Annotated in this window: 46 protein-coding genes and 5 pseudogenes; 41 read left to right on the top strand and 10 right to left on the bottom strand. The window is 35.3% G+C overall.

The window, feature by feature from the left end; genetic code table 11:
• Nucleotides 1–446, top strand: a pseudogene (locus CQZ94_RS09130) (hemolysin); the annotation flags it as partial.
• Between the two features lie 262 nt (nucleotides 447–708).
• The gene (locus tag CQZ94_RS09125; protein WP_105585130.1) at nucleotides 709–1878 is read left to right on the top strand and encodes a ClyA family alpha-helical pore-forming toxin; all 1170 of its coding nucleotides are present in this window, start codon (nucleotides 709–711) and stop codon (nucleotides 1876–1878) included.
• 334 nt (nucleotides 1879–2212) lie between these two features.
• Here the strand turns inward: CQZ94_RS09125 and CQZ94_RS09120 are convergent, their stop codons facing one another.
• Nucleotides 2213–3424 carry an IS110 family RNA-guided transposase gene (locus CQZ94_RS09120; protein WP_105585129.1) on the bottom strand — a complete coding sequence of 404 codons (1212 nt, stop codon included), beginning with the start codon at nucleotides 3422–3424 and terminating at the stop codon, nucleotides 2213–2215.
• A gap of 560 nt (nucleotides 3425–3984) precedes the next feature.
• Between CQZ94_RS09120 and CQZ94_RS09105 the strand changes: the two are divergent.
• The 18 genes and pseudogenes from CQZ94_RS09105 to CQZ94_RS09015 form a co-directional block, all read left to right on the top strand.
• A pseudogene (locus CQZ94_RS09105) lies at nucleotides 3985–4474 on the top strand (Rpn family recombination-promoting nuclease/putative transposase); the annotation flags it as partial.
• A gap of 650 nt (nucleotides 4475–5124) precedes the next feature.
• Nucleotides 5125–5973, top strand: a complete 849-nt coding sequence (locus CQZ94_RS09100) for a HesA/MoeB/ThiF family protein (RefSeq protein ID WP_105585127.1) — start codon at nucleotides 5125–5127, stop codon at nucleotides 5971–5973.
• A 13-nt stretch (nucleotides 5974–5986) separates the two neighbouring features.
• Nucleotides 5987–6853 (top strand): HesA/MoeB/ThiF family protein, encoded by an 867-nt coding sequence (locus CQZ94_RS09095; protein ID WP_105585126.1) that lies wholly within the window; start codon nucleotides 5987–5989, stop codon nucleotides 6851–6853.
• 15 nt (nucleotides 6854–6868) lie between these two features.
• On the top strand, nucleotides 6869–7306 hold the full coding sequence (locus CQZ94_RS09090) for a DUF441 family protein (protein ID WP_088099184.1): 438 nt from the start codon (nucleotides 6869–6871) through the stop codon (nucleotides 7304–7306).
• A 14-nt stretch (nucleotides 7307–7320) separates the two neighbouring features.
• Entirely contained in the window at nucleotides 7321–8385 is a 1065-nt protein-coding gene (locus CQZ94_RS09085) for an alpha/beta hydrolase (RefSeq protein WP_105585125.1), read from the top strand.
• Complete coding sequence (locus CQZ94_RS09080) at nucleotides 8382–9782, top strand: homocitrate synthase/isopropylmalate synthase family protein (protein WP_105585124.1); 1401 nt, start codon at nucleotides 8382–8384, stop codon at nucleotides 9780–9782. The genes CQZ94_RS09085 and CQZ94_RS09080 overlap by 4 nt, the downstream gene beginning before the upstream one ends.
• 439 nt (nucleotides 9783–10221) lie before the next feature.
• Nucleotides 10222–12435 (top strand): helix-turn-helix domain-containing protein, encoded by a 2214-nt coding sequence (locus CQZ94_RS09070; RefSeq protein ID WP_105585123.1) that lies wholly within the window; start codon nucleotides 10222–10224, stop codon nucleotides 12433–12435.
• Nucleotides 12436–12700: 265 nt separating this feature from the next.
• Nucleotides 12701–13522 (top strand): MerR family transcriptional regulator, encoded by an 822-nt coding sequence (locus tag CQZ94_RS09065; RefSeq protein WP_105585122.1) that lies wholly within the window; start codon nucleotides 12701–12703, stop codon nucleotides 13520–13522.
• Between the two features lie 623 nt (nucleotides 13523–14145).
• Entirely contained in the window at nucleotides 14146–15000 is an 855-nt protein-coding gene (locus CQZ94_RS09060; protein ID WP_105585121.1) for a 3-hydroxyacyl-CoA dehydrogenase family protein, read from the top strand.
• 18 nt (nucleotides 15001–15018) lie between these two features.
• Complete coding sequence (locus CQZ94_RS09055; protein ID WP_105585120.1) at nucleotides 15019–15798, top strand: enoyl-CoA hydratase/isomerase family protein; 780 nt, start codon at nucleotides 15019–15021, stop codon at nucleotides 15796–15798.
• A 15-nt stretch (nucleotides 15799–15813) separates the two neighbouring features.
• Nucleotides 15814–16992: an acetyl-CoA C-acetyltransferase gene (locus CQZ94_RS09050; protein WP_105585119.1), complete on the top strand. Its 1179-nt coding sequence runs from the start codon at nucleotides 15814–15816 to the stop codon at nucleotides 16990–16992.
• A gap of 108 nt (nucleotides 16993–17100) precedes the next feature.
• A complete protein-coding gene (locus CQZ94_RS09045) occupies nucleotides 17101–18657 on the top strand; it encodes a class I adenylate-forming enzyme family protein (RefSeq protein ID WP_105585118.1) in 1557 nt (518 codons plus the stop codon).
• Nucleotides 18658–18678: 21 nt separating this feature from the next.
• Nucleotides 18679–19080 (top strand): acyl-CoA thioesterase, encoded by a 402-nt coding sequence (locus CQZ94_RS09040; protein WP_105585117.1) that lies wholly within the window; start codon nucleotides 18679–18681, stop codon nucleotides 19078–19080.
• Between the two features lie 70 nt (nucleotides 19081–19150).
• A complete protein-coding gene (locus CQZ94_RS09035) occupies nucleotides 19151–20380 on the top strand; it encodes an FAD-dependent oxidoreductase (protein ID WP_105585116.1) in 1230 nt (409 codons plus the stop codon).
• Between the two features lie 68 nt (nucleotides 20381–20448).
• Entirely contained in the window at nucleotides 20449–21006 is a 558-nt protein-coding gene (locus CQZ94_RS09030) for a hypothetical protein (RefSeq protein ID WP_105585115.1), read from the top strand.
• A 105-nt stretch (nucleotides 21007–21111) separates the two neighbouring features.
• Nucleotides 21112–22056: a fumarylacetoacetate hydrolase family protein gene (locus CQZ94_RS09025; protein ID WP_105585114.1), complete on the top strand. Its 945-nt coding sequence runs from the start codon at nucleotides 21112–21114 to the stop codon at nucleotides 22054–22056.
• On the top strand, nucleotides 22053–22553 hold the full coding sequence (locus CQZ94_RS09020) for a DinB family protein (RefSeq protein WP_105585113.1): 501 nt from the start codon (nucleotides 22053–22055) through the stop codon (nucleotides 22551–22553). Before CQZ94_RS09025 ends, CQZ94_RS09020 begins: the two co-directional genes overlap by 4 nt.
• Nucleotides 22554–22567: 14 nt before the next feature.
• A complete protein-coding gene (locus tag CQZ94_RS09015) occupies nucleotides 22568–23680 on the top strand; it encodes a cupin domain-containing protein (protein ID WP_105585112.1) in 1113 nt (370 codons plus the stop codon).
• A gap of 69 nt (nucleotides 23681–23749) precedes the next feature.
• On the opposite strand, the gene CQZ94_RS09010 is transcribed toward CQZ94_RS09015, so the two are convergent.
• Nucleotides 23750–25693, bottom strand: a complete 1944-nt coding sequence (locus tag CQZ94_RS09010; RefSeq protein ID WP_105585111.1) for an elongation factor G — start codon at nucleotides 25691–25693, stop codon at nucleotides 23750–23752.
• Between the two features lie 290 nt (nucleotides 25694–25983).
• On the opposite strand from CQZ94_RS09010, the gene CQZ94_RS09000 reads away from it, so the two are divergent.
• The 5 genes and pseudogenes from CQZ94_RS09000 to CQZ94_RS08980 all read left to right on the top strand — a co-directional run bounded on the left by CQZ94_RS09000 (nucleotide 25984) and on the right by CQZ94_RS08980 (nucleotide 28681).
• Nucleotides 25984–26412: a MarR family winged helix-turn-helix transcriptional regulator gene (locus tag CQZ94_RS09000; protein WP_105585110.1), complete on the top strand. Its 429-nt coding sequence runs from the start codon at nucleotides 25984–25986 to the stop codon at nucleotides 26410–26412.
• Nucleotides 26413–26430: 18 nt separating this feature from the next.
• Nucleotides 26431–27069 (top strand): nitroreductase family protein, encoded by a 639-nt coding sequence (locus CQZ94_RS08995; RefSeq protein WP_105585109.1) that lies wholly within the window; start codon nucleotides 26431–26433, stop codon nucleotides 27067–27069.
• A 45-nt stretch (nucleotides 27070–27114) separates the two neighbouring features.
• On the top strand, nucleotides 27115–27408 hold the full coding sequence (locus CQZ94_RS08990; RefSeq protein ID WP_105585108.1) for a putative quinol monooxygenase: 294 nt from the start codon (nucleotides 27115–27117) through the stop codon (nucleotides 27406–27408).
• Between the two features lie 100 nt (nucleotides 27409–27508).
• A pseudogene (locus tag CQZ94_RS08985) lies at nucleotides 27509–27818 on the top strand (transposase).
• Nucleotides 27740–28681 (top strand): IS3 family transposase, encoded by a 942-nt coding sequence (locus tag CQZ94_RS08980; RefSeq protein ID WP_142395790.1) that lies wholly within the window; start codon nucleotides 27740–27742, stop codon nucleotides 28679–28681. Before CQZ94_RS08985 ends, CQZ94_RS08980 begins: the two are co-directional and overlap by 79 nt.
• Before the next feature lie 953 nt (nucleotides 28682–29634).
• On the opposite strand, the gene CQZ94_RS31160 is transcribed toward CQZ94_RS08980, so the two are convergent.
• The gene (locus CQZ94_RS31160; protein WP_181149460.1) at nucleotides 29635–29805 is read right to left on the bottom strand and encodes a hypothetical protein; all 171 of its coding nucleotides are present in this window, start codon (nucleotides 29803–29805) and stop codon (nucleotides 29635–29637) included.
• A gap of 440 nt (nucleotides 29806–30245) precedes the next feature.
• Between CQZ94_RS31160 and CQZ94_RS32225 the strand changes: the two are divergent.
• Nucleotides 30246–30611: pseudogene (locus CQZ94_RS32225) on the top strand (hypothetical protein).
• 130 nt (nucleotides 30612–30741) lie between these two features.
• On the opposite strand, the gene CQZ94_RS31155 reads toward CQZ94_RS32225, so the two are convergent.
• On the bottom strand, nucleotides 30742–30894 hold the full coding sequence (locus CQZ94_RS31155; protein WP_181149458.1) for a hypothetical protein: 153 nt from the start codon (nucleotides 30892–30894) through the stop codon (nucleotides 30742–30744).
• A gap of 1347 nt (nucleotides 30895–32241) precedes the next feature.
• Nucleotides 32242–33660 (bottom strand): sigma-54 interaction domain-containing protein, encoded by a 1419-nt coding sequence (locus CQZ94_RS08970; protein ID WP_105585106.1) that lies wholly within the window; start codon nucleotides 33658–33660, stop codon nucleotides 32242–32244.
• Between the two features lie 634 nt (nucleotides 33661–34294).
• Between CQZ94_RS08970 and CQZ94_RS08965 the strand changes: the two genes are divergently transcribed.
• From CQZ94_RS08965 to CQZ94_RS08935, 7 genes and pseudogenes are all read left to right on the top strand, one after another.
• Complete coding sequence (locus tag CQZ94_RS08965; protein WP_105585105.1) at nucleotides 34295–35920, top strand: amidohydrolase; 1626 nt, start codon at nucleotides 34295–34297, stop codon at nucleotides 35918–35920.
• Between the two features lie 330 nt (nucleotides 35921–36250).
• Nucleotides 36251–36451, top strand: a complete 201-nt coding sequence (locus tag CQZ94_RS08960; protein WP_105585104.1) for a DUF3311 domain-containing protein — start codon at nucleotides 36251–36253, stop codon at nucleotides 36449–36451.
• Complete coding sequence (locus CQZ94_RS08955; RefSeq protein WP_105585103.1) at nucleotides 36448–37926, top strand: sodium:solute symporter family protein; 1479 nt, start codon at nucleotides 36448–36450, stop codon at nucleotides 37924–37926. Before CQZ94_RS08960 ends, CQZ94_RS08955 begins: the two co-directional genes overlap by 4 nt.
• A gap of 463 nt (nucleotides 37927–38389) precedes the next feature.
• Nucleotides 38390–38758: pseudogene (locus CQZ94_RS32350) on the top strand (ABC transporter permease); the annotation flags it as partial.
• 377 nt (nucleotides 38759–39135) lie between these two features.
• Entirely contained in the window at nucleotides 39136–40302 is a 1167-nt protein-coding gene (locus CQZ94_RS08945; RefSeq protein WP_105585102.1) for a serine hydrolase domain-containing protein, read from the top strand.
• A 386-nt stretch (nucleotides 40303–40688) separates the two neighbouring features.
• Complete coding sequence (locus CQZ94_RS08940) at nucleotides 40689–42443, top strand: adenine deaminase C-terminal domain-containing protein (RefSeq protein WP_105585101.1); 1755 nt, start codon at nucleotides 40689–40691, stop codon at nucleotides 42441–42443.
• A gap of 112 nt (nucleotides 42444–42555) precedes the next feature.
• Nucleotides 42556–43077 carry a hypothetical protein gene (locus tag CQZ94_RS08935; RefSeq protein ID WP_105585100.1) on the top strand — a complete coding sequence of 174 codons (522 nt, stop codon included), beginning with the start codon at nucleotides 42556–42558 and terminating at the stop codon, nucleotides 43075–43077.
• A 123-nt stretch (nucleotides 43078–43200) separates the two neighbouring features.
• Here CQZ94_RS08935 and CQZ94_RS08930 read toward each other — a convergent pair whose 3' ends face one another.
• Nucleotides 43201–44580 (bottom strand): catalase, encoded by a 1380-nt coding sequence (locus CQZ94_RS08930; protein WP_105585099.1) that lies wholly within the window; start codon nucleotides 44578–44580, stop codon nucleotides 43201–43203.
• Nucleotides 44581–44881: 301 nt separating this feature from the next.
• Between CQZ94_RS08930 and CQZ94_RS08925 the strand changes: the two genes are divergently transcribed.
• Both CQZ94_RS08925 and CQZ94_RS08920 read left to right on the top strand, forming a co-directional pair.
• Complete coding sequence (locus tag CQZ94_RS08925; protein ID WP_105585098.1) at nucleotides 44882–46099, top strand: aspartate aminotransferase family protein; 1218 nt, start codon at nucleotides 44882–44884, stop codon at nucleotides 46097–46099.
• Nucleotides 46100–46454: 355 nt separating this feature from the next.
• Nucleotides 46455–47906 (top strand): MFS transporter, encoded by a 1452-nt coding sequence (locus CQZ94_RS08920; RefSeq protein ID WP_105585145.1) that lies wholly within the window; start codon nucleotides 46455–46457, stop codon nucleotides 47904–47906.
• A 71-nt stretch (nucleotides 47907–47977) separates the two neighbouring features.
• On the opposite strand, the gene CQZ94_RS08915 is transcribed toward CQZ94_RS08920, so the two are convergent.
• From CQZ94_RS08915 to CQZ94_RS08905, 3 genes are read right to left on the bottom strand one after another with little or no spacing between them, the layout of a single operon-like run.
• A complete protein-coding gene (locus CQZ94_RS08915; RefSeq protein ID WP_105585097.1) occupies nucleotides 47978–49087 on the bottom strand; it encodes a DUF4018 domain-containing protein in 1110 nt (369 codons plus the stop codon).
• Nucleotides 49062–50225 (bottom strand): DUF58 domain-containing protein, encoded by a 1164-nt coding sequence (locus tag CQZ94_RS08910; RefSeq protein WP_105585096.1) that lies wholly within the window; start codon nucleotides 50223–50225, stop codon nucleotides 49062–49064. The genes CQZ94_RS08915 and CQZ94_RS08910 overlap by 26 nt, the downstream gene beginning before the upstream one ends.
• Nucleotides 50222–51151, bottom strand: coding sequence for an AAA family ATPase (locus CQZ94_RS08905; protein ID WP_105585095.1), 930 nt, complete (start codon nucleotides 51149–51151; stop codon nucleotides 50222–50224). The genes CQZ94_RS08910 and CQZ94_RS08905 overlap by 4 nt, the downstream gene beginning before the upstream one ends.
• Nucleotides 51152–51357: 206 nt before the next feature.
• Here CQZ94_RS08905 and CQZ94_RS08900 point away from each other — a divergent pair, with 206 nt between their 5' ends.
• The 3 genes from CQZ94_RS08900 (at nucleotide 51358) to CQZ94_RS08890 (ending at nucleotide 53756) form a co-directional block, all read left to right on the top strand.
• A complete protein-coding gene (locus CQZ94_RS08900; protein WP_105585094.1) occupies nucleotides 51358–51675 on the top strand; it encodes a PadR family transcriptional regulator in 318 nt (105 codons plus the stop codon).
• 7 nt (nucleotides 51676–51682) lie between these two features.
• Nucleotides 51683–52225, top strand: a complete 543-nt coding sequence (locus tag CQZ94_RS08895; RefSeq protein WP_105585093.1) for a DUF2812 domain-containing protein — start codon at nucleotides 51683–51685, stop codon at nucleotides 52223–52225.
• A 421-nt stretch (nucleotides 52226–52646) separates the two neighbouring features.
• Entirely contained in the window at nucleotides 52647–53756 is a 1110-nt protein-coding gene (locus CQZ94_RS08890; RefSeq protein ID WP_105585092.1) for a lactonase family protein, read from the top strand.
• Between the two features lie 168 nt (nucleotides 53757–53924).
• On the opposite strand, the gene CQZ94_RS08885 is transcribed toward CQZ94_RS08890, so the two are convergent.
• The gene (locus CQZ94_RS08885; RefSeq protein WP_000433610.1) at nucleotides 53925–54173 is read right to left on the bottom strand and encodes a hypothetical protein; all 249 of its coding nucleotides are present in this window, start codon (nucleotides 54171–54173) and stop codon (nucleotides 53925–53927) included.
• A gap of 286 nt (nucleotides 54174–54459) precedes the next feature.
• On the opposite strand from CQZ94_RS08885, the gene CQZ94_RS08880 reads away from it, so the two are divergent.
• From CQZ94_RS08880 to CQZ94_RS08870, 3 genes are read left to right on the top strand one after another with little or no spacing between them, the layout of a single operon-like run.
• Complete coding sequence (locus CQZ94_RS08880) at nucleotides 54460–54843, top strand: VOC family protein (RefSeq protein WP_105585144.1); 384 nt, start codon at nucleotides 54460–54462, stop codon at nucleotides 54841–54843.
• Between the two features lie 15 nt (nucleotides 54844–54858).
• Complete coding sequence (locus CQZ94_RS08875) at nucleotides 54859–55401, top strand: GNAT family N-acetyltransferase (protein WP_105585091.1); 543 nt, start codon at nucleotides 54859–54861, stop codon at nucleotides 55399–55401.
• Nucleotides 55401–55988 carry a kinase gene (locus tag CQZ94_RS08870; protein WP_105585090.1) on the top strand — a complete coding sequence of 196 codons (588 nt, stop codon included), beginning with the start codon at nucleotides 55401–55403 and terminating at the stop codon, nucleotides 55986–55988. Before CQZ94_RS08875 ends, CQZ94_RS08870 begins: the two co-directional genes overlap by 1 nt.
• Nucleotides 55989–56250: the final 262 nt, after the last annotated feature.

Raw genomic sequence — 56250 nt, 5'->3', positions numbered from 1 at the left:
AATCTGATGGATTTAATGTAATGAAGGGTGCCATTTTGGGCCTACCGATTATTGGTGGGATAATAGTTGGTGTAGCGCAAGATAATTTAGGCAAGTTAGAACCTACATTAGCAGAATTACGTAAGACCGTAGATTATAAAGTAACATTAAATCGTGTAGTTGGAGTTGCGTATAATAATATTAGTGAGATGCATAAGGCGCTTGATGATGCTATTAATGCTCTTACTTATATGTCCACGCAGTGGCATGATTTAGATTCTCAATATTCGGGAGTACTGGGACACATTGATAATGCATCTCAAAAAGCTGATCAAAATAAATTTAAATTCTTAAAACCTAACTTGAATGCAGCTCAAGAGAGTTGGAAAACATTACGGACAGATGCGGTCACATTAAAAGAAGGGATAAAAGAATTAAAGGTGGAACCTGTTATCCCGCAAAAATAGGGAAATATTAGTTCTGTTGCGAAGTGACGCAAAGCATAGAGAATCTATGATTACATTGTTAAATAGTCATAAAACAACTAATAATTCCTTATACATCAAAAAGGCGGAGTCTCATTAAAGACTTCGCCTTTCATTTTTATATAAGTTTCATCCAAATGCCAAGATAATCGTGCAATTTTGCTTACTTTTAAAAATTTTGAAAGACATCACTTTTAAAGAAGAAATGAACTGAAAATCAAAACCTATATAGGAGGAGTATGAAATGATAAAAAAAATCCCTTACAAACTACTCGCTGTATCAACATTTTTAACTATGACAACCACTTATGCAGTCACACCAGTAGCAACTTTTGCAAGTGGAATTGAACAAACTAATAATGGAGATATATCTCTTTCAGCAAATGAAGAAAAGATGAAAAAAGCTTTGCAGGATGCTGGGTTATTTGCAAAATCTATGAATGACTATTCTTGTTTGTTAATTAATAATCCAGATGTAAATTTTGAGGGGATTATTATTAATGGGTATGCAGATTTACCTATTAAAATTGTACAAAATCAAAAGAATGCAAGAGCACATGCTGTTACATGGGATACGCAAGTAAAAAGAAAACTGATAGATACATTGACAGGCATTATTGAATACGATACAAAATTTAACAATTATTATGAAACATTAGTAGAGGCGATTCATACAGGGAATGGAGATACTTTAAAAAAAGGGATTACAGATTTACGAGTTGAAATTCAAAAAAACGAAGAGTATGCAAAACAATTAATACAAGAATTAACTAAGTTAAAAGAAGATATTGGACAAGATGTTAGAGCATTTGGAAGCGATAAAGATCTCTTGCAGTCGATTTTAAAAAACCAAGGAGCTGCGGTTGAGGATGATCAAAAGCGTCTAAATGAAGTTTTAGCGGAAATAAACTATCAGAAAGGCATAGAATCTAAGGGATTGGACATGGTAAAGGTCCCATTTATTCCTACATTGATTGCTGGTGGTATAATGATAGGTGATGCAAGAAGTAAGTTAGGCTGGTTAGAGCCGGAATTAGCAAAATTAAGTCAGACTGTAGATTATAAAATAACATTAAATCGTGTAGTTGGAGTTGCATTTAATAATATTAGTGAGATGCATAGTGCAATTGATAAAGCTATTAATAATCTTACTTATATGTCCACGCAATGGCATGATTTAGATTCTAAATATTCGGGAGTACTGGGACATATTGATAATGCATCTCAAAAAGCGGATCAAAACAAATTTAAATTCTTAGCACTTAACTTGAATGCAGCGAAAGACAGTTGGAAAACATTACGAACAGATGCGGTCACATTAAAAGAAGGGTTAAAAGAATTAAAAGTGCAACCCGTCACTCCACAAAAATCAAGAAATATCGGTTCTTTTTCAAATCTTTTAAAAGTATTATAAATATTCAATGAAAAATTTTGAAACTATTTTAGTGAAAATGAGTATGGTGAACTTTAAATAGAAAACAAAAGCCGAAACTTTCAATAGAAAGTAGGAATGACGTTGTTATTGAAAGTACTAATGAAGATGATGATGTTGACTTTATTTTTGAAGATAGAAAAAAGTTAAGCGCCCATAACGGGTGCTTTTCTTACGATTAGTCAACTGTTTTTTAGAGTTCTAATTGATCAAATGTCAGAGATTTTAAGTCAATTAGAATGCAAACCAAATACCCCTAATATGTGTCCATTTTTTAATAGGGGGCAGATATGGTGTGATGAATGAAACTATGGTTTCAGGCGGTTAATCGATAATCATAGTACATATTATGTGTAATGAGGTAGAAGAGAAGCTTCAATAACTTATTTACACATGCAATGGACGCAACTTTATGACATTTGTTATAAGGTTGCGTTTTTAATTTATCGTAATACTCAACAATGTGATTTTGTCCGTAACGTCGTTGTTTAATCATGTTCTGGATGATGAGGAAAAGGAGCTTCCGCAAATGTTTATTTCCACGTTTATTGATTTTATCTTTAAAAAAGGTTTTACCTGATTGAAAACGGCGTATATCAATGCCAGCAAATGCATTAAGTTGCTTGTTATTATTAAAACGAGTAATATCTCCTATTTCAGCCATCAAGCGTACGGCAGTATTCGGCCCAATCCCAGGAAGACTGCGAATGATATCGTATTCTGCACGTTGCTCGGCTACATACACCATCTTGTTAATACAGCATTCTTTTTGGTGAAGAAGCTCTTGATAGCGCCTTGCGTATAATTTGAGTTGATCACACAGAACATCGTTCTTAGAAACAGCAGGATAGGAAGTTTTCGCTATTTCAAGTATCTGAATCGCTTTTTTCTCCGCCGTAATATTTGATATTTTTTTATTGGTGTTGGCACGAATACGATTTTTTATAATGGTTTTAGAAAGACCTAAAACACAATCTGGGTGGGGGAATAGTTGAACAAAATTTAAAAACAAATCAGATCTACTGGTAAACATTCTTTCCAATTCTGGAAATGTTAATTGGATTACTTTATGCATACGGCTGCGAATCATCGATAATTCACCATCCAGTTCGCTATATAATCTAGAAAGAGATTTTAACTGATAGAATAAGTTATCAGTTCCAGTAGATACCCTTCGGGTAACTGTAAAATGAGTGAGAGCTAATCGGTGTGCATCGCTTCGGTCTGTCTTATGAATCCGTAAGGAATCACATTGTAGTTTGGCTTCTAATGGGTTTAATAAACAATATGTATACTGGTTATCTTGCATAAATCGTTCTAGCTGTCTGGAATAAATCCCTGTTGCTTCGAACACAATTTCAGGTGATTCACCAGTCTCATCTGTAAGCTTATGTATCTTTTCTTGTAGTTTTTCAAAATCAGGCTTAGAATGCTTGATTTCACTTTCGAATACACATTGTTTTTGTGCATTATAAATTACCATATAACTTTTACCCATACTGACATCAAATGCAATTACGTGTTTCATATAGTTCCTCCTCAGGTGGAATTGAAGTCTTCAACTTACACTTATCGATTCCCATTTCTTATACACGATCTCGAGGACCAACATACTAAAAACTGATTCAAATAAGGTAAGTGAAGAAGGTCAGTTTTTTTTACGGATTCAGGATCCCAAAGCACCCACGACCCTCTCTTCACTTCTACTATATAAAAAATAGTAGTGCGAACCAATGCCTTGGTCTGCACTACTAATCTTAGTATGTTTTCTTTGTTATATATAAATTACAGAATAAAAAATAATATGAATAAGATAGACAATTTGATTAAAAAAGTGTATATAACTCTTTGGTGATTAATTCAATTCAAGGGGAACACGATTCGATGCGAAAGAAAGATTTAATAAGACAATAGAAAGCGGATTTACAGGAGATTGCTAAAGAAAGGAAGAGAGAGAAAAAAGAAAAAAAGAAACGTAAGAAATTGCATAGAAAGATAATAAATCCTCTTATTGGTTATGAAGATATAATCTTCATAACTACAAGCGTAATAATCTCCAATATTTAATTCTTTCAAATATATACAGCGATTCAGTTTCCTCAGGATGACGCATTTTATACCATCGGACAATTATGGAATACAAAAATGTAACGAATATTAAGTGACGACATTGAAATTCATTTTGTTGAGATACCGAAATTGGTAAAACAATGGCGTGAAGAAAAAGTAAACCCGTGGGAAAATACATTTGCTCATTGGATGTTATTATTACCAGCACACGAAGATGAGCATTTAACTCAAACATTGGAGGAGATTGCAATGAATCAAGACCCAATTTTACAAAAGGCAATGAATACATGGGAGAATATGAGTCATGACTCCTCCTTCCGGACAGCGTATGAAGCTCGCGAGAAAGTACTTCTAATAGCACATGCTCGTGAAGAAGGTTTAAGAGGAAGGGATTGAACAAGGAAAGATACAATTAATTCGTGGTATGCATAAGAATGGTATGCGTTTAGAAGACATTGCAAAATTCACTGGTCTAAGTACAGAAGAGATTCGAAAGATATTATTATAATGCATGGAACTAAAAAAAACCTGTACGGGGAGGCACAGGTGTCAAATAAGGGTATTTCGTTATGTAATTCATATTTTATCAGAGCTTCATTGAGAATAACAGTGTAACAAATTGAATATTCAGTTAATTTTGTTGAGAAATAAAAAACGCCCCGTAGGGAGACAGGACGTTTTAGAGAAACTTTCATTTATGTTTGGTGAAGAAAGTGATGATTTTAAATGGTTTGTCAGTAAGAATTGCGCAAGAAACAATTCTATTAGCAAAAAACGTACTATGTTACAGTATGGGCACTTGCTTTGATGTACAAAGATGAATTAGATATGAAAGAACAAATGATGAAAGATTATTCTTAAAGTAGCAAATTCGCTGCTTTTTTATTTTGCATAGAAAAAGGAACTCATAAAGGATTTCTTTTACATCATGCCGTTCTATAATCGTTGTTTTTAAGTTTCTTTCTAATGCCCCTAAACTTCGCATGATTGACACCTCAATTCTAAAAATAGAAGTAAAAAGTAAGAATTAAAAGTTTTTTCACATTTTTCGCAAATAACACACAAAAATGACATAAGTCTATTTTACTTTTATATATAGAAGTTATTTCGTAAGTAATGTTTCTTGAAATGGTTACTACATAGAAAGGAGATTTTAAAATGGATATGGATGCATATTATTGGGAAATGGTTAAGAAGAATATAGGGGTTTATTCTAAACAGGAACAAGAATGCCTTCGAGATAAGAGGGTCATTATTTTTGGACTAGGGGGAGTAGGAGGATATGAAGCAATTTTGTTTTCTCGAATGGGAATAGGGCATATTACCGGTGTTGATCCCGATGAATTTGAAGTTTCTAATATTAACAGACAAATGTTAGCGCTTTCTAGTGTTTTAGGTGAACCAAAAGCAAAGGTTGCAGAACAAGTTGTAAAAGATATACACCCCTATATATCAACAAATTTTATACAAACAAGAGTAGACGAGGATAATGTAATTGAACTTATAAAAGGGCACGATATTGTAGTAGAAGCCGTCGATGATATGCCTTCAAGAGTTATTATACATAGAACAGCTAGGGAATTGGGTATACCAAGTGTCGGGATGTCAGGTAGCCCACCAACACGAGGATTTGTTTCTACATTTTTCCCAACCGGAATTCCTTATGAAGAAGCATTAAATATCTCAAGTGTCGGATGCAAATTAACAAATCAAGAATTAAGAAAACAGATTGCTGATATAAAGAAAAGTCGAGCTTGGTATTCTGTGGAGAAAGGCGCACCAAAAGAGTGGGCGCAAGATTTTTGTGATGGAAAAGCAGGATGGATTATCACGCCGATGCGTGCTCATCTATTGTCACTATTTAGTTTTCATGAAGCAATACAAGTTTTAACTGGTCGTGAACCTTTAGCTAGAGCGCCTAAAGGCATTGTAATAGATTTAGATAGTCATATCCCGGTTCAAGTAAAAGAAGTCCCAAAAGGTGGATGGGATTATAAAACACTGTAAGGAGGAATACAAGTTGTTAACAAAAAATAATGATATGCAAAATATATATGAAGAAAGTTTTACGCGAAATATTGGTGTTATCTCTGTAGAGGAGCAGGAGAAATTAAAAAATTCTCGAGTTACTGTAGTTGGAGCAGGGGGCGTAGGCGGAATTACACTTATCCAATTGGCGCGAATGGGTGTGGGTTCTTTGCATGTTATTGATCAAGATGTATTTGAAGCAAGTAATATCAATCGACAAATGCTAAGTTCCATCAGTAAATTAGGACAGCGAAAAGCTGAGGTCGCTTTAGAAATTTTGCAAGACATTAATCCATTATTACAAGTAGAGATAACAAAAGAATTTGTTACCGAGGACAATGCATTGGAACTTCTAACAAATACAGATGTCATCATAGATGCGACTGATAATTTAGTAGCAAGAGTAATTATCCATCGTACAGCTCAGACCTTAGGAATTCCTTCTATTTGGATTGCGGTTACGCCTCCATTTAGAGGTGGCGTCATGTCTTTTACTCCTGACTCTACACCCTATGAAATTGCGTTAGGATATCCGTCTTATCAACAAGAGCTAACAACAGAAATACAAGATAAAATTCATGAATTAAAAGATGGGCGTGCTCTTCATTCTGTCACGTACGGCGCGGATGAGAACTGGGCAAATAGTTATGTACAAAAAAATCGCCCATGGGCGGTACTGTCTCCTGTTGCGAATATGGTAGGCATTCTAGCAAGCTTTGAAGCATTTAAATTTATGATAAATCGAGAAGAACTAAAACCTGTAATAAGTCCAAATTTAATTCAAATTAACCTTGCAGATCAGAATATGGTACAAGTTTCTGTACCGGAAAATGGTAGTTGGGATTATAAAACACTATAGATGAGGTAAAAGAATATGTTTCCTTTTTTGTTACTCGGAATTATTGTGACACTCGCCCTGCTTATAAAGGATTATGCCCTAGCTGGTGCGGCTTGTTTATTAGGAGTTGTACTTGCTGTTAGACAAAAAACTTTATTACATCTTATTCAACAATATTCTTTTCCAATTGGTATTTTCTTTCTGATGTTATTCCTTTTAGTACCAATTACATCTGGAAAAATTACAAGTGAAAATGTAATAAAATTAATTACCTCTCCTATCGGATTAGGATCCATTCTAGCAGGTTTTACTGTGTCATACATAGGAGGAAAAGGTGTAGGAGTTCTACCTATGAATCCTACGATATTGTTAGGTGTCTTAATAGGTACTCTTATTGCTGTATTATTTACAAAAGGGTTACCAGCCGGATTAATTATTGCGGCAGGGATAATAGCTATTATTTCTATGAAATGAAAGGAATATTCTAAATGAAGATAAAATGGAAACATATAAGTTTAGTAGGGATTTTTGTGATAATACTTATGTCTAGTTGTTCTAATATCAAAGAAACTTCTCAAAATGATCAAACTTCTAAAGTGGTAAAACAAGAATTAGAAATTCAGCAAGGTGAAGAAAAATTATTTTTACTTCATAAAAACTTAAATAATAAAAAACAGTATACATCTGATGAAATTATCTTATTTTTAGAACCATTTAGTGTACCTACAGCTCAAGCATTTGATGTACCAAAATTTTCGTGGATGGATGAGTATGCCCAAAAAGGGTATGATACTTGGGCTATGGATTTCAGAGGGTTTGGTCGTTCTTCTCGCCCTAAAGAAATGTCAGATTCCCCTGCCCAAAACCGTCCGGTTATTCATTTGAATGATGCAACTAAGGATCTAGAAACAATTGTAAATTGGATTAAAAAGAAGAGAAACGTAAAAAAAATTCATATTGTTGGATGGTCATATGGAGGCGTTGTGGCCGGAAATTATGCGATATCCCATCCACAAGATATTAATAAACTGATGTTATACGGATATATGCATGGATTCACGCTTCCTATGATGACAAAACCTCTTGAAAATCCATTACAAGCTAATCAATTTAATCCTGAAGCATCAGCCTATCAGATGGTGGACTTTGATAAAGGAATGCATCATTGGCATATGATGATGGGAAATAAAAAAATTGTTACAAACGAAGCAATGGATGCCGTAAAACAAGTTTTTATTGATTCAGATCCTATGAGTAAGAAAAATAATCAAACGATTCGTCGACCAGTTGGTCCACTTGAAGATTTATTTTATATTTGGAAAAATCAGCCTCTATATGATGTATCTAAAATTACCGCCCCAGTACTTGTTATTTATGGTGAAGATGACATATTTGCAGACCGAAATATGATGTCAAAATTAACAGGTACAAACCAAAAGAAAGAAGTAGTAATCCCCGATGCAACACACTGGGCTGTTTATGAAAAGAATCGTAATACCCTATTCGAACAAACATTAAACTTTATAGAGGCGAAAGAAGGCAAACAGGAATGAAAAAGGGTTTAACAATATTAGATGCTACCTTACGTGAAGGAGAACAACAATGTGGTATTCGTTTCTCCAAGGAAGACAAAATTAAACTACTTCACATGTTAGAGGATTTTGGAGTAAGTTTTATTGAAGTTGGACACCCTGGCATCTCTGAAGAAGAAGAAGAGATTTGCCAAGAAGTTGCAGCATCTGCAAAGCACGCCGAAATACTTATGCATGCTCGAGCGAAAAAAGAAGAAGTTCATGCGGCTTTTCGTGCTGGTGCCGATTGGATAGGAATCTGGGCGTCTATTAATCCTATTTCTTTACAAACAAAGTATACCAATCGATCAAAAGATTATGTTATTAATCAGGTGAAACAAGCTATTGAAGAAGCAAAATCTTTAGGAATGAAAATCCGTTTTACTATTGAAGATGCTTCACGAACGGAATGGGAAGATATCGCCTACATTGGACAAGTTGCACATATAGCTGGAGCAGATCGAATTAGTTTAGCAGACACTGTAGGAATTTGGGAGCCAGGTCAGTGTGCGACAATCGTGAAGAAATCCGTTGAGACATTCCCTTGTGAGATTGAAGTTCATCTTCATAATGATTTAGGATTAGCCATGGCAAATGCTCTTGCAGCAATCGATTCAGGAGCATCTGTTATTGATACCACGTTGTGCGGAATAGGTGAACGTGCCGGGATTGTGGACCTGCTAAATTTATCCGTTTTATTATCTCAAAAGCGTAATCATCCGTACTTTAAACTACAGATGATCCCTGAATTAACTCAATCTCTTCAATTAGCTACTGGTTGTAAAGTAGATCATTGGAGACCAATTATTGGAAATAATGTATTTACCCATACCGCACCCTATCATATGAAAGCTGTTCAGCAGAATTACTCAGCATACGAGAGTATTCAACCTGAAATGATAGGAAGAGTAAGGAACATACAACAAAAACGCATAGAGAGAAAAGGGTCTAGGCTTTCAAAGTCTTTGCGAGTTAGTAAACCATTTGTAAAGGGAGCATCTGAGCTTTTATATCATCGAGATGGTCCAGGAGAACGTTGGGTACAGATGGATTATAGAACTGATGAACGAGCATCATTTTATGTGATACAGCGTGTATTTTACGATGCACATATAGAGGATAACTTAGAAGGACATGTAGATGTTCATGCACATCATTGTGATAGTGCTTTTATTTTCTGGGGGAACAAAATAGATGGTATAGGCCTTATATGTGAAGTGGAAATTGAAGGGGAATCTCAAATCATTGAGAGCCCTGCATCCGTTTTTATTCCAGCCGGTTTAGAACATAGATACAAGTACCTTTCGGGTACAGGAACCTATACGAATATCGTACTAGCACCTAATTATAATTCTAGTTTACTAGAGAAAAATTCATGAAAAATGCGTGTGTATTGATTGAAGATAGCAACAGTTAGTTCGTGCGTATATAAATTAAAAAACACAGAACGTAAGTTCTGTGTTTTTTTCTATAATATGAAAAAAATAAACCATGAATTATTTGGTGAACTTATCTATGATGGGTACTGGACGGGAAAACAAAAAATAACTATTTTTGGTCATGACAGAGATGTAAATGCAAGTATCAACTTACTAAAATTAGCTATGTAATTGGTATTTTCCTTAGGGGTAGGTATTATCTTTATGGCTTCGTAAAAAGTATCTAATTCCCAAGAAGCACCCACCTCAAACAACCCGAAAGGGTGTTAAGTGGTGTGTAGTTTGTAGTTCATATAAAAGAATCTTGATATATTTCCTTTCCTAATATGTATCTCTTCTTTTACAATAGATAGAAAAGGCGAAATGGAGGAGATGGTTCGTGGCTGACAACAAAAGAGAGAAGCTAATGAAAAAAGTAGAATATCATTTACGTAACACATCACGTCAGCTTATTAAGATTGATACTGAAGAAGAAGCATTTCAGTATTTAACCGATTCCTTTTGCGCTGAACTATATTGTGACTTTGTAGCTGTAATTTTAAATGAAGGAGGGCAGTTTTTACCAAGAGCATGGAGCGGGAATTTAACTTCCTTAGCTTCAGCCTTTCCTCTTCATTCTGATGAATGTTCTTCGAAACTTCAATATCAAAGCATAACGGATCAAACGGCAGATTCTCCAGGGGAGTGCGTCCTGGCGGAAACATTGAAACATGCTGGTGTGAAGACTTGGTTTACCGTCCCACTAAAAGATGACATACAGCATTTTGGTTTTTGTATCGTTGCCTTTTTAAGTCATGTTCCTCTTTTAGATATGGAAATATCATTTGAGGAGTTTGGAAAAGACTTAGCAGTGGCTATAGCAGTGGCTAGACAAAAGGAAGCACAGTTTAAAAAAATCGAAGGATTTGGATGGGTTAGTAAGAATCTTTCGCTAGATGTACCGTTAGAACAGCATATATTTGAGTTAACTTCTAAAGCTGGAATTGGAACAGATGCGAATTTTGCATGTATTTACCTTTATAACGAGGAGGAAAACTGTTTTGTTTTTCAGCCGCCGTCATATGGGGAAATGGAGTGTCCACAGAAAATCATGGTTGAGGAAAAATACGTACTCAAAGAGCACTTTCCATTTTTTGAGACCATTGGTGGTGAACAGGTTACGGTTCCGTTGGTTATTGACATGAAACCAATTGGAGTTCTACATGTTGAAAATAAACGTGAAGGAGTCTTTTCGAAGGACGATTTAAAAGCATTGGAAATGCTTGCTAATCATTTGGCCACTATACTTGATAATGCAAGGCTATATAATGGAGAGAAAGAACATAAGCAACGCCTTCATCTTCTCTTAGATTACCAACAAGCTTTGTTAAAAGAAACGGTCGAGGATAATAACTTTGAAGGAATTACAACAATGCTTGGCAGTCTGTTTCAGGACTCTGTTATTATTTTTGATAGCTTTATGCAGCCTGTTTCATTTAATACTGAGAAAACAGAGAACGGTAACCAGCTAACAGAACAACTTGCTGAATTGGCAAGAGAAGAACGAAGAAAGCAACGAATCACTGATACTTTTCATGTTAATGATCCAAAACATATTGGTTATTGTTTTTCATTTTGGTTAATCAATGGGGGCGGTAATTTACTAGGTTATTTAGCGGTGCGAAGACCTAGCGGGAGAATGGATGAATTTGATCAATTGACGGTTGATTTAGCTCGTAATATTTGCTCAATTCAGTTTATTAAACAAAAGCTCGTTCTAGACACGAAAGAGCAGATGAAAGACAGTTTTATTAGTAAATTGCTCACTGAAAAAATAGAAGATCGAGATAGCATTTTGCAATATGCAAACTTGTATCAATGGGATCTTTTCAAAAACCATCGAATAGCTGTATTGTCGATTTCTCTTGAGGAGAAAGAATTAAGAAAAGGGAACCTCCTCGAACAGCAAGCGAAAAAATCACTTATATGGGATTTGATTAAGTCGCGTCTCCCGGAACTAGGAACTGGCATTTTAGCTGCCTCCCATATTGAGGAGCAACTCTTAATTGTGCCCATTGAAAAGCAGAAAAACAGCTCGAAAAAATTTTGGGAATCATTATATCATAGCATCCAAAAATGGATAGGTTCATCACCTATTTCCTGTAGTGTATTGATAGGGATTGGTGGGGGGACGCAGCAACTAGAAGACTATTTTATTAGTTATCAGCAGGCAATACAAGCTCTAAATATTTTAGACAGTCGCTTTCGCAAACAGGGGTTTGCCCTATTTGAAGATCTAGGATCGTATGCCATTTTACATCATTTAAATCATTCTTCAGCCGTAGACCTATTTATTAATAGACAAATTGGTCCACTACTTAAATATTCAGAAGGAAAGAATATAGACTTATATAATACATTACATGTTTTTTTGAAAAATAATGGAAATGTAAAAAGCGCTGCAGAAGAACTCTATATTCATAGGAGTTCACTTTTGTACAGGCTTGAAAAAATAGAGTCGCTCATTTCAGCTGATTTAAATCATGCCGAAGTAAGATTCAATTTAATGATGGCACTAAAGCTTTATGATATGTATGGAGAGGTAATGGGATAACATAAGTTTCCTTCTTAACTTATGTGCCAAAATTATAGTTTGAATAATTAGATGATATAGACGTTTCGCACATCATATAACTTTTTAAATATACAAAATTACGTTCAATTAGATAAAAAGAGGTTTCGCTTGGTATGAAACCTCTTTTTATTTTTGCTTTATACATAGTAGCTAAGTAGTTGCGTATTTTTTAAGTAATTGTTTTTAAAACTTGTTACACTATAAGGGTATTTGAAAAGGAATTATAGATTTGAAGGTGATGTGTATGAGGAAATATAAAATAGGAGAAGTAGGAAAGGAATTTGGTGTTTCGATAGATGCTTTAAGATTTTATGAAAAGAAAGGCTTCCTCAAACCACAAAAAGATAAAGATACCCGTGTTAGATTTTATACATATGAGGATTTTGGGGTGTTTTTAGCAATTAAAAGTTTTCGCCAAATGGGATTTCATGTTAATGAAATTGGATCTATTTTTAATGGCTTAGAATTTGATGACATAGTAAAAAAATGTAATGAAAAAATAGTTGAAAAAAATGAAGCGATAAAAAGGTTAGAATTAGAAACAAAACAAATTACTGAATTTATGAGTTTATTAAAAGAATTTAAACAAGAAGATAGGAAATGGTATATAAGGCAAGCTGGAACTTATTATTTTCTCAAACATGTTCAATTAAATGAAGGAACGTTGTGTGTAAATCCGCTAGTAAAAAAATGGTTAGCTTTTTTACCAACAGTGTATCCAGCGTTATACATTCCACTTGAACAATATAAAATGAAAAATATAAATAACAGTTATTGGGGAATGGCTACCTCTGAATTGAAAATGAACGAATGCCAATTACCTATTGATGAATCGGTTTTACAAGTAGATATGGGGGAGTGTTTGTATTATTTATATGAAAAAGATGCGAGTGAACCGTTATCAGCATTAATTTTAGATGAACCCCTACATATTATTCAGGAACGTGGCTACACTCTTAACGGAGATATTTTATGTCAGTATGTTTGTGAGACGAAAGGACAAGGGAGAATAGTTGAACATTATACTATTATGATTCCTGTTATTATGATTAAAGATAAAAAATGACATCGTATATGTGGTCATCGAGAATGAAATGAAAAAACTGCATGCTAATTGTTAGACACCGTCTACAATTAGATGCGGTTTTTTGAATCCGAAAATCAAGGGCGTTTACTCTTTGCTCATTTGAGTTTATACAAAATATATGAATAAATTAAATAAAGCTATTGCCCCTAGTCTTAGACCATAGTTTATATTGAAATCACAAAGAAAGCTCTTGTGAAAGTGGGGAGTATTTAAAACAGTTAGAACAAATATTAGAAATCGTAAATATGAGGAATATTGTTGTCTATGAGTATGTTTACGAACAAAATGAGAGGGTATCAGAAACAGATTTTTTATTGGTATAGATGGTTATTTCATCAAATGGTAAAGAACGTTAACATATAGTTGCAATGTTTACATCATAGAGTGCGCGCCTCAAGGAAAAGTTATATATTTAGAGGCGCGCACTTTTTGTCTTTGAAATAATCATAATTCTTTTCAATTGGATTTGCATCATAAGAACACCCCTAAAAATGTATGAAAGAAATATATATTTTTCCTACATTGTGTAGATACAAAAACTTTTTGGATATAGATATAATTTATTTGCAGAATATTAAAAAAGTTGAACAGGGGGATGAAAGATGTCGATTCAAACAATTGGTATTGTCGGTGCAGGATCCATGGGTTCTGGAATTGCGAACTTAGCTGCATTAAATGGATTTACAGTTATTTTACATGATATTGAGGAACGCTTTTTAGATAATGCAATGCAACGTATGAATGGATTTATGACTAAGAGTGTTACGAGAGGAAAGATGACTGAAGAAGATAAAGAATTGGCGCTTGGCCGAATTCGATTGACTACTAGTTTGGAAGATATGAAAGACGCAGATGTAATCATTGAAGCAGTGTTAGAAAAGTTAGAATTAAAGAAGGAAATCTTTGCTGCGCTTGACCGGATTGCTCCGGAAGGGGTTATACTCGCAACAAATACTTCATCTATGTCAATAACAGAGATCGCTTCAGCGACGAACCGTCCAGAACGTGTGGCGGGTATGCATTTCTTTAACCCTGCACAACTTATGAAACTTGTAGAAGTTGTTCGTGGTTATCGAACGAGTGATGAAACAGTCGAAGAATTGAAAGCGCTATCTAAAAAACTTTCGAAAGAACCAGTTGAAGTAAAGAAGGATTCCCCAGGATTTATTGTTAATCGAATTATGATTCCGCAATTTATAGAGGCAATTAAATTGCTTGAAGATGGCGTTGCCTCTGCAGAAGATATCGACAAGGCAGTTACGCTCGGTCTTAATTATCCGATGGGGCCGTTTACACTTCAAGATTTTGCAGGTGTAGACATTGGGTATCATGTGATGGAGTACTTCAAAGAAGAATTAAACAATGATCAATACGCGCCGCCGCTGCTTTTAAAACAGCTAGTTAGAGCAGGTAGACACGGTAAAAAAACAGGCGCAGGTTTTTATGATTATGAATAAAGAATGGGGGATTAAGTTATGAATTATGAGTTTTTAATTTGTGAAATTGAAAATAGAGTTGCGATCGTTACAATTAATCGACCACCTGTAAATCCATTGAATACACAAGTGTTTAATGAACTTTCCAGTCTATTTGGTGAACTAGAGGTAAATGAAGAAGTACGAGCAATCGTTCTTACAGGAAGCGGAAGGAAAGCATTTGTCGCAGGCGCAGATATTAATGAAATGGCAGCACTTGATCTTGTCGGAGTAAACAAAATGAATAAGACTTCACGAACGGTATTTAGCAAAATTGAAAATATGTCAAAGCCAGTCATTGCGGCGATAAATGGATTAGCTCTTGGCGGTGGGTTTGAACTCGCACTCGCATGTGACTTACGTATTTGTTCGGATCAAGCAAAATTCGCTTTTCCAGAAGTGGGACTCGGAATTATTCCTGGAGGCGGAGGTACACAGCGTCTTCAAAAGATTGTCGGCCAGGGGATAGCGAAAGAATTACTCTATTTCGGAGATATGTTTGATGCGCATCGTGCGTTCGATTTACATATTATCAACAAGGTAGTACCTGCGGAAGAGTTATTCGAAGCGGCAAAGGAATGGGCGTATAAATTGGCAAAAAAACCACCAGTTGCACTTCAAATGTTAAAAACGGCGGTAAATGTAGGAAGTAATGCTGACCTTGAAACAGGCTTAATCATTGAAAGTACATGTTTTGGAAATGCTTTCGCAACAGAGGATCGTAAAGAAGGATTACAAGCATTCGTTGAAAAAAGAAAACCAGTATATTTAGGGAAATAATGAGGTGAATGGGATATGACAGAGATTGTTTTATTGGAGGGAGCTAGGACTCCGTTCGCTGAAATTTCAGGATCGTTTCGGAGCGTGAATGCAACAGATTTAGGGGCAATTGCCGCTAAGGAAGCAATACGAAAAGCTTCTATATCTGCTGAAGATATTAATCAAGTTGTATTTGGTAATGTTCAGCAGTCTAGTAAAGATGCACATTTATTAGCAAGGCATGTTGGTTTAAAAGCCGGAGCACCTATTCATGTCCCCGCGTTGACGATTAATCGTCTTTGCGGAACTGGTGTTGAATCTATTTTAACGGCAGCTCGTTATATTCTTTGCGGAGAAGCAGACGTTGCACTTGCAGGAGGAACTGAGAACATGAGCCAAGTTCCGCATGTAATACCTGGAATGAGATGGGGAAGTCCACTCGGTGGTCCGGCTTTAGAAGATTGGTTATGGGATGGTCTTTATGATACGTATGGTAAATGTATGATGGGAGAAACAGCTGAAAACTTGGCAGCAAAATATAACTTAACGAGAGAAGAAGTAGATCAGCATGCACTCTCTAGCCATGAGCGAGCTCTTTTAGCAAGGGAAAAAGGGTATTTAAAAGAAGAGATTGTTCCAGTAACAGTGAAAGGAAGAAAAGGAGAACAGCTTATACATGAAGATGAGCATATCCGTCATACGAGCCTAGAAAAATTAGCGAAATTAAAACCCCGTTTTGTTGAAAATGGTGTAGTAACTCCTGGTAGTGCAAGCGGAATGGTGGATGGTGCAGCGGCCGTTGTTTTAGCATCCAGTAATTTTGCAAATGATAGAGGATTAAAACCGATTGCTAAGCTCATTTCTTGGGCTGTTGTTGGAGTAGAACCAAAGTATATGGGAATTGGACCAGTTCCAGCTATTCAAAGTGCATTAGAAAAAGCGAATCTAACTTTAGCAGATTTAGATTTGATTGAAATTAATGAAGCATTTTCTGCGCAGTACTTAGCTTGTCAAAAAGAATTAGGATTCGATCTTGATAAAGCGAATGTAAATGGAGGGGCAATTGCGATAGGCCATCCACTTGCTGCGAGTGGAACGAGAATTTCTCTATCCTTAATTTATGAACTAAGAAGAAGAAATAAAAAGTATGGGGTTTCCGCTGTTTGTATTGGCGGAGGTCAAGGAATTGCAGCGATTTGGGAAGCGTTGTACTAGAAAAACCAGGGAGAGTCCTTCCTGGTTTTCCTATATCGTATGTCCCGCTATAAGTATGGGATAAAAAACGCGAGCTAGTAGGTAAGACGATAGAAAGTGAGTGAGAGAATGAAAAAGAATATGAACTTATTAGCGGTGTATGAACTGTTAGAATCTATTACTTCATCTTATGGTGAAAAAGAAGCAATATATGATTTAACGAGACGAATTACATACAAACAATTGAAAACCGAAGTAGATTGTTTGGCTACTGCATTTCAGAGACTAGGATTAGGTAAAGGAGACCGTATCGCTGTATCTCTACCAAACTGGTCCGAAACAGTAGTTATATATTTTGCAGCAGCAAAATTAGGAGCGATAATCGTTCCGTTTAATCCAAAATATAAATCATATGAAATTGAGTATATATTGAAAAGTTCAGCTCCGAAGCTATTAATAGCTTCAGGAGAATTTGAGAAGAATTTTGGTTTTGAAAAAGTGCTTACTATGGTACAAAAAGCGATTACAGTAAGGTTTTCGCAATCAAATCTCTGTTCGTATGAGGAGTTAATGCGTACAGAAACAATGGATATTGAACCAGTGAATATAAATGTGAACGATGATTTGTTTTGTATATTATATACGTCAGGGACGACGGGAACCCCAAAAGGTGTAATGGTTACACACCGTGCTGTTGTACAATCTGCACAAACGATAGGAATAGAGCTGCATTGTACACAAGATGATGTATTTATTATTTCAGCACCACTGTTTCATATTTTCGGTATGGCAATTAATATGCTTTGTGCAGTAGCGATGGGAGGACGAATGATATTACAAGAAAAATTCCGTCCGCGAGAAACTTTACAATTAATTGCACAAGAAAAGGTAACCATCCAAAAAGGCGTACCAACAATGTTTATAAAAGAACTAGAATTAGAGGATTTTGATAAATATGATTTATCTTCATTGCGTGCCGGATTAGTTGGCGCTGCACCTATTCCGGCAAAAACAGTGACGGAGATACGAGAACGGATGGGGATTAACCTTTGTCAATCATTTGGAATAACTGAAACGGTTTCAGTTACGATGACTTCTTATAGTGATACGAAGCAGAACATTATAGAAACGCTCGGAAAGGCAATTCCAGGAGTTATGTTAAAAGTTGTCGATGAAAATAGAGTAGCGCTCCCGCCTGGAGAAGTGGGAGAAATCGCAGTTAAGGGATTTGGAGTAATGAAAGGTTATTATAATATGCCTGAACAGACAAAACAGGTTTTGGATAATGAAGATTGGTATTATTCAGGAGATTTAGGTACCCTTGATCATCAAGGATATTTAAGGTTCGTAGGGCGAAAGAAAGAGATGATCATAAGAGGTGGGTTAAACGTTTATCCTCAAGAAATTGAAGCAGTCATTATGAAACATCCAAAAATAATAGAAGCAGCAGTTGTAGGTCTTCCAGATAAAGTGCTCGGGGAAGTTGCGTGTGCGGTCATACGGTTAAAAAATGGAGAAGTTAGTTCAGAAGAAGAAATGAAACTGTATCTTAAAGAGAGAATGGCAATTTATAAAATACCAGAGAAAGTGATCTTTACAGATGAATTTCCAGTAACAGCAAGTGGGAAAATTCAAAAGTTGAAACTGAGAGAACAAGTATCTTCAAATATTAGTCCAACAGTTTGATAGATAGGAGGTAAAGGCATAATGGAAGAGTATACTTTTCAAGTAAGATGGGGAGATACAGATGCAGCTGGCATTGTGTATTATCCTAATTTTTATAAATGGATGGATGAAGCAACTCATGAATATTTTAAAAAAATTGGTTTTCCTTCAGTCGAACTTTACGAAGAACAACAAATTGGTTTGCCCTTACTAGAAGCAAAATGTCAATTTAAGTCACCTCTTCGTTTTGAAGACCAAGTAGTTGTGAAAAGTACTGTGAACGAATTGCGTAATAAAGTTTTTACAATTCAGCATGTTTTTGTAAAAGGGGAACGGATTGTGGCAGAAGGTTATGAAACTCGTGCATGGACTTCTTTCAAAGAAAAAGCGAAAGCGTATCCAATACCTGAGGATATTCGTGAGAAGATGATGCCGGAGATATAGGCAGTGGAGAGTTGAAAACGTACGAGCAAGAGCCGATTGTTGGAAATTTATTAATAAAGGGGAGTTATATATGGCAAAAGAAAAAAAATATGATGCAATCGTCGTTGGCGCAGGTCCAGTAGGGTTAATAGCAGGACTTGCATTACAAAAAAAGGGGATATCAACTTTAGTAATTGAAGCAGAACCATTTGGCAGACCACGCCCAGGAAGTAGAGCCATTTATTTGCATAGTGCTTCATTGAAGCTTCTTGAGGAGACTGCTGAAGGCCTTGGTTTTACACTTGCTCGAAACGGAATCATTTGGCCTGTCAAACGAACATTTTACAAAGGCAAAGAAGTGTATGTGCGCAATTACGGCAAAGATGAAAACCTTAAGTACAACAAATTACCTCATTTTACAGCTCTCCATCAGGATGAGATTGAAAAGCATATTTATGAGGCTTGCATGGAAGTAGGGGTTGAATTCCTTTGGAATGCCCCACTCAAGAATTTAGATGTTACTGATTACGGAGTGCAATTAACTACTACATGTGGCGAAACTTTGAAGGCACAGTATGTGATTGGTTGTGATGGAGCGCGTTCAATCGTAAGAGAGCAGGCCGGATTAGAATTCGAAGGCCCGCGTACAGCAGATACTTTTATCGTTGTAGATGCAAAAGAAGATGAAACGGATCCGCTTCCTTTAGAGAGAATATTCCATTATCAACATCCAGCTATGGGGGGAAGAAACGTAATGTTTGTTCCATTTAAAGGAGGATGGCGTATTGATTTACAGCTGCTTGAATCAGACAACCCAGAGGAGTATACAAATATTGAAAGTGCTAAGGAGTGGTTACCAAAAGTGATGGATCCTAAGTACGCTGAGCGGATTACATGGGTGTCTTCATACCGTTTCCACCAAGTAGTGGCAAATTCGTTTACTGACGTAAATCGTCGCATTCTTCTAGCTGGAGAAGCTGCACATTTATTTGCTCCATTCGGTGCACGTGGATTAAATTCTGGGGTTCCAGATGCTGTAATTGCTGCGCGAGGTATTGAGAAAGCATTACAATCTCATTCTGAGGAAGAACGGATAGAAGCGATTGGAGCAGCTGCAAGGGAACGTCAAATCGCAGCCAAATGGAACCGCGACGCTTCAACGACTGCACTTCATCACCTTCAGGGGAATTCTCCTGAAATGAATATGAAAAGAGAAATTGCGGCCTCAATGGTATCCATCGTTCCAAGATTGGGAAGATGGCTTGATGAAGGACCATACGGACCAAAGTTTGGGCCTCCTGAATTGACAACGAAATATTAATATAGGTGAAATTGTAAGGGAAAACAGCTAGATGAGTAACGTGAACGATATGAAAGGAGCGATATGAAATGGCTTTGTCACAATTAATAAATGAAGAAAAGTATGGTTCTGGTGCTCGTTCTGCAAATGAAATGATTGAGCGGTTAACGACTTTGGACTGGTATGTGAACGCTGGACAACAAAATCTAGAAGCCGAGAAGAAAGTAGATCGATTCATGAGTTCACTAAACATTAGTGAATATGAAATAAGATGGATTTCGAGAAAACAATTAAATGAAACAATTGAAAGGCTTTCTTTTGAAAGAAGTACTTTATGGGAAGCGCTAGAAGAAGTACCAGATCAGTTAATGGAGAAAATTGTACGCACAGGAAACGAAAAACTCCTTGCAGATGTGGTGGATAAAGTTCCTGAGGCAATATTCCACGGAGCCTATAAACAAGCATTCAATATATTTGGTGATGAGAAAATGGTCAAATTTCTCGTAGGGCATGCGATGTACATCAGTGTTCTTGCATGTGCAGCTGAATTAGCTGAAGGAAATAATGTGTTCCTTCCAATTGTTGAGTTACTTGAAGCGGGGCATTTACCTCTTGGTCCAGAAGGTAATACTTTTTATCTATTGTAACAAAGATAAGGGTATATAAAAATGTGGCCCGCACTTGCTTTTGATTGTATAAGAAGAAAGAGGTTTATCTATTTGAGATCTATATTTTAAGAGAGGAAGATTAATATGAAACTTGTTACTTTTACCCATAGCGGAGAAACTAGAATTGCAGCTTTAGAAAATCGGAAATTGATTGATCTGCATGCAGCTTTTAAAGCAAAACTGAAATCAGAGGGGAAACTTCGTGCCGCTCAAATTGCAGAAGCGTATATTCCAAAGGATATGAATGGGTTCTTACAAGGCGGAACAGAAAGTATGAATCTAGCAAAAGATGCTGTTGCTTATGCACTTACGAAAGAGAATGAAATTAAAATGATATTTGAAGAAGAGGAAGTCAAAATCGAAGCTCCAGTTCCTTCTCCAGGAAAAATTATTTGTGTAGGTCACAATTATCGTGAGCATATTTTGGAAATGAAACGAGAGTTACCGCCATATCCAGTTATCTTTGCGAAGTTTGCTAATACTGTAGTTGGCCCACAAGATGATATTCCTTTTTATCCAATTTCTGAACAGCTAGATTATGAAGCGGAATTTGCTTTTGTAATTGGAAAGCGTGCTCGGAATGTTTCAGAAGCAGACGCCCTTGAGTATGTGGCAGGGTACACGATCGCCAATGATATTACTTACCGTGATATTCAGCGCCGTACAATTCAGTGGCTGCAAGGTAAGACAGTTGAAGGAAGTGCTCCAATGGGGCCGTGGTTAATTACAGCGGATGAATTAACAGACCCATCTGGATTAGATATTGTTTTAACAGTTAATGGAGAGAAGCGTCAACAGTCTAATACCGCAAATCTAGTATTCTCAGTTCAATATCTTGTTGCATTCTTATCCAATTTAATAACATTAGAGCCAGGTGATGTCATCTTAACGGGTACTCCAGGTGGTGTAGGTGTAGCGCATAATCCGCAAGTATTTCTTAAAGATGGAGACATCGTTCGTATTGAGGTTGATCAAGTAGGTGTACTTGAAAATAGAGTGAAACAAACATCAGAGGTGCCGGTGCTATGACTAAAAATTTGCAGATTAATGCTATCGAATCTATCCGTGAATCGATTAATAAAATAGAAACTGTTGTTAAGTCTTTGCCTGAGGAAACGGTTCGTTGGAAACCGTCAGAAGACGAATGGTCAGTTATGCAAATTATTACACATTTAGTAGAAGCAATTCCGTATTGGGCAAAAGAAATTAACAATATTAAATTACAACCTGAAAAGCTATGGGGCCGTGGCTTGACAGATGAAGTACGACTACAAACAGTTTCAGAAGAGAATATAAATAAACTTTCTGTAGACGGAGTCATTCAACAGCTCTCTTCAATACCTATCATAATAGAGAATGTATTAAAAAAATTAACAGTCGAAGATTTAACCATACAGGCTCCAAGTCGCAATCCTCGTTTCGACAACAAGCCGATTGAATTCATCGTTAATCACCTCATCGTAGAGCATACAGAAAAGCATTATAACCAAATCGAGCGAAATTTATCTAAATTTAATGAGCGATAAAGGAGGCAAATAACATGGCGGAAAAAAATGCTTTTTTTGAAAGTGCACTCGTACAAGATTTCAATCGTGATATAGAACAATATCATCTCGGACCACTTTGGAACGCGATCCCAGATTTAATGAAACATACACCTGAACCACATGCACAAGCGTACCTTTGGAAATCTGAATTGCTTCACAAAAAGTTAATGGAAGCGACGCAAATATTTACACCAGATCGCGGTGGAGAACGAAGGGCGATTTATTTCCAAAATCCAGGACTTAATTATAGAAAGCCATGGGGCTGGGCATCGACTACACAAACGTTATATGCAGCGGTTCAATTGATACAACCTGGAGAAACCGCTCCGTCACATCGGCATGTTCAAAATGCGTTACGTTTCGTCATGGAAGGAGAAGGGGCTTACTCAATTGTGCAAGGAGAGCGTATTTTCATGGGACGGGGAGACTTTTTAACAACTCCAAATGGACTGTGGCATGGACATGGTCACACTGGTGACAAACCGATGATTTGGATGGATTGTCTTGATATTCCGACCATTTATTATCTCGGCGGTACGTTCTTTGAGCCGTATCCAGAAAAAATTGAACAGCCAAATGTGCCGGACAATTATACTGCTCAGCGTTATGAAGGTGGAATGGTTCGACCGATTTCCGACCGATATGCAAAGAAAGCACCACTTAGTTCTTACAAATGGTTAGGGACGGAAGCAGCGCTTAACGGATTAAGTCGTTTTGAGCCAGATGCTTACGATGGTTATGCTGTTGAATATATAAATCCATCGAACGGTGAGACAGCGTGTCCAACGATTGCAGCTTGGATGCAAAAATTGCCGAAGGGATTCAAAGGAAAAGCACACCGTCATACGCATGCATCAATCTATCATGTGCATGAAGGGGCAGGATATACGATTATTAATGGTGTTCGCTTTGACTGGTCGAAAGGAGACTTCTTTGTTGTACCAAACTGGGCATGGCACGAACACGTTGCGCTAGAAAATAGTTATGTATTTTCAACAAATGACCTTCCTATTTTAGAAAAGTTCGGGTTAGAGCGGAAACAGGAATATGAGAACAATAATGGATATCAAACAATCACAGGAGAGTTTGAACCAGCTCTACCTTGATATTGTGTAAAAAAGTGCCCTCTAGTAAAGAAAATATCATACAAGAGGGCGCTTTTTCCTATTTGTTAATTAATAAGCCTTCAACACATGAAGTAAATAATCTTTCCGATTTAGCGGATTAAAGTCAACACGTTTTCGAGTAGGGAAGGGAGCCGTCAGTTTTGTAAAACCACCTGGCTTTGTTATAAAGATACCTTCTCCTTCAGTAAATGAATGGAGCATTCGTTTAAAATTCTCTGTTTTTGCAACAAGTAATGATCCTGTTAAATGATAAGAGTCATTATGCAACGTAGGCTCTGCAAAAGTTGCTGGAATGGCAGCTAGTTTATACATTGCGGTACTAATTGCGTGCTCTGGAACAGTTAATTCAAATGCATTTATTGGTTCAAATACACATGTTTCAGCTCGTTTCAATGCATCCATTAAAACGAGTGGGGTTAAATTTCTAAAGTCACTTGCTGTTGTGACAGGACTTGCATAGCCAGTATGCGTTAATGTGACGATAATGTCAGTAACTTCCCAGCCGTATAAACCTTGTTTTAACGTATGAAATACAGTATCTTCAATCGCTTTATGAAATGCTAAAGGTAGTGATCCGAGTTCAACGCCTAAGTTATACGTAATACCAGAGTTAAGTTCACCACGTTCCACTTTGAAGCCGATTGTTGCGTAAAAAGGATTCTCTTTTTCACCCATTACTTCAACGCTATTCCCTATGCCAATTGGTTTTTCAATACATACAACTCGCGTATTTGAAAAAGTAACTTGTAAATTGTATTTTTCATAAAGTGTTGTTTCAATAACTTCTTTTTGTACTTCACCGAAAAGGCGAATGTATAGTTCATTATGAACATTATCTTTCCAAACCTTAATGAGAGGATCTTCTTCGCATAGTTCCATAAGTGCAGCGTATAAATTATGAATTTGTTCTTTAGGAACTGCCTCGATTGCTGCTTCCATTTGTGGTTCGGCAAAGTGAATGTCTTTAATATAATCTGTCCGTTCACCGATAATATCACCAATTTTAATATTAGTAAGTCCCCATACTTTGCAAAACTCTCCACTTTGAACAGTAGAAGCTTGAACCGCATTTCCATTATGAAATATGCACATTTTTTTAATCTTTTCTTTATGTGACAGAGACTCACTGCGCTGAATATCAACATATTTTCTAACGTGTAAACTACCAGAAAAAACTCTTACATAAGCAATTTTTTCCCCGGAAGATTCTCGTTCAATTTTAAAAACAACACCGGATAATGTATTATCTTGTGCCGATTTAGTAGCTGGAATTAGGGCTGAAATATTTTCAAGTAACTCAGTTACTCCAATACCTGTCATTGCTGAACCAAAAAAGATAGGAAACACATTTGCTTGCTGTATTTGCTTTTCGAGTTCTTTTCTTAATAGTGCGTCCGGTATTATTTCGTTATTTACATATGATGCAAGCAATGATTCCTTATATGGCGCTAATCGTTCAATACGATCGTCATATGATTTATATTCAATAATACGAGCTTTCTTTGTTCCTTCGTTTTGGGCAGAGTAGAAGGGGAATGCATCCTTTGAAAGAATTGCTTTTATTTGTTTCACAACTTTTTCCGTATTTGCGCCACTACGGTCTATTTTATTTACAAATAAAACAGTCGGTATGTTTAGTTTCTGTAGTGTTCGCATTAAAATCTTCGTTTGTGCTTGCACACCTTCAACGGCAGAGATAACTAAAATGGCACCGTCTAAAACGCGGAATGATCGCTCCACTTCAGCGATAAAATCAGCGTGTCCAGGTGTATCAATGACATTTACTTTTAAGTCACCAATAAAGAAAGAAACGACAGATGCTTTAATCGTAATTCCGCGTTGTCTTTCTAATTCCATTGAGTCAGTTTGCGTATTTCCGCTATCAACTCGGCCAACTTTTTTAATCACATTCGTTTCATAAAGAATACGCTCAGTCAAACTCGTCTTGCCAGCGTCTACGTGCGCGACAATCCCTATATTTATTGTTGTCATATATAAATATCCTCATTTCATTTTCCATTTTCATTTCCTCATTTCTATTTGTGTATTGCCGCATTACAATCACTCTCCAGTCATTTAAATTATTACTATTATAATGTAATTTACATTTTTTGTAACGTCATAAAACGCCTTATTTTGGAAAAATATTAATAGGCGAATTTCAAAAAAATAAATAGTGAAAACAAAATGCTTGCATTTTAAATCGGTATCCATTATATTAATTGACATATCAACTATTGATACATCAAGCGTTTTTGTTTTGGATGTAAAGGAGGGGTAATTTGACAAGTTCATGCTCAAAAGAAGCGATTATTTTATATAAATTGCACTTCCTCAATAAAGAAGTAAGTTCGAAGTTTGAAGGGTGTACCGGTATGAGCCAGTCTAGATTAGAGCTCATACTTCAGTTATATGAAGTAGATGAAATTAGTCAAAAAGCACTTCAGCAAGAAGTGAATATTGATAATGCCGCGATTACGAGGCATTTAAAACAGCTGGAAGCAAACGGAATGATTACAAGACGTAAAAATCCAGATGATAACAGAATTACGTTAGTTTCTCTTACAGAAGAGGGGCGAAATAAAATTCAAGTGTATCAAGAGGAAAAAGAGCGTTTCGCTACTTCGGCATTTAAAGGATTAAGTGAAGAAGAACGCGACAATCTTTTAATGATGTTAGACCGCATTCAAGAAAACATAAAAGAATTATAAAAAAGGGAGAATACAACTATGACTAACTCAGTAAAAACAAATGATTTTAACGAAATTTTAACAGGACGTCGTTCAATTCGTAAATACGATCCAGCTGTAAAAATTAGCAAAGAAGAAATGACAGAAATTCTTACAGAGGCAACACTTGCACCATCTTCAGTAAATATGCAACCATGGAGATTCCTAGTTATTGAAAGTGACGAAGCAAAAGCAACACTTGCGCCACTTGCAAAATTTAATCAATCTCAAGTAGAAACATCTTCAGCAATGATCGCTGTATTTGGTGACTTAAACAACTTTGATAACGCAGAAGAAATTTACGGTACAGCAGTAGAGCGCGGATTAATGCCAGCTGAAGTAAAAGAAGATCAAATGCAAAAACTTTCAGCTTACTTCTCAATGGTTCCACCAGAAGTAATGAAAGATACGGTACTAATTGACGGTGGTCTTGTAGCGATGCAATTTATGTTAGCAGCTCGTGCTCACGGTTATGACACTTGCCCAATTGGTGGATTTGAAAAAGACCAAATCGCAGAAGCATTCGGATTAGATAAAGAACGTCACGTACCAGTTATGTTAATTTCAATCGGAAAAGCTGCTGACAGTGGTTACCAATCAGTACGTCTTCCAGTTGAAAAAGTTGCTGAGTGGAAGTAATTTTACAGAATACAGAAATAAGTGGAATATGAGAGGGGAAACACCATGATTATTATTCACGCAATATTTCAAGTAGATTCAGTAAAACAACAATCATTTTTAGAAGAAATTCAGCCACTACTTCATGGTTCAAGAGAAGAAAGTGGAAATGTATCTTACGACCTATATAATGATACTGAAAAAGAAAGTGTTTATACAATGGTAGAAGTATGGAAAGATGAAACAGCAGTTGCGAGCCATAATACGAGTGAACACTTCACATCTTTCGTTAGTAAAGCAGCACAGTTTTTAACGGCTCCGCTTGATATAAAAGTTTATAATGGAGAGTTAGTAAAATAATAAGGTAGAAAAAGATGACTTTAGCGTATTGATATGATCCCCTTATAGTAGACAGTTGAAAGAAAGTTACTTTACTGTTTATAATAGAGGGGATTTTTTTATGGGGAAAATTAGAAGAACTTTTTCAATCGATTTTAAAATGAAAGCTATTGAATTGTACTTACATAGAGGAATTGGAAGTACAATTAATTGGAAAGGAATTAGGAGTTACATATTCAGTTATAGATAGATGGATTAAAAAATATAAAAATGAAGGGATTCTGGGCCTACAAGAAAAACGTGGAAGATCTAGACAAACAAATGAAATAAATCAAGATGCTAGAATACAACGATTAGAAGCGGAAAACGCATACTTAAAAAAGCTATTAGCTACGAAAAAGGGGATGAGATCAAAAAAATTAAATCAGTAGAATACGAGGTCATTCATACCTTAAAACAGAACTTTTCAATTGTATTGCTTTGTGAAATTGCAGGTGTTTCAAGAAGTGGATATTATAAGTGGGAAAAAAGAATCAACGATCCCTCTGAAAAGATGAAAGAGGACCAATTTATCATGTCTAAAATAGTAGAATGCGAACGAGATCCAGATATAAATGGTAGCTATGGTTACCGAAGAATTTGTATATGGCTCACAAAGTATTATGGTTTACAGGTAAATCACAAAAGAGCATATCGTTTAATGAGAAAAATGGGGATACAAGCTAAGATTCGAAAGAAAAAGTGGAGGCATTTTGGTTTAAAAGAACAATGCGGCGTGTCGGAAAATCTGTTAAACAGAGAGTTTTCAACTACAAGGCCAAATGAAAAATGGGTTACAGATATAACCTATCTTACCTTTAACAATAAGCGCATATATCTTTCCGTGATACTAGACCTTTACAATAACGAAGTTGTGGCCTACCAAATGAGCGAATACAACAATTTAAAATTAGTTACAGACACAGTTAATAAAGCCTTAAGAAAAAGAAAATTCCACGAAACAGTATTACATAGCGACCGAGGTTATCAGTATACGTCAAAAAAATATAACCAATTACTTAAAAAGCACAAAATAACCGTGAGTATGTCTAGGAAGGGAAATTGTTACGATAATGCATGTATAGAGAGCTTTTTTAGTCATTTTAAGGCAGAATGCTTTTATAGACATACGTTTCATGAAAAAGCAGAAGTTTTTAAGGCTACTAAAAGATATATGAGCTATTACAATAAAAAAAGATTTCAAAAAAGATTAAACAACCTTAGTCCTATTGAATTTGGAACTAAGGCTGCTTAATGAAAAGACACCTAATCTATTACTGTCTACTTGACTGGGGTAAGACCATATTCTCTCGACACCGTTATGTTGGAATAAGATAAGAGTGTTTTCTTATCTTTAGTTATAGAAGTTAATTGTATATTAAATATGAACATTCGGTTCATTTGAATATTTTTCCATATTATAATTTTCTTGAAAATATAGAGATAGAGGAGATTAAGTGATGGTAGAATTTCAAAGTAATTTGCATACGGCACTGTAATTTAAGCAGAATGTTGAAGAACTTGTATATCATGTAGGGAAAGTAAATAAGTCTAAGGGTACGGGTGAAGGTAGTTCTGGTGAAAGAAAAAAATCAAATGTGGACGAATTTAATGTATTTAAAGGCATAAATAAATCCCGTAAGAAAATTTTGAGAGGAAATAGAAAATAGGATTTAAAGCACTTGATTGTCAACTAATGGAAACGAGTGCTTTTGGTATTTTAGCGTAGAAAAAGATAGTTACACTATAATTTTATCCCGCACTAACGGGCTGACAATCAGTCAGGGATGGAGAAAGCCTCCACTGATTGAAGTTTCACTTTATAACTAAGCGGTACAGCAAGTACAAGGAGCAAGAGGGAGCGAACTGCCAGGGTAAACATCCAGTAATTATGTAACAGGCATACTTAAAAAAACGCTCATTTTCTTATAGATACTGATGAAGTTATAAAAATGATTAGTAGCATAGCAAATTGAAAGGATGGTAGTTATGAAGAATACGAATTTAATAGAAAAAATCGAAATAACAAAAAGCCCTAGCAGGGGAGCTAGGGCAGGGGACGGGGTATTAAGAATTGTTGATTCAATAAATAACGAATGACTTCTTTGAATAAGATTAGTTTAACACAGGAACTCGTACGTATGTGTTACAGAATTATGAACAGTGGACAAGTCTGTATATCCCGTTGGATTCTTTATATAAAATAATTTAATTCAAACTTAATATCAATAGCAATAAAGCGCTTAATGTCATAAATGTAAATGCACAATAGCCAAATATTCTAATCCATTTTGGCAATTGATTCATGTTAGCTTTGTTTGTTGGGATACCTTGCATAGAAAACATGACACGATCCCTATTATTTTGTTGTTGGAACATAACATCATCACCTTTCTGACTACCTTATCTGCATTTTATCAAGTTGAATGTAACTATGTACAGGTTATTCGACATTTGTAGTGGGCGACAAGAGAGTAAGAATTAAAGAGCTGTCCAATGAAAAGAAACAAATTAAACAAAAGTGTTATTTTGTCGAAAAGTAATACGGAGATAAAGAAATAAGACCGATACTTTTTATTGTATCGGCCGTACAAATAACCTGTGCTGGAGATGTCTACAAATGGCTTAAGATGTTTTCTCTAAACAGTGTAGACAAGAATTTTTACGTTTATACGCACAAACGGCAGATAACTGACTAGGTTAACCGCCGTTTGTGCATGACACGGAGGAGAAATCCCCGTTTTGAAAAGAGTGAAGCCGGTGGGAAGTCGGCTCAGAAGTAGTATGTGTAATATAAAAAAGATTATTCGTAAAGGGAAATGGACAAACAAAAACGCATTGAAATCGTAAATTCACTTCTTAGTTACTTAGCAGATCACGAAAAGGATATCTTTCATTATGAAGATGAAAATAGAACAGCTTATTTTAAACATGATGGTAGAAATCTATAGTTCGTTGACCACTATTCCAATGCGTATGACAAGAAGCGATGCAGATATTTCTCAAGTGACGGAACGATGTGGGGGTTAATTAGAGATTTCACGGACTTTATATTCGGTAATGATAATTCAAATTGGCGAAATGGTTATGCCGGATTGTACTGTATTCATTGTGGGTGGCCAGAAGAAGGAATGGAAAAGATGTGTGATTATGCAAGGGAAATCGGGTATTTAAGAGCGTTATAAAATGGTTATTTGAATAGGAAAAGGGAAAAGAATTAAGTTCACTCGTTCTTAAGATTTTTCCCTTTGAAAGTTACTTTTTGGTCGTTGTTCTATATACGTCTAAAATTGGTAAGTCTACGTCATGTAAATCTTAAGTAATGTCTTTCTTTTTAACATTGGTGTTGTTCGGATTATGTGCCTCTTGAGATGTTTCTTGCATTTGTTCTTGGGCCTTACTAGGAGTATTCAGAGCATCTGATGACACGTCGTCAAGTTGTTGACTTAATAGATTTTTTTTATTCATGTTATGTAGCTCCTTTGTGGATTTTGATATAAAAACAATGTAATTATAAATAGTTACTTAAATATTTTGTATCTTTGAATGGAATCATATGCACAAATTATATAGAGAAATGAACTAATTATAAAAATTACTTGTGATGACAAATTTAAAGGATATAAAAATTATTAGTTCTTAATAAATTTGTAATCTTGTGAGAAAGGGAAAAGGTGAGATGCAATTTTGGACGTACTTCCTCTAGTAGTCCAATTTTACACAACGCAGGCGAATCAAATGAGAGTGGCAGAAAGAAAGAATCATTGAAAGTATGTAACTGTTACAGAATTTGATGAAGATTGATATAAAAATTTCATTTTGTATAGTTTTCATAAATAAAAAGACGATTATCGTCAAATCACCTTTTGGTAAAATAGAGCATTTTTCGAAAATAAAGTATTCAATATTCGTTGGAATGTTCTAAGGAAAAACATCAAATTCTCAAGGTAAGTAACGAGCTCACATAATAGAAAGAAATACTACGATATATGATGCAAACGATTTAATGATGAAAACAAAAGAGCCGCTAGCAAAAGCTAACCGCTCCATTGCAATTTATTAACAAAAGAAACTAGTTCGCTATTCTTGAAGTGAACAGCTTATAGATATTATGTGGAAGTTTCGGAATTTTATTCAGATAAAATAAAAGAACAGCTAGCAAAAGCTAACTGCTTAGCCCCCAGGAAGAGAGAGGAGCGCTTTATTAGGTATAAGACTGAAATAAGGGTTTTAGATATTAAGACCTAAATATAGTATGGATTGCACTTGTGAAATCATGCATATAAATTGTGTTCCTACAAAAGAAGAATACTATTCGGATTCTAGATTCTACAACATTTCAGCTTCGAGATAAGTTTTCTTCATGTTATCAAGGTTTAGGTGAAGTAGCCATACGGCAGTAGTCAAAATTCAATTACCGTATACAAGAAAGAAAGTTTGCTTTTTAAATTGCAGATACAATTATTGAAAACCTTGAATTTAGAAAGATCACTGAACTCAACTATAATCCTACATAAGAATGTGGATTTCCACCAGTACTACACCTCAAATCTGCCGCGCAAGACGTTCTACTACAATCACATAAAATAAATATCATTCCAAATTATAAAATGTTATAATTTGGAATGATATTTATTTGAATTTTCAGAAATAAAAACGAGGTTAATATAATCTATCTTATGCTGTAAATCGGTGTAGTCTACAGCATAAGGTTTGCTCTGCAAGCTATTATAGTCAACAGTCGTGGGTACATAACGGGTACCGCCTCATAGCCATCAAATTAAGAAAAAAATTAATCCCCCTACAACAAAAACGCTATTCTTTTTCATTGCGAATATTGTACTTTTTTAAACGACGGATCAGTGAAGTTTGAGTAATTCCAAGAACTTTTGCAGTTTTACGTGTAGTCTTATTTTCCTTAAATGCCTGTTCTATAATTGTTTTTTCCATACTTTCGATAATCTCGCTTAAATTGTTGCCTTTTTTCAGAGATTCTAAAGCTTCTTCTTCCATGCTTACTGAGAGAAAGCGCTCTGGTAAATCATGAATCGAGATTTCTTCCTTTTTAGCCATAATAACGAGCTGCTCAACAGTATTTTCCAACTCGCGTATATTTCCCGGCCACTGATAACGTTGTAAAACACCTATCGTTTGCTTCGAGAAGGTACGTGTTTGGTTGAATATTTGGTTATACTTTTGCAAATAGAAATGGATTAGCGGAAAAATATCTTCATGTCGCTCGCGTAGCGGCGGAATGTTTACTGGTAAAACATGAAGTCGATAATATAGGTCGGACCGGAATTTTCCCTCTTTTACCATTTCTTCGATTTTGCGGTTTGTTGCTGCAATAATGCGAATATCAGCCTTTACTAACTGTGAACTGCCAATAGGCATATAGGTTTTGTCCTGTAGTAATTGAAGGAGCTTTGGCTGCAGATGTAGCGGAAGTTCACTAATTTCATCCAAAAAAAGCGTTCCTTTTTCGGCTGTTTTGACGAGCCCTGTTTTCCCTTTTGAATTAGCCCCTGTAAAGGCTCCCTTGTGGTAGCCGAACAATTCAGATTCGAGAAGTGAATCGGGAATTGCTGCACAATTTAAGTGAACAAAGGGTTGACTGTTTCGTTCGCTCAATTCATGAATACGCTTCGCAACTACGTTTTTTCCAACTCCTGTTTCTCCGTTAATAAGCACAGTTGAATCAACACTTGCTACTCTTTCCATGATTTCAGCAAGCAAATTATGTACTTTGCTATGTCCGATAAAGGACTGTGCCTCCTTTATTAGAATATATCGGGTATTCATTTTTTTTATTTCTAGTAAATACCGCTTCAATACGGGGGCTAATTCTTCCCATTCTAGTTTAGAAACATTATCCATCCAATTGCTTATATCATGACCATGTGCTACAAAATAAATGGGGTTTTCCTGCTCATCCAAAATAATGTCCCCTGTTACTGTCATCTTATTACCACCGGTAATTTCTTGCACAGTGGTTACAGTACTTCCATTTTGTAAAGCCATTTCAATTACGGATGGAGTGAACGCACCCTCTTTTTTCAGAACGAAAATATTCCTGCCAATCAAATCTTCCTTGCTTTTGTTAAAAAGCTTACAACACGCTTGGTTTACCCACATAATCGTTCCATTTTTGTCAACAATATTTATCCCACTTTCAAGACTATCAAGAATCTTCAAGAGATATTTGGTTTCAATTTGGACAGGAATGTCGGACATGGCTTAAATCCTCCTATGAATGCATCTATGTTGAACCGTAAGTGGTTCAAAGTAGATGGAAATTAGTGAACAGAATGAACCATTTATGAATCTATTGAAACGAATTCAATTCATTATATCTCACAATAGCTAGATTTAAATAGAATTTTTATAATTTTCAGTCTATTTTTTATATTTTCGTTCCAAATTGATGGCATGATTTTTGCATTATAAAAGTGTACAGTGCGGAATTATTAATTTATAGAGGGAGGTAGTTAATAGAATCTTTTCTATTTATCAAGGATTTTTCATTTTATCGGAATGGAAGAGGATCGCCATTTTTACTAGCAGAGAAAAAGCTTATGCTAGGAATGTTGTTTAATGAAAGCGTTTTAATGATAAATTATTATAATTAATAGGGATGATAGATAAAAATTACCAAAAATATATCCATTTTGACTTTCTAGCATATAAGTCACGGTTATGAAGAATAAAAGGTGATCTGCACTCGTTTTCTCTCTTTGTTTTCACTTGGCATGGGGCAGGAAAAGGATATGACAGCTTCTATGAATGACCGGATTCTTTCTCCTACCTAAAAAGAAAGGTTTTATGTCTGTTTTTCAATTTGTACTTATATAAAAAGGATGGTGTATGTATGAATGCAAATCTAGTATTTATCAATGGTGAAGTTATTACATCAGACAGACAAAACTCAATAGTGGAATCTGTAGCAATAAAGGATAATCGAATAATTGGGGTCGGTTCAAATTTAGAAACGAATAAATTCATTGGGGAGAAGACTGAAGTCATTGACTTAGCAGGCAAATCCCTTCTTCCTGGATTTATTGATTCACACACACACCTGGTTTTATATGGGGTTTTTCAGTTGAACATCAGCTGTAAAGAAAGTCACATCGACTCTGTTGCAGCTGTGCTGAATGAGCTTAAGAAAAAGGCGTTGGAAACTCCAGAAGGTGAGTGGATAAGAGCTTGGGGGTTTAATGAAACTACCGTAAAGGAGAAGCGATATCCAACGATTGCTGAGTTAGATGCCATTTCAACGAAGCATCCAATCATCATTTCTCGTACGTGCGGACATATCTGTATCGTAAACACAGCAGCACTCGAGAAGGCTGGATTTGACGAAAAGACACCGAATCCTCAAGGTGGGGTAATTGAAAAGAATGAGAAGGGAGAAATTACAGGAAAATTATTTGAAGCTGCCAATATGAAGATCAATGATGTAGCAAGCTATACAGATGATGAACTTATGAAAGCTGTTAAAATCGCGTCGGATCATTTCATTTCAGGGGGTATCACGAGTATTCATGAAGCAGCTACTTTTGATTCTAATTGTTATCGTTTGTTACAAACAGCTATAAAAACCAAAGACATCCGTGTTCGGGTATATGCAATAATTGGTACCATAAATGAATCCGATAAATTTGTAAATAAAATGATGAATGCAGGGATAGTAACCGGTACAGGGGATGAGAAATTTAGGATTGGGCCGGCTAAAATATTTTTAGATGGAAGTAGCTCTGGTCCAACGATTGCAACTCGAGAACCCTACTCCAGCGATGCTAACAATTTTGGGATTCTTTATTATAGTGAGGAAGAAATATATAAAGTTTTAGGTGAAGCACATAAAAAAGGATATCAAATTACAGTACATGCTCAAGGTGATAAAGCCATTGAAATGTATTTAAATTGCGTAGAAAGAGCGTTAAAAGAAGCACCAAGGAAAAATCATCGTCATCGAATCGAGCATGCAGGAGTTTCAACCCCAGATTTACAAGAAAGAATGAAACAACTTGAAGTCATTCCTATTCCAAATCCACCATTTCCATATGAATATGGCGAGATATATGCACACAATTATGGTGAACGTGTTAATTATATGTACGCTGCTCGTGATTATATAGATAAAGGTATTGTTGCAGCAGGTAGTTCAGATGCACCGGTTACTGATTATAATCCTTTATTAGGAATTCATACTGCAGTTAATAGAAAAAGCCAATTTGGAGCCGAAATTGGCACGAATCAATCCATTAGTGTATTAGAAGCTATTAAACTTTACACATGGAATGGCGCTTATGCAAGTTTTGAAGAGGATATAAAAGGCAGCCTAGAGGTAGGGAAATTAGCTGATTTAGTTATTTTAAGTGAAAGTATTTTAAAAGCTAAACCAGACCGTATTAAGGATTTGAAAGTGGAGACAACGATTATTGATGGGGAAATTGTCTATCAAAAGGAGAATGATTTAATGATGAAAAATTAAATCTAGGCAAAAGGATTTGTTAATAAAAGGGGGTTATTACAATAATATTACTTCGCATTATTATATATACATCAATTAAAAAAAGACGTAAAACCCCTCTTTATAGATGGGAGAAAGTATCTGGCTATGCATAGAAGTGGTCAGGTCTTTTTTCTGCCGCATGTGAAGTGAAAACAGAAAGAATAAACGAGTATAGGTTACTTTTATTCTGCATAGCAGGGATTTAGATGCCAGAAAATTAAAAAGGATTTATATATTAACAAATCCTTTTATGATATTGGCTCTTAATCCATAAAAATTCAAACTATGAAATAGGAGGTCGAGCATATTTTGAAATATATTAAACTCTTACTCTTAATTCCTTTTATAGGGTGTGTTGGATTCTTGCCATTTGCAAATAGAATTGAGCCTTACGTATTAGGAATGCCTTTTCTTTTATTTTGGATTTTATTTTGGATGGTACTTTCCTCAATTATTTTAACCATTGTTTATAAGCTTGATCCCGATAATAAAGGGAGTGAGACAGAATGAATATATCATTATTTATTATTTTTATTTTCTTAATCCTATCTCTTTATTTGGGGATAGCAGCAAGAAAAGGAAAAAAGATGAATTTGCAGCAATTTTCAGTTGGTGGCAGAGGTTTTGGAACCTTGTTCATATTCCTATTAATAGCTGGAGAGGTTTATACGACTTTTACTTTTCTAGGCGGAAGTGGTTGGGCGTATTCCAAAGGTGCTGCTGCATATTATGTGCCCGCGTATATATTTCTAGCATATATAATATCTTATTGGATTGCCCCTAAAATTTGGAGATATGGCAAAGAACATGGTATTATTTCACAACCTGATTATTTTGCATCTAAATACGATAGTCGTGCAATGGGGGTTATAGTGGCTATTGTGGGAAGTTTAGCGCTTATACCATACATTTGCATACAAATGAAAGGGTTAGGAATCATTGTTTCAGAAGCTTCTTTTGGAGCTATTTCACCAATAGTTGCAAGTATTATAGGTGCAATAGTTATTACAACATATGTAATATTCTCTGGTATTCATGGCTCAGCTTGGACAGCTGTGATTAAAGATATTATGATTTTGGGAGTAGTTATTTTTTTAGGTCTATACATTCCTAGCCACTATTTTGGTGGAATTGAGCAAATGTTTAAGTCTGTTGAGGCCGTTAAACCTGAATTGTTAACGTTAGCCGATCAAGGACTAAGTGTACCGTGGTTTATCTCTACTATACTTTTAAATGCAATATCTTTTTATTTATTACCGACTTCTTTCACTGTGGTTTTCTCAGCAAATGGTGAAAAAGCACTTCGTAAAAATGCAATTACCCTACCTTTATACACTATATTATTACTGTTTGTGTTCTTTATTGGCTTTTCAGCTATCGTAAAAATTCCTGGTTTACAAGGAGCTGATGGAGATCTTTCTCTTTTAAGATTATCTATTCAAACATTTGATCCTTGGGTCATTGGAATAGTTGGAGCAGCTGGTTTACTAACGGCTTTAGTACCAGCATCCGTTATGTTAATGTCTGCATCTGTTGGTTTAACAAAAGGGATTTACAATGTTGTGTTTCCAAAAGCTACCGAAAAACAACAATTAGTAGCTTCAAAACTATTCATCATTTTCCTTTCTTTGACTGCTTTAATCTTCACAGTATTTGGTGGGACAGCACTTGCAATGTTAAATATCATGTCATACAGTCTTATCGCACAATTGGCACCTGCATTATTCCTTAGTTTTTCTCAAAAAAATTATATTAATAAATATGGTGCAATGACTGGAATTATTACAGGAGTACTTATTGTATTGTATGCTACGATTTTTAATATAAAAATCGCAACCTTTTTTCCAACAGTCCCACACACTATTAACGACATTAGTACAGGAGCAATAGTATTATTTATTAATATCGTAATAACTATTATTGTAAGCTTAGCTTCAAAAAACATACCGATTCAAAAGGGGTCTACCACATCAACATTAAGCTAAAATAATTTTATATCAATATAACGAGAAAAACGTTATTTTTTTGAAAATTTACAGAAAGGATGACGTTTTTTATGAATTTTTCGATTCAAAATGAAATTTGAAAAAGATCAAAACTACCTGTTCTCTACAGTCTATTGGAGGCAGGTAGTTTTATTTTTCTCGAATTTACATAGTTGTAATAGATAGTTGAACTATTGTGAAAAGAGGGGGATGAATCGAATAGAATTATCCCTTATTTTGATCACTCATATTCACTTCTCTAATTTCAGGAGTAAGCGAATATGATACGGTCACAGTGAAATTACATTCTAGAGATGATCGGGAAAGTGTTGGGAAAAAAGCAGTAGCACGTATAAATGAAATTAAATCGCCTAAATTTGAACATAAATTCAAAGCTCCAGAGGATGGAAACGAGTTTATGGGGGATTTAGACGAGTCTACGAATATGATGAAAATGGTCTTTGGCGGAATTGCTGGAATTTCGTTATTAGTTGGTGGCATCGGTGTTATGAATATAATGCTTGTATCTGTAACAGAACGTACGCGTGAAATTGGCATCCGAAAAGCGCTTGGTGCAACGCGTAGTAAAGTATTAATGCAGTTTCTTATTGAATCTTGCATTTTAACAGCACTAGGTGGCTTAATTGGATTTATGCTTGGCGTATTCTTTGCGTGGTTAATTGTGATATTCGCAGAATGGCCATTTATTGTTTCAGTAAATTTAGGACTGATTTCGGTTGGAATATCTATGTTTATCGGTATTGTATTTGGTATACTACCGGCAAATAAAGCAGCAAAATTAGATCCGATTGAATGTTTGCGATATGAATAAGAAGGGAAGAGAATATAACTTTTGTTATGTTCTTTTTTTATTTTCATACAAAACTCTTTCTCAGCTTATCGTATCCAAATTTGAACGTAAGCATTTTGTAAGGAATGGATAAGAAAAAAGAGAGATTTATCATATAGGATTAAAGTATAACTTGATGTGAAGGGGGAAGAAATTAACTTAAATAATCAATTAGATAATGGAGTATTGCAAGAAATAGTAGTGATTTTTTGGCACAACATGTATGTCAAAAAGTGAAAGTTACAGGTTGTTAGGAACGAAATTATCAGTACTTAAAATAGAGGCATTATATTGTTAGTGAAGAAAAGGGTTGTACGAATGAATCATCAATACGATATTAATAGAGGAGAGGGAGCCTTATGAAAAAATGTAATTCAATTAAGTTAGCAAGTTTGGCAGTTTTATTAGTGGGTACTACTCTATTCACACCAGGTTTTACTGTGAAAGCAGAGTCTGTTCAAAATTTATCTAGTCCGTCACAATCACATGATCAAAAGAACCGGAATGGTTGGAAACAAGTAATGCAGGAAACAGTACAGCTTGGAACGCCAGGGATATTAGCTAAGACGTCTAACAACGGAAAAACTAGTAGTTATACAGCTGGCGTGGCGGATTTAAGTACAAAGCAACCGATGAAATCGGATTATCGCTTTCGGATTGGTAGTGTGACGAAGACTTTTACTGCCACGACTGTTCTTCAATTAGTAGGAGAAAATCGCATACAACTTGACGATCCAATTGAAAAGTGGCTACCGGGTCTCATTCAAGGAAATGGGTATGATGGTAATCAAATTACGATACGTCAACTTTTGAATCATACGAGTGGTATAGCTGAATATTTAAAGTCAAAAGACGCTGACATAATGAATTCGAAAAAAACGTATACAGCAGAAGAAATAGTGAAAATGGGACTTTCTCTACCACCTGATTTTTCGCCAGGTAAGGGGTGGTCGTATTCAAACACAGGATACGTAATATTGGGAATGCTTATTGAAAAAATAACTGGAAATAGTTATGCAGAAGAAATTGAAAAGCGAATTATTGAACCTTTGGATCTGTCAAATACGTTTTTACCAGGGAATTCAACCGTTATCCCAGGAAAGAATCATGCTCGAGGGTATATGAAAATTGAAGGAACAAGCGAGTTGAAAGATATAACGTATTATAATCCGAGTTTAGCTAATTCAGCTGGAGATATGATTTCTAATGCGGACGATTTAAATAAGTTCTTTTCATCTTTACTCGGTGGTAAGTTACTGAGGGAAAATCAACTAAAAGAAATGCTTACCACAGTTCCTGTAGAAGGAAAAGGTGTTGGTGATGGATATGGTCTTGGAATCTATGAGACTAAACTTCCAAACGGTGTTTCAATTTGGGGTCACGGAGGGGCAATTCCTGGATTTGCAACTTTTGCTGGCGGAGTAATTGGAGGCAAACATACATTAGCTGTCAGTATTAACTCTTTAGGTGCGATTGATATTGGTACGCAGTTTAATAAAATGATGCAAATTGAATTTAATAAATAGAAAAAAGAAAATGAGTTGGACTCTGCTATAGTTGTATATAAAAGAGGTGCTTTTTGAATTTTGCAAATATGGACAGTGTTAGCATTTATGATATGGCATCAAGTTTATGTGGAATATAAATACGATATAAATGTATTTCAAGGTGAAAGTCAATCTTATAGCTCTTAGTATAAAAATAAAAAGGATGTCAGTTGCATGGCATTCTTTTTATTTTGGATCAAAGGAGTATGTGTTTAATTCTGAAAATTGTTATTTTTTCAATCATTCCATATAATGAAGAGTATAGGGGACTTACAAAGGGGAGTTATGAATAGAATATACTTTAGTTGGTTAATTATTTCTCGTTTTAACCAAAATAATTATGAATTGATTTGGAGTTGAATACATTGGCACAAAATCATTTTAAATGGAGTAATAAACAATTACGAGAACATGTTGAAGTAATAGACGGCACAAGAAGTCCGCACATTTTATTGAAAAATGCAACGTATTTAAATTCTTACTTACGCGATTGGACTGTAGCAAATATTTGGATTTATGATGACAGAATTGTATATGTAGGCGAAAAACTGCCAGAGCAATTTACTCATTGTGAAGTCATTGATTGTGATGGGAAGTATGCAGTTCCTAGTTACATAGAACCACATGCTCATCCATATCAGTTGTATAACCCAGAAACTTTAGCAAATTATGCGATGCAATTTGGTACAACAACTTTCATTAATGATAATTTAACTTTATTTTTCACATTACAACGTGAAGAAGCATTTCGTTTATTAGATGAATTTAAAAAGATTCCGGCAAGCATGTATTGGTGGTGTCGTTTCGATGGACAAACTGAGTTGCAAAATGGCCAATCATTGTTTAATAGTGAAGAAATAATGGAATGGCTTAACCATGAAGATGTTCTTCAAGGCGGGGAGTTAACAGCATGGCCAAAACTATTACATGGCGATGAGGACATGTTAAATTGGGTGCAGGGAACGAAGCGATTAAAGAAAAAAGTAGAAGGACATTTTCCTGGAGCATCTGAAACAACTTTAGCAAAGTTAAAACTATTAGGTACGGATTGTGATCATGAAGCGATGACAGGGCAGGAAGCATTAACACGCCTTATGCAAGGTTACACCGTTTCTCTTAGAAATTCTTCTATCCGTCCAGATTTAGAAATTTTAGTAAAAGAATTGCTAGAACTAGGTGTTAAACAATTTGATAGATTCATTTTCACAACAGATGGTTCACATCCGTCATTTTATGAAAACGGAATGACAAATAGATTGATAGAAATAGCGATTAAGCAAGGGATACCGGTTATAGATGCCTATAATATGGCGAGTTATAACATTGCTCGTTATTATAATATGGAGCATTTACATGGTGCGATTGCCACAGGTAGAATCGCTAATATTAATATTTTGGAAAGTAAAGAAAACCCGGTGCCGATTAGTGTAATTGCAAAAGGACAATGGATGAAACGTGATGGAGAAAATAAAAATGAATCCTTACGTATAGAATGGGATGAATTTCAAGTAGCACCTTTACAATTAGACTGGTGTTTGCAGAAAGAAGATATGATTTTCAATGATGCAAAGGGTATAAAATTATTAAACGACGTCATAACAAAGCCATATGTTAGTGAAATCGAATTAAACTGTGATGAACTTTCATTTGACCATGATGAGTGTTTCCTTATGATGATTGCTCGTGATGGCACTTGGCGAGTGAATACAGTTGTGAAAGGTTTTGCGAAAGAATTAGGTGGTCTTGCTAGCTCTTATTCCGGAACAGGTGACATCATTCTTATTGGAAAGAGTAAAGAAGATATGTTATATGCCTTTCATAGAGTAAAAGAGCTCGGCGGGGGAATGGTAATAGCTGAAAAGACTGAAGTGTTACATGAAATTGCATTACCTTTATTAGGTATTATGTCAAACTTAGAAATGAGCGCATTAATACATAAAGAGAAAATGATGGCGAAATTACTACAAGAGCGAGGCTATGCTTATAACGATCCGGCATTTACGATTTTATTCTTTTCTGCAACGCACTTGCCTTTTATACGGGTAACACCTATAGGATTATATGATGTGAAAAGTAGTAAGGTACTTGCTTCGCCGATGAAACTGATAAACGAATATTAAAAGGGAAAGTCCTATAAAATAGCCTTTTTATAGGACTTTTCTCATTCCTAGCATAAGAATATCCTTGCCTCAAATAATATAGTATCTAAATTATTTGAGGTGATACTTAAATATGAAAAAACTATTGTATGTTTTAAGTATATTTATTTTGTGCGTATCTATACAACACGTTGTACATTCTCAATCAAATGCACCAAGGTTGTCTTCGGATTGTCTGGAAGAAAGTAAAATTCGTGATGGAAATTATGTGGAAAACATAATGAAGGACATTAAATCTTCGTTTGATTTAAATGTTGATGAAAATAGTTTTTGGGAAGTTAGTAAAAGAGACTTAGAGGCTGCACATTTGATGTATGGCGGACGGGAAAATGATTCTTATTATAACTCGTTAACTAAAATCTTTGATAGTGGTGGATATAGAGGAGAGCCTAGGTTGTTTGTGAGGGCGCTGGAAGCATTTTTACTTTATAAAGAAATAGATGATACAAATGTAATAAAACATCTTGAACTTGAAAAAGGGGAATGGATCGTTACCGAAACGAAAAAGAAGCAAGGGAAAATGGTGGAATACAAACCGTTACAATGTGAAAAGGATTATCTGAAAAAGAGAAATGAGTATCATAATATAAAATGAAATAACGAAAATTTTGAAAGGGAAAGCTTTCGTAACTCAATGTAAATGGATCGATAGAAATCACTAGTAAGTCCGCCATAAAAAACGTCATTTTAACCAATAAAAATGACGTTTTTTATATTCTTAAAGCTTTTGCATTGCACTCTCAATCTTCTTCACCAAATCAGCTGACACTTTATGAAAATACCCCAAAACTATCTTCCTAATATCATCGGATATAACTTTCAAATCAATAGCTAAATTTTCAGCAAGGTGTTCTTTCTCTATTTGTGTTAACTTCTCATAAAATTCACCAGCCTGCCCAAAGTCATCTTGCTTAGTTATAGAAGTTCTTTCAAGTTTTCCTTCAACATATCTTCCGTCACCGCTTGTAATTTGATTAGTAGGTGTCCAATCTTGCTGTTGGTTAACTGGTAATTTACGAAATTCAGCCCCAATTCTTCTTCTTTGAGAATCAGTATAAATATTGGCACGGGCCTGCAGTATTTTATCATCAGACAATTCTGCTCCATCCAGTAAATTAGAAGGAGAGAAGGACACTTTTTCTACTTGCTCCATATAATTTTCAGGATTTTTATTTAATACCATTTTACCAACTGGTATTAGAGGATAAGCCTTTTCATCCCATACTTTTGTATCGTCTAAAGGATCATAAGAAAGATTTGCTTCATCCTTAGGGTCCATGAGCTGAACATATAGGCCATATTCCACCGGTTTGCCACCCGCAATCGCATCGTATAAATCTTTACCAGCGTAATCAGGATTTTCAGCGGCTAGTCTATTTGCTTCTCCGCGACCAATGTATTGTACACCTTCAAATGGGTACCAATGGTATTTAACGTACTTTCTAATACCTTGAGCATTTCTCCAAACATATGTATTTACACTATGTCCTGGAATGTGGCGAAGACTTTTTATCGTACCAGCATCAGAGTATAAACGTACAATAAAATGAATCGATTCAGGCGCTCTTGCTATAAAGCTCCAGGACCGATCAGGATCAATTAAATTATTTTTAGGTGAAGGTAAGAATGCTTTAATAAATTCCGGGAAACGCATCGCATCACGAATAGAAAAGACAGGAATGTGATTACATATAAGGTCAAAAACGCCTTCTTCTGTATAAAATTTTGTAGCAAAACCACTTACATTTCTGGATGTATCAGGTGTTCCTTTTATACCGACAGCTAACGAAAAGCGAACCATAACAGGAACTTTTTGATTAGAATTTCGTAAAAATATCAGTTTTGTATGTTCAGACATCGGATATATTGTTTGGAAATAACCAAATGCACCAAATCCTTTTACATGAACAGGTCTTTCTAAAATCTTTTCATGAATAAATTCTTGTAAGGTTTCGTGTAGTACACCATCTTGCTTTAGAACAGGTCCACGTGAACCAACTGTTTGAGAGTGAAGTTTAGCTGGTGCATTACGTTCTCGGTTTTTATTAAAGTCTTCTCCTAATAAAGATTGCCTCTGTTTATCATATTTTTCATTCATCGATTTAGCCTCCAAATTTTTTTCGTCGATTGTTACTAAATATGATTCTATAGCCTTGATTATGTATTACATACAAAGTTCAAATTGGTAACATACCGCTAGATGAAAAAAACGCACATGTAGTGGACCTGTTGAAATAGAAGAAATTATGGAAAAATGAATATCGGGAAGAGAAATAACACGTTTTATTTAAGAGGTGGAAGAAAACCACTATTAAAATTTCAATCTTAAAAATTAATTTGTAAATGAATTTATAGATAATGAACATGAAAAACGGAAAAATAGCCAGGAGGAATTTATTATGTCGGATTGGTCTCAATTAGATAAAGAATATATGATGCCTACGTATTGTCGTACGAAGGTTGCGATAGAAAGAGGAGAAGGTTGTAAACTTTATGATGTGGATGGAAAAGAGTATTTAGATTTATTTTCTGGTGTAGGAGTAAATGTATTAGGATACAATCATCCTAAAATTGTGCAAACGACAATGGAGCAAGTTACGAAGTCATTGCATCTTCCTTTTCATTTTTTAAATCCAGTAGCGATTGAGTATGCAAAGAAATTAGTTGATTACTCTTTAAAAAATGGAAAAGTATTTTTTGCAAACTCTGGTACGGAAGCGACAGAAACAACTTTAAAATTAATTGATAAATATAGATCTATTACGAATGAAGAACGTGACGGAGTCGTTGTGCTGAAAAATAGTTTCCACGGGCGTACGTTAGGAGCGCTTCATTTTACAAGGCAGGAAAATGTATATCAAAATTTCCCTAAAACATCAATTCCTGTCTATGAAGTAGAGCGTGAAAATTTAGAGCAATTAGAAGGAACAATAATAAATGAAAAGCCTATTGCAATTATGCTAGAACCTGTTTTAGGAAGTGGGGGGATCTATCCTTTATCAAGTGAATATTTACATGGTGTTCAATATCTATGTGATAAATATAATGTAATTCTAATTGTTGATGAAGTACAAAGTGGTATGGGCAGAACTGGGAAACTATTTGCTTATCAAAATTTCAATATTACACCAGACATTATTCAAATTGGTAAAGGAGCAGGAGGCGGGATACCGCTAGGAGGAATCATTGTAGGTGAAAAGTTATGTAATGTATTTTCACCAGGAGATCACGGAACAACGTTTGCTCATTCATCAATCGGAACGGCTTTAGGTTTAACGGTATTAAAAACATTAATTGATGATGGTTTAATGCAAGAAGCTTATGAAACGTCATTATATTTAAATGGCAAACTACAAGAAATTCAGAAAGAAAATTCTTATCTTATTAAAGAAGTGCGTCATGCTGGGATGATGTTCGGTATTAGTGTGAACGATACAAATGAAAATGTGAAGAAATTACAGGTAGAGCTAATGAATAAAGGAATGTTAGTTGATGTAACACAAGGAAATATCATTCGTTTACTTCCGCCATATATTATTACGAAAGAAGAGATTGATGAATTCGTTAATGAGTTAATTTCTTGTATTCATAGCTTGGCAGCTACAGCTAGTGTTTAAAAATAAATATTTTATTTCTACTATGATGAAATTATTTGTGATGATTTGAAGCTGAAAAGTGACTTGTTTTAAATTCAAACAAAAGGAGAATAGGAGAGGAAAATGCTCTCTCATGCTCTGAAAAAAATAATAAATAAAAAGCTGAAAAAGGCACTAATATAGTGTCTTTTTCAGCTTTTTAAATACTTATTTCCTTAACCTGGAAAGCATCTCATTGGACAAATATTTAATTATGTGAAACAATAATAACAGATAAGGAGACGTTGCTTTTCCTTAAGTGCTTCGTATTGGATTTATTCTAGTAAGAGAAGGTGTGCTTAAAGAAGTTAAATTAAATAAGGAGCTGTTTTACTATATGCAACAAAATAATGATTTAAATTTTGAACCTCAAGACGTTAATATTGTCAATCCTAAACAAGCTAGGAAAGCAGTTGTTGCTACTGGCATTGGGAATGCAATGGAGTGGTTTGACTTTGGATTATACGCGTATTTAGCGGTAATTTTAAGTCAATTATTCTTCTCAGGTGTGAATAATAGTGGTTTGCAACTTGTACTAACATTTGGTACATTTGCGGCGGCCTTTCTAGTTCGACCAATTGGAGGTATTTTCTTTGGTAGAATAGGAGATAAGTATGGCCGAAAGATTGTTTTAAGTACAACTATTATTTTAATGGCACTATCTACATTATTCATCGCATTACTACCAACCTATGAACAAATTGGTGTATGGGCACCAATACTACTTTTAATTGCGCGAATGATTCAAGGCTTCTCTACAGGCGGCGAATATTCAGGAGCAATGGTTTATATCGCAGAATCTTCTCCAGATAAAAAGCGTGGTATACTCGGTAGTGGTCTTGAAATTGGGACACTCTCAGGTTACATTGCTGCCTCGGTAATTGTTACCATTTTGACGTTATTATTAACAGATGAGCAAATGCTCAGCTGGGGATGGCGTATTCCTTTCTTAATTGCTGCACCAATTGGTTTGGTCGGTTTATATTTACGACGTCATTTAGATGAATCTCCAATCTTTCAAGAGATGGAAAAAGCACAAGAGGAATCTGAAGACAACGAACAATTTTCATTTATGGATATATTAAAATATCACAAAAAAGACTTCTTATTAAGCACAGTAATTGTTGCCTTCTTTAACATTACAAACTATATGATCCTTTCGTATATTCCTTCTTATTTAACACAAGTACTAAAAGTCAAAGAAACAACTGGCTTATTAATTATTTCAATTACGATGGCACTTATGATTCCACTGGCACTTTATTTCGGTAAATTAAGTGATAAAGTAGGTAATAAACGCGTAGTACAAATTGGTTTACTTGGTTTAGCATTATGTTCAATTCCAGCATTTTTATTAATTGGTAACGGACATATTGTAGCCATGTTTGCGGGTGTTTTCGTCTTAGGTTTCTTCCTTAGTGTTTATGAAGGAACATTGCCTTCGTTATTACCAGCACTCTTTTTCACCGATGTACGTTATCGTGCACTTTCTATCTCCTTTAATATTTCTGTATCTATATTCGGTGGTACAACGCCGCTTGTATGTTCATACTTAGTTCATGCTACTGGTAATCCACTGGCACCAGCATTTTATTTAACAGGTGTAAGTGTAATTGGATTAGTTGTATTTAGTGTACTGTTTGTTACAACATCAGGACGTGCATTAAAAGGATCTTATCCTACCGTAGAATCGAAGAAAGAAGCACATCTAATCGCTAAAGAAGACCCTGAAGAAACACTTTGGTGGCATGAAGAATCTTTAGAAATTGAAGCAGGAAAAAAAGCATAAATTGTGAAAAGCAACGTGGACTTTTACAAAAAAAGACTCCTAGTTTAATAGGAGTCTTTTTGTATACATCATTATCTCTTCTTCTTCTTCAAACTCTTCTGATAAGCATAAAGCTTATGAACCTCTTCCTTAAATTCATGCAAAAGTACAGTGTTTTCACTATTTGAATAACGTACTGCATTATAAGCATCTATAATAATATGACTCTGAATATTTACATCTTCTTCAAGATTTATTCTTTCTAACCAAGCCTCAACAGTTTCTCCTCGTTCTCGGTTTAAAGTAGGGGATAGCTTACTCTCGAGTTTAAAAATTTCTTTTCGAATTTCGTTATTTGGTGGTTTATTTCGTTTGAATCGTTTTTGGCTAATGCCGTCTTTATCAGTAAGTATTGTAGATTCGAAGACAGGCATATTTGGCAGACTTAAGTATTTTCGTTTTTTTACTATTTTCCAAACGACGTAAATAGCTATGGCTGTACAGACCAATATTGTAATGCTATTTATGAGTATTGGATCAAAATCAGGAAGTTTTTTCCCGTCTTCAATTCGTGGTTTTAAGAGATGTCCTTTATTTGCCCAAACTCCTTCTGTATCTTTCATTTCAGCTGCTATTAGTAATGGATTTATAGCATAGCCGATCCCTAATGCGATTACTTCCGTGATAAAAGCAAAAATAAGCCGTATGAAAGGAAACACTTGAATAAGTAATATACTAATTACGCCAATCGTAATGATAGAAGTGAAACGTAATAGTTGTTGTTTGCGATTTGCCCCAGTTAGCCAAAATGTAATCATAATATGCAAAGCTAATAGTAACAATTTCCATAATGGAGGAAATGGTGCATAAAATATAGCTGAAACGACAAACCATACAATGCCGCCTAACGATTTTTGAACTGGATATCCAGGTCCGACCGCGTGTACGATAAAGAAGAAAAGCGGTAACATAATGGTGCCAAAAAGAGAAAACGGTAGGATTAAAGAACAACCGACTATTTGAGCAACTAACAGTATTACAAATCCTGTTGTTTTTTTCTTCATGAATTTATTAATAAGAAGTACTCCTACATAACCGGTCGCTAAAAATATAGCAATACCAACTATTTCATTTCTTTCCGTTAATAACGAAAGGAGGAGCAGCAGAATAAAGTCATTAACGTGATAGAGCCAAGCTTTCAACTGATTCCACCATCCCTTCATTATTAATGAGAAATGTAGGTTGTGTTAGAAGAGGAAGCTCATTCTTCTGTAAACCAATGTATATCATTGTAGACGAGCGTTCCCTTTTTCTCGTTACATAGTGAAGAAATCCTTGTTTCGGAAGTAGCGTACTATCATCTGAAATACGTGCCAATTCCTCTAAAGCCTTCCCGTAATGTGTTTGTCCTTCGTTTAAAGGTAAAAGCAAAGGGCCACCTTCTGCTAAAACACTAATAAATAACTCAAACGGAATTTGATGCTTCGTTGCGTATTGGCAAATGTATGTGGTAAAAGAAATAAGGTCTTCTACATTCTCTTTCCAACCAAACCCACGATCAGCAGCTAAAGAAAGACAAATCGTCCAACTATAATTTTTTACAGGTTCATATTGCTTTGCTTGTAATTCCTGCATTTTAGCAGATGCTTTCCAATGGATAGAGCGGAAAGACTCACGTTCATATCGTTTTACACCGATAATAGATGTTTCATCATTGTAAAAAGAGAAATTCGTTCGATAAGAACCGGTTAATAGTTGCTGAAGTTCTTGCAAACCGGCTACGTTTTTAGGAGTAGGGTATACAATAATTTCAGTCTTTAACTTATCGAAAACAGGTAAATGTACAGTTAATAAATGAAAAGGGTCTTTTAAAACACATTCGAACTGTTCAATTTGGAATACACCACGCTTCGTTGCGGTTAATGTTAAATCCCATTTTTGCGCTGAATGAGCAGGTTGTGAAAATGGGAAAGAAAATAACGTTTTTGATATTTGTTCAATCCCTTGATCTTTATGCGGTATAAGGGACGAATTTAAATGAAAATAACAAACACCATTAACGAGTGGTATATTTGCCCCATTTTTCAAATGAATAAAAAACTGTCCGGATTCATCAGGGAAAAGCCGAGTTGTTTGTTTTTCATTTATAACTTGAAATCTTTTCTCTATGTAGGCGACATATTTATAAATGAAAATCGCAAATAAATAGTAGAAGAAAAAGAGAAACATAAGAAATCGTTGTGGGAAAAAGAACGTAAATAGTAAAGCGACCGGTACAGTTAGTTGGATAATGTGGATTTGAAAAAATAAAGGTACAGTTACAACGCGCTGTCCATTCATGCTTGCTCAATCTCCACGGGTACGTCAACTTCTTTTAAAATCCTTTGCATTAATTCATTTTTTGTTGTACGTAAAGCTCCTTCCATTGACAAGACGATACGATGATTCCAAATGGAAGGAACTAAAAATTGAATATCTTCAGGTATGCAATATTCCTTGCCGCGTAAAAAGGCTAGTGCTTGAACTGCACGTACTAAAGCTAATGTGGCACGCGGGCTTACACCGTTAGCAATGTAATCATGATTTCTTGTAGCGTGAGCAAGTTTAATAATGTAGTGTTCTAGCGCCTCTGATACGAATACTTCTTTCACTTGTTTCTGTGCTTCTAAAATGTCTTCTAAAGAAATAACAGATGTGACGCTTTCTAGTGGTGCATTGTTACGAAAACGGCGCATCATTTGTAGCTCATCTTCAGGATTCGGATAACCAATTGAAATTGTCATTAAAAAACGGTCAAGCTGTGCATCTGGAAGAGGGAAAGTTCCTTGTGATTCAATCGGGTTTTGCGTCGCAATAACAAAGAACGGTTTCGGAAGAGGAGTAGACTGCTTTTCAAGCGTTACTTGGCGTTCTTCCATCGCTTCTAACAAACTAGATTGTGTTCTCGGCATCGCACGGTTAATTTCATCTGCAAGTAGTATGTTTGTTACGACTGGTCCAAGTCTTAACTCGAATTCACTCGTTTTTGGATTGAAATATTCAATTCCTGTCACATCGCTCGGAAGTACATCGGGTGTAAATTGAACACGAGAAAAACTACCACCAATACTTTTTGAAATTGTTTTCGCAAGTAACGTTTTTCCAGTACCAGGTACGTCTTCAAGCAGTACATGGCCTTCAGCAAGTAATGAAACGAGTAGTAGATCAATAACATTTTCCTTACCAACAAACACAGACCCTATATTTTCTTTTAATTTCTGAATCATATGTAACATTCCTTTCATAATAAAAGAGCTGATATTTCTATATTTTAACAAATTATTCAGAAAATTGGTATGATTTTTTAATTCGAAGAGATGGATATTTAATTTTAAAATTGCACTTGCATATTTTGGAATATAATTATACAATATCGATATACGATGTATCGTGAGTCGATATATCATAAGGCGATGTATCGGAGGTAATTATAATGAATGGGAAAGCGCAAAAATACATTCCATTAACTGAGGCGACATATTACATATTGTTGTCACTTGTAAAGCCAATGCATGGTTATGGAATTATGCAAATGGTAGAAGAGATGACAAATGGGGAAGTAAAGCTCGGTCCTGGTACTTTATACGGAAATACGACGAAGTTATTGAAAGAAAAGTTAATTGTTGAAGTAGCCTCTACAGACAGAAAGAAGTGCTACGAGTTAACAACGTTTGGTAGAGAAGTGTTAGAGCTAGAGTATAACAGACTGCAAAGATCTGTAAGGAATGGAAACAGTATATTAGGGGAGTGAATGGAAGATGGAGACAAAGACAAAGAAGATATTCAAACCTTTCGCGGTATGGAGCTTAGAAAAAGAAGAAGCTTTTTTACGGAATATGCACCAACAAGGCTGGGCATTACAAAAATATAATATAATGTATACGTTTAAGAAAACTAAGTCGAAAGATGTAGTATATAAAGCGGATTTCAGATTATCTTATAAAGATTCAAAAGAAAAACAAAAAGAATATATTGAACTATATGAAATGTGTGGGTGGAAACATGTAACGAGTTTTGCAAAATGGAATTATTTTTGTAAAGAAGTAGAAGAGGAAAATGAATTGCCTGATATTTATTCAGAAAAGGAAACGAAGGTACAAAAAATGAAGGAATTACTACAATTTTTTGCATTTGTTTCAATAACTATATTACCCTCAATGTATAACGTATTTTTAAGTTCAACAGAATCAAGAGTGCCAATTTGGGCGAAAGTTATGCTGGGGTTTATTGGCTGTATGTATATCTATCTCTTTATAAGGCTTTCTTGGAAAATTAAGAAATTGAAAAACGAAATATTATAATAAAAAGTGGATTTTTAAAGAAGATGATTCTGGTGGGAACTAGGGATCATCTTCTTTTATTTATTCTTACATTCATTTTGTGCACTCCTTTTTACACAATAAGAACTATATATTTAAGGTGTAGAACTATGAGAGAAGTACAAATAATAATACCTAACAAATTCATAAATGACGATGAAGCTGCTAAGTAGCAATAAAGTAGTTTTAAAAATATCAGCCATGATGTTCAATAATCGGACCTGATTGTTGAGTACCATTTTTAATTTTAAACTGATGTTAATAACATCATGGAAGTTATTAAGGTTTTCACTTAAAGAAACTACGAGATGAGTAAGAGATATTTCTAAATCAATTTCCATTTGCATGGGAATTTAAATGGGGAAAGAACCATATAAAATTATGAAGGGAGGAGAGTCATAAAATGCAGAGAATGAACAATTATTTTCGTGCTCGTGCGAGTATGGTATACATGATGACTAATAATGAAGTAATGAATCACATTGTTGCTTTTCATATGGATACGAATGGAATGCTCACTTTTGTGGGTTCTTACCGAACTTACGGAAGAGGTACTGGTATAAAGGAAGTTTCTACAGAAACGGCAAACGATGGTATAGATCCTTTAGCATCACAAGGTTCTCTCACTTTGTCCCGTGATGGTCGTTTCCTATTTGCAGTTAACGCAGGCAGTCATAGTATCAGTAGTTTTATCATAGCAGATAACGGGGTGCCGGTTTTCGTGGATGTAAAGCCATCAGGAGGTGCTCAGCCCAATAGCATTGGTGTGCATGATAATCTTCTTTATGTCTCCAATGTAGGTAATGCTGTAAACAATTTTGCATCAAATATTACTGGATTTCACATAGATGATAAGGGAAACCTTACACCTATTCCAGGATCCACTCATGCTCTCAGTACCTTTAATGCTCAGCCCGCACAAGTTCTCTTCACCCCGGATGGTAGTAAAATCGTTGTCTCCGAGCTTACATCAAACCATCTCAGTGTCTTCCATGTAAATAAAGATGGTACGGTTACAGGACCAATTGTTAATGATTCTTACGGTAAAGGCCCATTAGGTGCTTACTTTCTATCGTCCGGAATTCTCTTAGTTACAGAAGCAGTTTCAAATGCGTTGTCATCTTATTCATTGAGCAATGACGGTACTCTTCATGTAATCTGTGGATCTGTACAAAATGGATATAAAACTGCTTGTTGGGTTATAACAACGAAGGATGAACGTTTTGCCTACACTACGAACACTTTAAGTGGCACCATCTCGACCTACCAAATCGTCCCGAATGGAGCACTGTCGGTAGTAAGGCATATTACTAGTACACCGCCGGGTACAGCACCAGGTCTTCCGATGGATGTTGGAGTGAGTAAAGATGGACGACATTTTTACACCCTTAATGGAAATCAAGGTACAGTGTCAGCATTTAATATTCAAAGTGATGGTAGTCTAGTAAGGTTGCAGGTTGTTGCTTCATCCAATGTGCCTTATTTTGGGTCGCAAGGCTTAGCTGTTCTTTGATTCTATTGGGCCGCTATATTTGTGTGGAAAAGAAAAATATATGACGGTGTATGAATAGTAGACATGTAGATGAATTAGGAACCTTTGATTAAACAGCAATTGTGCATCTTGCTTACGTAAAACAGAAAAACCCCCCTATAGAAAATTGGTAGGGGGTAATAAAGATGTTTAAGAGAAAGACTGATTTTGAGCTGGTTTAATAAATTGTTCTGGATTTTCAACAAGCCCGCATACGGCACATTGGACGCGGTATGTAGGTCCTTGATAAGCCATATGAAAAGCGTTCATCGTTTCATTCGTGTATTCTTCTTCTACTTGACCAGTTTGCGGATTTAATTTTACTGGTTTTACTTGTTGCTCAAGAATATTAAAGCGAGTGCGGTTCGTTTTACAGCTTGGACATAACATTGGTTCCATATGTATACACCTCCATTTGTAGCATTTCTTAAACGGTATGATTTTATGCAAGTAAAAAAACTTTCTCAATATAAATAGGTGTTTAATGTGTTTAAAATTCAGAAAAAATAAAATATAATAAATGTAAGAACTGGTTATGTCCAAACCAAATCTCCTGTTTTATGCCAATAAGCTGGGAGGCCGAGAAATCGGCCTCATTTTTTTGTGCTCATTTTTAGGTGGAACAAGGTTTTTTGAGACTTTTGTCGAAATTTTAGGGATAGATACAAAAGGGGATGGATGTAAAATGAATTTAAAAATGAAGTACATTATTTTATATGTAGAAAAGTTTGAAGAATGCTTAAGATTCTATAAAGATATTTTACAGTTACCTATAAAAGCAGAGCATGGTACATATATTGAGTTTAATACTGGATCTACAATTTTAGCGATGAATACGCGACAAGACGTGAAAGAATTAACAGGACTACCGCTTACAGAAGGTGAGTTACAGTCTTCTCATTTCGAATTAGGATTTGTTGTTGATAATGTACAAGAAACGATTGAGCAATTCAGAGGACAAGGTATTAAAGTTTTAGTTGAGCCAATCGTAAAACCGTGGGGACAAACAATAGCTTACATTGCCGATCCAGACGGTAATTATATTGAAATTTGTAGTTCATTAGAATAAAAGGAGAAAAAGAGGATGGAGTTTCCAAAATTAGAAACAGAACGATTACTATTAAGAGAACTTACACTATTAGATGCAGAAACAATGTTCCATTATTTTTCAAAAGAATCCGTTATTCGTTATTTCGGAATGGATTCTTTTGAAAATATTGAGCAAGCGAAAACGACAATTCAAACATTTAGAAAGCGCAATGAAGAAGGAAGTGTATTTCGCTGGGGAATAGAGAAGAAAGGTACGGATCAATTAATTGGTACGTGTGGATTTCATTTAATTAACAATCATCATAAACGAGCTGAAATTGGTTATGAGCTAGATGATACATATTGGGGACAAGGATACGCAACAGAAGCACTGCAGGAAATGCTAGCTTACGGGTTTGAAACGTTGCACTTAATAAGAATTGCAGCTGTCGTATATATAGAAAATGAAGCTTCTCGTAATTTATTAAAAAAAGCAGGGTTTCAAGAAGAAGGATTACTTCGAAAATATATGATTCAAAATGATGTTGCTCATGACACGGTCGTTTATTCATTATTAAAAGAAGATTGGCAAAAGTAATGAGCACAAGTGAAATAATGAAAGTGATTAAAGAACATAAAGATGAGCGATTTATTTTAGGTATAGATGGCCTAAGTCGTTCGGGTAAAACAACATTAGTTAAAGAGTTGGAAGAAGATATGAAGGAAAGTGGAATCCCGTTTCATATTTTTCATATTGATGATCACATTACCGAGCGTAATAAGCGATATCATACTGGATTTGCAGAGTGGTATGAGTACTATAACCTTCAATGGGATATCGATTGGTTGCAGCGAAACCTTTTTCAAAAGTTACAAAACGATATTAAATTAGAATTACCTTTCTATCATGATGAAACAAACTCATGTGAACTGAAAGAAATACGGATTCCTTTAGTAGGTGTAATTGTTGTTGAAGGAGTCTTTCTTCAGCGAATAGAATGGAGAGAGTTCTTTCATTATATGGTGTATTTGGATTGTTCAAGACAAACAAGGTTTTTACGTGAAAGTGTAGAAACGCAGAGGAACCTTTCAAAGTTTCAAAATAGGTATTGGAAGGCTGAGGATTATTATTTGGAAAAGGAATCGCCGAAGGAGAGGGCGAATTTAATAATACATAATATGTAACAATGTAATAGCGGCGTAGTCTTTGTCGCATTACTCCGAATTTTTTAAAGTGGTTATTGATAGAGAGCTTTCATTATAATTAGTTTGAATAAAACCTCTACTTTTTACTCGAAAAGTAGAGGTTTTATTCTATGTCTTATCAAAAAACTATAGTGGATTAATTCTTTCAAGGGAAACGTATGTGCAGAACCAGAAATTCATTCAACCTAATAAGAACCTTTTATATCTTCTATTTGCCATATAAATCATGAATTAACAACAG

The organism is Bacillus sp. MYb209, assembly GCF_002975175.1.
Classification (GTDB): domain Bacteria; phylum Bacillota; class Bacilli; order Bacillales; family Bacillaceae_G; genus Bacillus_A.
This window is presented reverse-complemented; position numbering and strand designations above follow the sequence as displayed.

Bases quoted from the DNA above. Each gene is read 5' to 3' on its own strand.
- CQZ94_RS09125 (WP_105585130.1), top strand. From the start codon at position 709: ATGATAAAAAAAATCCCTTACAAACTACTCGCTGTATCAACATTTTTA.
- CQZ94_RS09120 (WP_105585129.1), bottom strand. From the start codon at position 3,424: ATGAAACACGTAATTGCATTTGATGTCAGTATGGGTAAAAGTTATATG.
- CQZ94_RS09100 (WP_105585127.1), top strand. From the start codon at position 5,125: ATGGATATGGATGCATATTATTGGGAAATGGTTAAGAAGAATATAGGG.
- CQZ94_RS09090 (WP_088099184.1), top strand. From the start codon at position 6,869: ATGTTTCCTTTTTTGTTACTCGGAATTATTGTGACACTCGCCCTGCTT.
- CQZ94_RS09085 (WP_105585125.1), top strand. From the start codon at position 7,321: ATGAAGATAAAATGGAAACATATAAGTTTAGTAGGGATTTTTGTGATA.
- CQZ94_RS09080 (WP_105585124.1), top strand. From the start codon at position 8,382: ATGAAAAAGGGTTTAACAATATTAGATGCTACCTTACGTGAAGGAGAA.
- CQZ94_RS09065 (WP_105585122.1), top strand. From the start codon at position 12,701: ATGAGGAAATATAAAATAGGAGAAGTAGGAAAGGAATTTGGTGTTTCG.
- CQZ94_RS09060 (WP_105585121.1), top strand. From the start codon at position 14,146: ATGTCGATTCAAACAATTGGTATTGTCGGTGCAGGATCCATGGGTTCT.
- CQZ94_RS09055 (WP_105585120.1), top strand. From the start codon at position 15,019: ATGAATTATGAGTTTTTAATTTGTGAAATTGAAAATAGAGTTGCGATC.
- CQZ94_RS09050 (WP_105585119.1), top strand. From the start codon at position 15,814: ATGACAGAGATTGTTTTATTGGAGGGAGCTAGGACTCCGTTCGCTGAA.
- CQZ94_RS09045 (WP_105585118.1), top strand. From the start codon at position 17,101: ATGAAAAAGAATATGAACTTATTAGCGGTGTATGAACTGTTAGAATCT.
- CQZ94_RS09040 (WP_105585117.1), top strand. From the start codon at position 18,679: ATGGAAGAGTATACTTTTCAAGTAAGATGGGGAGATACAGATGCAGCT.
- CQZ94_RS09035 (WP_105585116.1), top strand. From the start codon at position 19,151: ATGGCAAAAGAAAAAAAATATGATGCAATCGTCGTTGGCGCAGGTCCA.
- CQZ94_RS09030 (WP_105585115.1), top strand. From the start codon at position 20,449: ATGGCTTTGTCACAATTAATAAATGAAGAAAAGTATGGTTCTGGTGCT.
- CQZ94_RS09025 (WP_105585114.1), top strand. From the start codon at position 21,112: ATGAAACTTGTTACTTTTACCCATAGCGGAGAAACTAGAATTGCAGCT.
- CQZ94_RS09020 (WP_105585113.1), top strand. From the start codon at position 22,053: ATGACTAAAAATTTGCAGATTAATGCTATCGAATCTATCCGTGAATCG.
- CQZ94_RS09015 (WP_105585112.1), top strand. From the start codon at position 22,568: ATGGCGGAAAAAAATGCTTTTTTTGAAAGTGCACTCGTACAAGATTTC.
- CQZ94_RS09010 (WP_105585111.1), bottom strand. From the start codon at position 25,693: ATGACAACAATAAATATAGGGATTGTCGCGCACGTAGACGCTGGCAAG.
- CQZ94_RS08995 (WP_105585109.1), top strand. From the start codon at position 26,431: ATGACTAACTCAGTAAAAACAAATGATTTTAACGAAATTTTAACAGGA.
- CQZ94_RS08990 (WP_105585108.1), top strand. From the start codon at position 27,115: ATGATTATTATTCACGCAATATTTCAAGTAGATTCAGTAAAACAACAA.
- CQZ94_RS31160 (WP_181149460.1), bottom strand. From the start codon at position 29,805: ATGTTCCAACAACAAAATAATAGGGATCGTGTCATGTTTTCTATGCAA.
- CQZ94_RS31155 (WP_181149458.1), bottom strand. From the start codon at position 30,894: ATGAATAAAAAAAATCTATTAAGTCAACAACTTGACGACGTGTCATCA.
- CQZ94_RS08970 (WP_105585106.1), bottom strand. From the start codon at position 33,660: ATGTCCGACATTCCTGTCCAAATTGAAACCAAATATCTCTTGAAGATT.
- CQZ94_RS08965 (WP_105585105.1), top strand. From the start codon at position 34,295: ATGAATGCAAATCTAGTATTTATCAATGGTGAAGTTATTACATCAGAC.
- CQZ94_RS08955 (WP_105585103.1), top strand. From the start codon at position 36,448: ATGAATATATCATTATTTATTATTTTTATTTTCTTAATCCTATCTCTT.
- CQZ94_RS08945 (WP_105585102.1), top strand. From the start codon at position 39,136: ATGAAAAAATGTAATTCAATTAAGTTAGCAAGTTTGGCAGTTTTATTA.
- CQZ94_RS08935 (WP_105585100.1), top strand. From the start codon at position 42,556: ATGAAAAAACTATTGTATGTTTTAAGTATATTTATTTTGTGCGTATCT.
- CQZ94_RS08930 (WP_105585099.1), bottom strand. From the start codon at position 44,580: ATGAATGAAAAATATGATAAACAGAGGCAATCTTTATTAGGAGAAGAC.
- CQZ94_RS08925 (WP_105585098.1), top strand. From the start codon at position 44,882: ATGTCGGATTGGTCTCAATTAGATAAAGAATATATGATGCCTACGTAT.
- CQZ94_RS08920 (WP_105585145.1), top strand. From the start codon at position 46,455: ATGCAACAAAATAATGATTTAAATTTTGAACCTCAAGACGTTAATATT.
- CQZ94_RS08910 (WP_105585096.1), bottom strand. From the start codon at position 50,225: ATGAATGGACAGCGCGTTGTAACTGTACCTTTATTTTTTCAAATCCAC.
- CQZ94_RS08905 (WP_105585095.1), bottom strand. From the start codon at position 51,151: ATGATTCAGAAATTAAAAGAAAATATAGGGTCTGTGTTTGTTGGTAAG.
- CQZ94_RS08900 (WP_105585094.1), top strand. From the start codon at position 51,358: ATGAATGGGAAAGCGCAAAAATACATTCCATTAACTGAGGCGACATAT.
- CQZ94_RS08895 (WP_105585093.1), top strand. From the start codon at position 51,683: ATGGAGACAAAGACAAAGAAGATATTCAAACCTTTCGCGGTATGGAGC.
- CQZ94_RS08890 (WP_105585092.1), top strand. From the start codon at position 52,647: ATGCAGAGAATGAACAATTATTTTCGTGCTCGTGCGAGTATGGTATAC.
- CQZ94_RS08885 (WP_000433610.1), bottom strand. From the start codon at position 54,173: ATGGAACCAATGTTATGTCCAAGCTGTAAAACGAACCGCACTCGCTTT.
- CQZ94_RS08880 (WP_105585144.1), top strand. From the start codon at position 54,460: ATGAATTTAAAAATGAAGTACATTATTTTATATGTAGAAAAGTTTGAA.
- CQZ94_RS08875 (WP_105585091.1), top strand. From the start codon at position 54,859: ATGGAGTTTCCAAAATTAGAAACAGAACGATTACTATTAAGAGAACTT.
- CQZ94_RS08870 (WP_105585090.1), top strand. From the start codon at position 55,401: ATGAGCACAAGTGAAATAATGAAAGTGATTAAAGAACATAAAGATGAG.